Here is a 57,671-nt window from a genome sequence, read left to right on the forward strand (position 1 = left end):
CAAACTTCGATGATTTCTTTACAACCTATGATGTCAAAGAAGGAGACGGTATGTGGCGTTCGCCAGAAGACCGCGTCATTATTTGGTAATGCAAAGAGGTCAGTAATCAGAAAAAAGGCATTCAATCAAGGTTTTCACACCTTATTGGATGCCTTTTGTAATAGAAAGATTTGCTGGATAGTTTACTTAAATTGTGCTATTGATTGTCATCATTTTACTAGAAAAAAGGATTGAAAGTTTTTTCGTGAGCGATAGTAGTAGCTGGACCATGCCCTGGATAGACATCATAGTTTGGTAGAGTGAAGAGTTGGGTCTGGATACTATGAAGGAGTTGTTCCATACTACCAGTTGGAAGGTCGGTTCGTCCAATGGTTTCACGGAATAGGGCATCTCCTGTCAAGACTAGGTGAGCATCAGGAAAGACTAGGGAAACACCACCGATAGAATGTCCTGGTGTTGGCAAGACAGTGAAACGAAATTCCTCCAGCTGATATTCCTCATGAAAGACAAAGGTGTGTTCTGCAGGTTTTGCGACCACATCTGCCATATCATCGTGACGAGGGAGACCAGAGAGATTATTGACAGGAGTATAGAGCCAGCTGGCTTCGCTCTCTGCGATATAGACAGGAGGATTGCCAAAAGTTTCGCGAACCAAGTCCAGACTCATGATATGGTCATAATGGGCGTGGGTAAGGAGAATAGCGCAGATCGGTTTGTTGATGTTCTCGATGGCCTGACGAATAGCTTCCCAATGGCTACCGGGATCGACCACGATGAGGTGTTTTTCGCCTTCTAAGTAATAGGTATTTTCATAGGCAACAGGATTCACGGTTTTATGGATTTTCATACTAGCTCCAATCTCAAAGAATGTACTAATACTCTTCGAAAATCTCTTCAAACCGCGTCAACTTTATCTGCAACCTCAAAGCAGTGCTTTGAGCAGTCTGCGGCTAGTTTCCTAGTTTGCTCTTTGATTTTCATTGAGTATAAATTAAGTATAGCACAGTTAGGGAGAATAAGCTGGAAAAGGAAATAGGTCTAGAAAGAAGATGGTTTGGATAAAAAATAAGCCTCGAGTTAGTTCGAGGCTTAAACTGTTTTAATTACCAGCATAATATTTTTGGATTCCCTTGACAATCCCTTCAACTAGTTTATCTTGGTAGTCACTGCTGCGGATTTTTTGGTTTTCTTCTGGATTATCCATATATCCCATCTCTAGCAAAACAGCTGGTTTAGCTGTTTCACGGAGAACAGCAAAGGTTGCTTGCAAGAGCCCAGCATCCCTAGCTCCAGTTTCAGCTAGCAGTGAAGTATGGATATCAGCTGCGAGACGATTACTTTCACTTATCCTTTCAGGATTGTTGTGCCAATCCTTGTTAATCTTGCTAGGGAAGCCAGGTTCATCTTTGTAAGAATAGGTCTGGATACCTAGGTTAACGGTTGTATCATTCCCTTTTGCATTGAAATGAAGGCTGATGAAAAAGTCAGCATTGGTCTTGTTGACCATACGAGAACGCTCGGTAATAAAATCAACGTCTATATCACTATCTCGAGAGGTGAGAACGGTATAGCCGAGTCCTTCTAGTCGTTTACGTAGCTTACGATAAACTTGTAGGTTCAATTCTTTTTCAGCTATGCCATAGTAATAAGCCCCGCGATCCTTACCACCGTGACCTGGATCAAGAAAGATAGTTTTAGAGTAATGTCCTTTTTGAAAACCTTGTGCTAATTCACGAACCCATTTTCCATTCCCTTGGAAGAGCTGGTTTTTACCATCCACAGCATAGGTTCCTGTAACATACACACCATCATCCTTAAGATAGTACCAAGCTTGATAGTCTGGGTCGTAAATCCATTCCTTATGGGCCATGTAGCCACCAGATTTGAGGTAGTAGGAACCAATCCATTGTTTTTGGGCATAGCGTCCGCCAGATTTTAGGTAAAACCAACTAGAGTAGCTTTGGTCGTAGACCCATTCCTTATCTGCCATGGCACCGCTGGATTTGAGGTAGTAATCGCCTTTCCAAACATTGGCCAACATTCTACCGTAGCCATCAAAAGCATACCACTTGCCATTGATTTGGCTCCATTGGTTGGATAAATATTTACCTGAACCATTGATATAGTACCAATTATTGCCCATTTGGTACCAAGTGTTTTCAAGCAAGTAGCCATGACTATCAAAGAGATAACCATCATAGAGGGTATCTGTAAATTTGACACCAGTTTGACTATAAAAAGTCCACTTGTTCCCCTCTTTTACCCAGCCAGTTTGTATAGGTTGATTAGGTTTGGTTTCCCTAGAAAGAGAAGGTTTGCTTTCTTGCTCACTTGAACTAGCTGTGCTCGACGAAGTTTCTGTACTAGCTTGAGAACTACTAGCAGAAGTATTTGTAGAACTGTTAGTAGAATGACTAGTGGAAGTATTTGTTGAGCTACTAGTTGAACTAGTCATAGGGTTAGTAGCGGAATGACTAGTATCATCAGCCAAAACGATTTGGTTTGTTAGTCCAAGAAAAGCCAAAGCTAAAAGTGTCAGTCTTTTGTGTGATTTCATGTTGTTTGCCTTTCTAGAGAGATGAAAATTCAGTAATTATCGTAAAATACTGTTCTTATTACCATTATACACTAAAAAAATCAGAAAATTACCAAAATATCAAACCTTTTCTTATTTAAGCAGAAGAAAAGATTTTCATTTCACTAACTTTTAGAGTAGCCTATATTTCAAAAAAGTTAGATGAAAATCAGATAATTTTATTTTTTAAGTTTGAATCTTATTCTATCATACGTTCCAACAAATTGAATAGCTTCAGAATCCTCTTTTTCTAGTTTTCATATTCTTAAAAAAGTGATAAAATGGTAGGAAGAATTGGAGAGTAGAGATGCCAAAAGAAGTGAATTTAACAGGCGAAGAAGTTGTCGCTTTAACCAAAGAATATTTAACAGAAGAGGATGTCCATTTTGTCCATAAGGCCTTGGTCTATGCGGTGGATTGCCACAGTGGTCAGTATCGCAAATCAGGCGAGCCTTATATCATTCACCCTATCCAAGTGGCAGGTATTTTAGCCAAACTCAAGCTAGATGCTGTAACGGTAGCTTGTGGTTTCTTGCACGATGTGGTGGAGGATACAGATGCGACCTTGGACGATTTGGAAAGAGAGTTTGGTCCTGATGTGCGGGTAATCGTAGATGGGGTTACCAAGCTTGGTAAGGTCGAGTACAAATCAATCGAGGAGCAATTAGCGGAAAATCATCGTAAGATGCTCATGGCCATGTCTGAGGACATCCGTGTTATCTTGGTTAAACTGTCTGACCGTTTGCACAATATGCGGACCCTAAAGCACCTTCGAAAAGACAAGCAGGAGCGCATTTCCAAAGAAACCATGGAAATCTATGCCCCACTTGCCCACCGTCTGGGGATTTCCAGTGTCAAATGGGAATTGGAAGACCTGTCTTTCCGTTATCTCAATCCAACGGAGTTTTACAAGATTACCCATATGATGAAGGAAAAGCGCAGGGAGCGTGAAGCCTTGGTGGATGAGGTGGTCACAAAATTAGAGGAATATACGACAGATCGTCACCTAAAAGGGAAGATTTACGGTCGTCCCAAGCATATTTACTCGATTTTCCGCAAAATGCAGGACAAGAGAAAACGGTTTGAGGAAATCTATGACCTGATTGCCATTCGTTGTATTTTAGACACCCAAAGTGATGTTTACGCCATGTTGGGTTATGTGCATGAACTTTGGAAACCGATGCCTGGTCGTTTCAAAGACTATATCGCTAACCGCAAGGCCAATGGTTACCAGTCTATCCATACGACAGTTTATGGGCCAAAAGGACCGATTGAGTTCCAAATTCGGACCAAGGCCATGCACGAGGTGGCTGAGTACGGGGTTACGGCTCACTGGGCTTATAAGAAAGGCGTTAAGGGGCAGGTTAACAGCAAGGAATCTGCTATTGGGATGAACTGGATCAAGGAGATGATGGAGCTCCAAGACCAGGCTGATGATGCCAAGGAATTTGTGGACTCTGTCAAGGAAAACTATCTGGCTGAGGAGATTTACGTCTTTACCCCAGATGGAGCTGTCCGTTCTCTTCCCAAAGATTCAGGACCGATTGACTTTGCCTATGAAATCCATACAAAAGTCGGTGAAAAAGCGACTGGTGCCAAGGTCAATGGTCGCATGGTTCCACTGACAACCAAGCTCAAGACAGGGGATCAGGTTGAAATTGTCACCAACCCGAATTCATTTGGTCCTAGCCGTGACTGGCTCAATATGGTCAAGACCAGCAAGGCGCGTAACAAGATTCGTCAGTTCTTTAAAAACCAAGATAAGGAACTGTCAGTCAACAAGGGTCGTGAGATGTTGATGGCCCAGTTCCAAGAAAACGGCTATGTGGCAAATAAATTCATGGACAAGCGCCACATGGACCAAGTTCTACAAAAGACCAGCTACAAGACAGAAGAATCCCTCTTTGCGGCTATTGGTTTTGGAGAAATTGGAGCTATTACTGTCTTTAACCGTCTGACTGAAAAGGAACGTCGTGAGGAAGAACGTGCCAAGGCCAAGGCGGAGGCAGAAGAACTTGTCAAGGGTGGCGAAGTCAAGGTTGAAAACAAAGAAACCCTCAAGGTCAAGCATGAGGGTGGTGTGGTCATTGAAGGTGCCTCAGGTCTCCTAGTGCGGATTGCCAAGTGTTGTAATCCTGTTCCTGGTGACGATATTGTCGGCTATATTACCAAGGGCCGTGGTGTGGCTATTCACCGTGTGGACTGTATGAACCTGCGTGCCCAAGAAAACTACGAGCAACGTCTCCTTGATGTGGAATGGGAAGACCAGTACTCAAACTCAAATAAGGAGTATATGGCCCATATTGATATTTACGGTCTCAACCGTACAGGACTGTTGAACGATGTACTGCAAGTTCTTTCAAACACAACCAAGAATATATCAACAGTCAACGCCCAACCAACTAAGGATATGAAGTTTGCCAATATCCATGTGTCCTTTGGCATTGCCAACCTCTCTACATTGACCACGGTTGTGGACAAGATTAAGAGTGTGCCAGAAGTCTACTCTGTCAAACGGACAAACGGCTAATTGTCCTAGCTCTTACTAGAAAGGCTATTATGAAAATCATTATCCAACGGGTAAAAAAAGCCCAAGTGAGTATCGAAGGTCAGGTTCAGGGGAAAATCAATCAGGGACTCTTATTGCTGGTTGGTGTTGGACCAGAGGACCAAGAGGAAGATTTGGACTATGCTGTGAGAAAACTGGTCAATATGCGGATTTTTTCAGACGCAGAAGGCAAGATGAACCTGTCTGTCAAAGATATTGAAGGAGAAATCCTCTCTATTTCTCAGTTTACCCTCTTTGCGGATACTAAGAAAGGAAATCGTCCAGCCTTTACAGGCGCAGCCAAGCCTGATATGGCATCAGACTTCTATGATGCTTTCAATCAAAAATTAGCGCAAGAAGTACCCGTTCAGACAGGGATCTTTGGAGCGGATATGCAGGTTGAGCTGGTCAATGACGGACCAGTCACCATTATCCTTGATACTAAAAATAGATAAGAAAGACCAAGCCCAGCTGGCTTGGTTTTTCTTATCTATCATAAAATATTCCAAAATGAAATCGGTTCTTGATAGGCCTTGGGGAAATCTTGTTTCAGGCTTTGGCAGATGCGATAGGAAGGGACGAGATGTCCTAGGATGAGGAGAGTTCCCTGAAGGAAAAGTGGGATACCCCTTACAATCAGCAAGGAGAGAATGATCAGGCTATCCCATAGGAGGATTTGTAAGGCAAAACGCCAGAATCTCGGTCTAATCTGGGAATAAAGGTGACTAAAGTGGTCACAAAGTTGGTTGGAAAGATAGGTCAATAGCACAGGATGAAAGAAAATGAGCCAACCGCTATAAATCAACATCCAATCCCAAGTAAGTCCCTCTTTAAATGTCAAAAATGCCAGCATAATTCCATCGATGATAAGGAGTTGAATGGTTTTGATGGAGATGATTTTTTTCATGATAACCCCTCCTTTTCCTTAGAGACACTCCCATAAAGAGATATGTTTGCCGTAAAAGTCTGGATAGTTTTCTCTTAGGTGGTCAGTTGTCATATAATAAAAAGTAGAATGGCAAGCAGTGATGATTGGCATAAGAGATGAAAAACGATGAGAACTAACGAAGGCTAAAAGGACAAAAAATAGAAAGTCGCTGATGAGCACCCCTAAATAGTAGAAGCGAATCTTTTTATTGATTTGAGGATAAATCTCAGCGAATTGATGTTTGAGTCGGACAACCAAGCGAAATAGCAGGAGTCCTTGAGCAAGGAGGAAAATAAAACCAGAGAGCAAGAGCCATTCTAAAGCTGTCTCGGGTCTAGTGGTAAAAAATGCAAGTAGTAGCAAATCAATGACTACAATTGCTATAAAATGGATTCTATAGAGTTTTTTCATGACAAGACCTCCCTCTTTTATCTAACTTCATTCTACTCCAAAAGAATGGGAGTTACAAGTAAAATGATAAAAATAGCAGAAGGGAGATTCTCTTAAGTCGACTTGTTTTTTTATTTAAGTTTTCTTCTATTATCTTACTTCTTCATCATTCCAGACAAATAAAGCTCCGATTGCATTGAGGATATAAAAGATGTATTTTCCGATATTGGCAAAATTTCCTTGAATACCAGCTTTTGTCAGCTGAACGAAATTGTAAATCAACCAAAAGCCCCACTGAGTTGTTAGTTTCAATGCGTTAAAAGCATTGGCAATGAGTGAGAGTGCAAAGGCAATGGTTGTTACATAGGCAAGGAGATTCATCTTTCCTCCATAGCCGATATAGTTGGTCACAAAGGCAAAGAGGAAGGCGATGATGGAAATGATGATGGCCGCCAATTTTAGCTGTTTTTGGCTCATTTGGTTGGGTCTGCCTTCTTGCGAAGCTTCCCATTTCTTAATAGCAAAGGTATAAATGAGGAAGGTGACGGGATAGGTGATAATGGCCGCCTTATTTCCAAGGATATAATCAATAGCACCGGACAAAATGGTATTAACAATACCAAAGTAATTTCCCCATTTGCTTAATTTCCCCGTGAAACGAGTGGACAACATGGAAATCCCAACGTTGGTTACGGAAATCAATCCAAAGGGTACAAGAGCTGTCCATGGTCCCCAGTCTACGAATTTATCGAGGCGGGAGTTGAGGTAACCAGATGCAATCGCAATCCCAACGACTAAAGCAACCCCAAAGAGGTCAAACCATTTAGATGTAGCAAAAATTTTTAGTGATTTTTTCATAGTTTAAACTATCTTTCTTTTTTTTACAAATATTCTACAATTAAATGAAAGCAAAATCAAATGATAGAAATAAAACCCTGAAAATAAAACTTTCAGGGTTGGTTGGGGGACTTGAGAAATTAGTTGATTTTCTCGACATAGAGTTGTTTGGCAATGTCCATATTCACTTGTAAATCCTCGTCTTTACTAAGGATAGTAAAGGTGTTACTGAAGCCATCAAACTGCTTGACTTGGAGCGGATCACCGATGCGAAGTGAGTGCTTATCCAGATAATGGAGAATGTCAAAACTATCGTGCACCCGAGTCAGGCGGTAGGCGCCAGCTTCCTTGATATCAGCTAGTGGCAGGTTATTGATTTCAACCAAGAGTTCTCCCTTGACAGGAATAGTTCCTCCATGAGGACAGGTCTTGGGAAATCCTAGCAATTTATCCAGTCTTTCCACGAACAGGTCAGAGACAGTATGTTCCAAGACCTCAGCTTCCTCGTGAATCTGGTCACTCGTATAGTTTAAATGATGAACCAGAAAAACTTCAATCAAGCGGTGTTTACGATAGAGCTCAGAGACCAATTTGAGGCCGAGGTCAGTCAGTAGATAGCCACATTCCTTGTCCTTGAGGATGAGATTTTCGCTCTTCATCCGTTTAATCATTTCAGTTACGGCAGGGGGAGAGACTTGCATGCGGGCAGCAATTTCCTTGTTGGTAATCTTATGCAAATCTATGCTAATTTCATAAATACATTTTAGATAGTCTTCTTTATTCGGGGTCATTCGCTTCCTCTTGTCTAATATCTTTATCTAGTATATCAAAAAAAGCTAGATTTCTCTAGCTGTGACTTTTTATGTTATACTTATTGCAAGAGAAAAAACGAGGAGATGGATATGACGAAAATAGCTCTTCTTTCAGATATTCATGGAAATACCACCGCCTTGGAGGCTGTTTTGGCAGATGCTCGGCAGCTAGGAGTGGATGAATACTGGCTTCTGGGAGATATTCTCATGCCAGGGACAGGGCGTAGAAGGATTTTGGACTTGTTGGATCAACTACCGATTACGGCTAGAGTTTTGGGAAACTGGGAAGACAGTCTTTGGCATGGTGTCCGCAAGGAATTGGATAGTACTCGTCCCAGTCAACGCTATCTCTTGCGACAGTGCCAGTATGTTTTAGAGGAAATTTCCCTAGAAGAAATTGAACTGCTCCACAATCAACCACTCCAGATTCATCGTCAGTTTGGGGATTTGACGGTGGGAATTAGCCACCATCTTCCTGATAAGAACTGGGGGAGAGAGTTGATTCATACTGGAGCGCAAGAGGATTTTGACCGCTTGGTGACCAACCCGTCTTGTGATATTGCTGTTTATGGTCATATTCATCAGCAGTTGCTTCGTTATGGGACTGGTGGGCAATTGATTGTCAATCCAGGTTCGATTGGTCAACCTTTCTTTCTAGATGCCCAGTTGCGGAAGGACTTGCGGGCCCAGTATATGATTTTGGAGTTTGATGACAAGGGCTTGGTAGATATGGACTTCCGACGGGTGGACTACGATGTGGCAGCTGAATTGCAGTTGGCTAAAGACCTCAAACTTCCCTATTTTGAGGTTTATTATGAAAGTCTAGTCAATGGTATCCACCATACTCATCATCAGGAATTTCTGAGAGAATTGGCCCAGAAAGAGGGCTATGATAGGGAATTAGATGCTTGGTTGAAAAGTGGTAATAATTGACATTACAACCAAAAAGGGTATAATAAAAGAAAGAGAAGAGTAGAGGTAGGCTAGCCTCGTAAAAAGGAGAAGAGTATGCAAATTCCAAGTAGATTTACCATTGCGACTCATATGCTGATAATCATTGCCCTCAAGGGGAAGGAAAGCAAGGTGACCAGTGATTTTCTGGCTGCTAGTGTCGGGGTCAATCCTGTCATTATCAGAAAGACCTTGTCCCAGTTGAAGAAGGCTGAACTGATTTCAGTAGCGCGCGGAACAGGGGGAACAGAGATTGTTAAGGATCTCAAAGACATTAGTCTTTTAGATGTTTATCAAGCGGTCGAATGTCTTGGTAAGACAGGCCAACTCTTTAGTTTTCATGACAATCCAAATCCAAATTGCCCAGTTGGAGCTCATATTCATGATGTTTTGGATCAAAAATTGGAGAGAATCCAGCTGGCTATGGAGGCTGAACTTGGTCAGACCAGTCTAGAGCAAGTCGTGGCTGATGCAGAGAGTCAGATGAAGGAGTGATTTTTTCTTTAAAACAAAAAAGCTTATGAAAAGGTTTTTATACTCAATGAAAATCAAAAAGCAAACTAGGAAGCTAGCCGCAGGTTGCTCAAAGCACAGCTTTGAGGTTGCAGATAAAGCTGACGTGGTTTGAAGAGATTTTCGAAGAGTATTACCTTTTCATAAGCTTTTTATCTATTTTTCCAGGCTTGGTAACGGGTATCAATCAATAACTGGGTGAGGCGTCCCATGGTTTCTCTTTTTTTTGGAGTGAGGGATTGAGCTTGGACGAAGAGATGACGAATGTGTTCGATAGCCTTGAAGGAAGACAGGTCATTGATGGATCTAATCCCAGCATCTAGAATGGTGCCAAAGAAGAGGTCGAAGTAGAGCTGGAGTTCTTCATCAGGGACTGTGGCCACCCACTCCTTGAAGGTTGTGTCGACTTGTTGACTATCACTATTAGTCTTATCTAGTTGAACGAAGTGTTTGTCCTCAATTTGCCAACTAAAGGTATCGTGCTGGGCAATACCACCCAAGGCAGTACTGTGAACGATGATTTGGTGGGCAGGGATTTCCAACATCATACCGATAATGGAACCTTGTGGAATAAAGACCTTGGTTCTATCCATTATCCTTTGATAGCCCTCGGTTTGTGTCAATTCTTTGTGGAGACCAGGCGCATCAAAGGTATAAACTGCTGTGATTTGATTTTGCAAGCTTTGCTCAATTTGACTAGCAGCATAGATGGCTAGATTTCCTCCCTTGGAATGCCCAGCCAGAATGACCTTTTGCTTAGGATGTTGGGCAAAAAAGTTCTTTAAATAGCGAATGGCGTGCTTTTGAGCAGGAATTTCCTTCATATAGGTCAGGTGGAAATCTTCCTTCCAACCAATAATACTATCATCTGTACCTCGAAAAACAATCAGATAGGTATCGAGAGTGAGGCGGTAGGTCATAGCCGCAAATTGCTTTTGCAGCTCAGGGTCGATGTCGTTGATAAAATGGGAGAGTTTGCAATTTTTGAAGCGTTTGTGTTGAGCTAGTTCATCTAATAGCTGGAGGCGATTTTTGCTGGTCAACATGTTAGGTTCTCTTGGAACCTGAGGTGCCAGTTCTAAAAGTCGCTGAGGAGCTGTGGAGACCAGATTATCAAAGGAGAGGTAGGTGATTTCTGTTAAGGCTAGAATGTCTAACTCATTCAAAGGAAGGTCGTAAAAGGAATCGTATGCGACATCTTTCAGATAGTCAAAAATATTGGCCATAAGAGCTCCTTTCTTTTCTTTATCTTATCAAATTTCCCTCAAATTAGCTAGTCGGCTTGCCTATATCTGCTGGTTAAAAACAAGCTCTTTCAAATTCAGTTTCAGACCTTCGAGCATGGAAAAATCTGTTATAATAATAGAAAAGGAGGAGCGCATGCACAAGATTTTATTAGTAGAAGATGATCAGGTCATTCGTCAACAGGTCGGGAAAATGCTCTCTGAATGGGGATTTGAAGTGGTCCTGGTAGAAGACTTTATGGAAGTTTTGAGTCTATTTGTTCAGTCGGAACCTCATCTGGTCCTAATGGATATTGGACTGCCTTTGTTTAATGGTTATCACTGGTGTCAGGAGATTCGCAAGATTTCCAAGGTCCCCATCATGTTTCTGTCTTCGAGAGACCAGGCTATGGATATTGTCATGGCAATCAATATGGGGGCGGATGACTTTGTGACCAAGCCTTTTGACCAGCAGGTTCTTTTAGCTAAGGTTCAGGGCTTGTTGCGTCGTTCCTATGAGTTTGGGCGTGACGAGAGTTTACTGGAATATGCTGGTGTTATCCTCAATACCAAATCCATGGATGTGCATTATCAAGGCCAAGTCTTGAATTTGACCAAGAACGAATTCCAGATTTTACGCGTTTTGTTTGAGCATGCGGGCAATATTGTAGCGCGTGATGACCTCATGCGGGAGCTTTGGAACAGTGACTTTTTCATTGATGATAATACTCTCTCTGTCAATGTGGCTCGTTTGCGTAAAAAATTGGAAGAGCAGGGCTTGGTAGGATTTATCGAGACCAAGAAAGGAATAGGGTACGGACTGAAGCATGCTTGATTGGAAACAATTTTTTCTAGCCTATCTGCGCTCCCGTAGTCGCCTGTTTGTCTATCTGCTTTCTTTGACGTTTCTGGTTTTGCTCTTTCAGTTTTTATTCGCAAGTTTAGGAACTTACTTTCTCTACTTTTTCCTCTTGTGTTGCTTTGTAACCATCTTATTTTTCACTTGGGACATATTGGCGGAGATGCAGGTCTATCGTCAGGAACTTCTCTATGGTGAGAGGGAAGCCAAGTCTCCTTTGGAAAGAGCCTTGGCTGAAAAATTAGAAGCGCGTGAGATGGAACTTTATCAGCAGAGATCAGATTCAGAAAGAAAACTGACGGATTTGCTGGATTACTATACCTTGTGGGTCCATCAGATTAAGACCCCCATTGCAGCTAGTCAACTCTTAGTTGCAGAAGTAGCCGACCGCCAACTGAAGCAGCAATTAGAACAGGAAATTTTCAAGATTGATTCCTATACCAATCTAGTTTTACAGTACCTGCGTTTAGAAAGTTTCCATGATGATTTGGTCTTAAAGCAGGTTCAAATTGAGGATCTGGTTAAGGAAATAATTCGTAAATATGCTCTTTTCTTTATTCAAAAAGGACTAAATGTCAATCTACATGACCTTGATAAAGAAATCGTAACGGATAAAAAGTGGCTACTAGTGGTCATTGAGCAAATCATTTCAAACAGTCTCAAGTACACTAAGGAAGGTGGTCTGGAGATTTATATGTACGGGCAAGAGCTTTGTATCAAGGATACAGGAATCGGGATAAAAAACAGTGATGTCCTCCGAGTCTTTGAACGTGGCTTTTCAGGGTATAATGGACGCCTAACCCAGCAGTCATCTGGACTTGGACTTTACCTATCTAAGAAAATTTCTGAAGAACTGGGGCACCAGATTCGCATCGAGTCTGAGGTCGGAAAAGGAACGACAGTGCGGATTCGGTTTGCTCAAGTGAACCTAGTCCTTGAGTGAGAAGAGACGAAAAAGCCTCCGGACTGGAGGCTTTTGTGCTAGGTTCTTATTTCTCAACGCGTGATTTGTTGGCGATATCAGCTAGGATAGCTTGAACAAAATCATCTACTGAGACAGTTTGTGTTTCTTTTTGACCGTAGCGACGAACGTTAACAGTTCCGTCTTCCATTTCCTTGTCCCCAACAATCAATTGGTAAGGAATCTTGCTTGTTTGTGAAGCACGGATCTTGAACTGCATTTTTTCATTGCGCTCATCTACGTCTGCACGAACACCACGGTCACGGAGTTTCTTCGCTACTTCCCATGCGTAGTCCACGTGTTTTTCGTTAGATACTGGGATGAGGGTTACTTGGTGTGGTGCAAGCCATGTTGGGAAAGCACCTTTGTAGTTCTCAATCAAGATAGCTGTGAAGCGTTCCATAGTTGAGATAACTCCACGGTGAATCATAACTGGACGGTGCTCTTCGCCATCAGCTCCGATGTATTTAAGGTCGAAGCGTTCTGGAAGCAAGAAGTCAAGTTGGATAGTAGAAAGGGTTTCTTCTTTTCCAAGAGCGGTCTTAACTTGAATATCCAATTTTGGTCCGTAGAAGGCTGCTTCACCTTCGGCTTCAAAGTAGTCCGCGCCCATTTCATCAAGGGCTGCACGAAGCATGGTTTGAGCATTTTCCCACATTTCATCGTTATCAAAGTACTTGTGAGTATCTTGAGGGTCACGAAGAGAGAGGCGGAAGCGGTATTCAGTCAAGTTGAAGTCTTCATAAACATCGATAATCAACTGAAGAGCACGTTGGAATTCTTCTTGGATTTGTTCTGGAGTCACAAAGAGGTGACCGTCGTTAAGAGACATTTCACGCACACGTTGAAGACCAGTGAGGGCACCAGATTTTTCATAACGGTGCATCATACCGATTTCGGCGATACGGATTGGCAATTCACGGTATGAGTGAACATGGTGTTTGAAGACTTGGATGTGGTGCGGGCAGTTCATTGGACGAAGGACAAATTCTTCCCCGTCACCCATATCCATAGTTGGGAACATGTCTTCTTGGTAATGATCCCAGTGACCAGAAGTCTTGTAAAGTTCAACAGAAGCAAGTGGTGGAGTGTAGACGTGTTGGTAGCCAGAAGCTAGCTCTTTGTCTACGATGTAGCGTTCCAACTCACGACGAATAGTCGCACCATTTGGCAACCAGAATGGCAAACCTTGACCAACCTCTTGAGAAATCATAAAGAGGTCAAGCTCTTTACCAAGTTTACGGTGGTCACGTTCCTTAGCTTCTTCACGCATTTGAAGGTAGTTTTTCAAGTCTTTCTTGTCAAACCAAGCTGTACCATAGATACGTTGCATCATAGCGTTATCGCTATTTCCACGCCAGTAAGCACCTGCTACATGGAGAAGGTGGAAGATTTGGATACGACCTGTTGATGGGACGTGTGGGCCACGGCAAAGGTCTACATATTCACCCTGACGATAGATAGTCAAACCGCCTTCGTCTTCTGAGTGTTCTTCAATCAATTCCAACTTGTAAGGGTCGTTTTTGAAGATTTCACGTGCCTCGTCTTTAGTAACTTCTTCACGGATTGATGGGAAGTTTTCTTTGACGATTTTTTGCATTTCTTCTTCGATACGAGGAAGGTCTTCGTTAGAGATTTGACCAGCTGTGTTGTCAGTATCGTAGTAGAAACCATCTTCGATGGCTGGACCAACTCCCAAGTGAATGTCTGGGAAAAGACGACGAGCTGCTTGGGCGAACAAGTGAGCGGCTGAGTGACGCAAGATTGGAAGGGCATCTTCATGATCAGGTGTCACAATTTCGATGCTTCCATCTTCAGTGATAGCACGAGTAGTGTCGATGAGCTTGCCGTTGAATTTACCAGCCAAGGCCTTTTTAGCTAGAGAATTGCTGATAGATTGGGCAATTTCAAAAGTTGTAACGCCAGATTCGAATTCACGAACAGCGCCATCTGGGAAAGTAATGTTAATCATGATGTTCTCCTTACTTATATTATTGACGAATGTGTTAACCCTATTCTGAAAACAGGGACAGAGGATTGTGAAAGATAGAAAAACAAAAAGCGACATCCTCGAAAGGACGTCGCAACGTGGTTCCACCTTCATTTATGTTCCTCAAAAAAGAGGGACACCTCTGATTGGCTCTAACGTGGCCACCGTTTTATGTTTTCATAAAAAACTCAAGAGTAGTATCAGTTTAGGCCTCCTATGCGTTTCCAGCAACCACGCACTCTCTAGTAGAAAGGGACTAAGTGACTTGTCTCTATGGATTATTATAGCATGATTGTGAGATTTTTCAAGGATTTTGTGAAAGTTTTTTGTTTTTCATTTTTTGTAGAATATGCTTGATGCCAATACCGGAAGCCATGCCCACCAGAGCAAAGATTTCATAGGCTAAAAAGTAAAACCAGATAAATTCACCGAAGGTTATGATAGTAAAGCAAAAGAGCAGTCCGTTACCAATTAACCACCAAAGTGAGAAACGGAAACGGTAGCTATAGAGTAGCGATATAATCAAGATTACCAGAGGTGTAAAGAAGAGAAGATTGTTTATACAGAGTCCCTTGAGTGTAAGGGGGTCAGAAACAACTAGCAAGACCAACTCATAAAGTGGCCAATAAAAGAAAAATATGACCAGATAGTAGGGGAGATGGGAATAGAATCTACGCATGATAATCACCTCGTTTTAAAAAACAGACAACTTGGATTTCTTGCTATGATTGTTATAGCATGTTTAAAACAAGAAAGTAAATCTGTTGACAAAGAAGTTAGTTATTGGTAGAATAGGGATTGTCGTAAAGACAAATAACTTCTTCTTGGTTACAGGCATGCCAACCTGTCACTCGGATGAAGCCAAATAAAAAGGAGAAACATCATGGCAATCTCAAAAGAGAAAAAAAATGAAATCATCGCACAATATGCACGTCACGAAGGTGATACAGGTTCAGTAGAGGTTCAAGTTGCTGTCCTTACTTGGGAAATCAACCACCTTAACGAACACATCAAACAACACAAAAAAGACCACGCTACTTACCGTGGATTGATGAAAAAAATCGGTCGCCGTCGTAACTTGCTTGCATACTTGCGTAAAAACGACGTTAACCGTTACCGTGAGTTGATCAACTCTCTAGGACTTCGTCGCTAATTCAAGATACAAAGGCCGTCAAAAGCACAAAGCAAAAATAGGAAAATTGACGAAGAAACTTCAGTTTCTAGGAAATTTTATCTTTTTTGCCAAGTGCTTAGGCCGTGTTCAATTGAGCATATCTTGATAATGAAGCTACTCTAAATTGGGTAGCTTTTTTACTTTTGTCACCTTACCTTGATATGCTCAAGTATAATCTTTGGTTACGGTTCCTAGCACTGTAAGGTAAAATAAACCAGAATGATCTCCCTTCGGGGAGATTTTTTTGTTTCACTGAAAGTTTCGTACATTCTTCTCCTCGCCGTCTAGTCTATAAACGTTTTATCCAGCAAGAATCATGATGCTAAGGGTGTAAGAAATCCGTATGAAAATAGGGAAACGACACCGTGTTCGATGAACACAAGGAGTACCATCTTTTTCACTAGGATTTTAGCCTGAACTCAAATCAGCTCTCTGACTTCAGAGGGCTTTTTTATTGAGGTTTTATCGGTCACAATTTTGGAGACTACAAAAACCTCAAATGGTATCAGCTAATTACACCATAAGGGTGCGCAGCTACTCGGCTTGAAAAGCCTAGTAGCTGTCTGCAAGCCCCTTCGGAGAGCCCACACTTTACGAAGTAAAGTATAGTATGTTATACTTTACATGGAAGTAGTCACCGAATTCCAGTTAGAAATTACTTTGTAACTACGTTTTGAGGAGGAGTAAAATGCTTTCCTATGTTCGACATTACCCACTAGCGATAGCTAAATTAATGTGTCTGTGCTCTCCTAAAATCTGCTGATTTATTACTGACTAATACAGGAGGTTTTTATGGGACAGACAATCATATCTGCTATTGGTGTTTATATTTCCACCAGTATCGATTATTTAATTATTTTATTTATTTTATTTGCACAGCTATCACAGAATAAACAAAAATGGCATATTTATGCGGGGCAATATCTAGGCACAGGCTTACTTGTAGGGGCGAGTTTAGTTGCTGCTTATGTCGTTAATTTCGTGCCTGAAGAATGGATGGTTGGATTGCTTGGTTTAATCCCTATCTATTTAGGGATTCGCTTTGCAATTGTTGGAGAAGGTGAGGAAGAAGAGGAAGAAGAGGAAGAAATTATTGAAAGATTAGAACAAAGCAAGGCAAATCAACTGTTTTGGACAGTTACATTGCTGACAATTGCGTCTGGCGGAGATAATTTAGGTATCTATATACCTTATTTTGCTTCGTTAGATTGGTCACAGACCCTCGTGGCGTTGCTTGTGTTTGTAATCGGCATAATTATCTTATGCGAGATTAGTCGGGTGTTATCCTCTATTCCGTTAATATTCGAGACAATTGAAAAATACGAGCGAATCATTGTGCCCTTAGTATTCATTCTACTTGGACTATACATCATGTATGAAAATGGCACGATAGAGACTTTTCTGACCGTGTAGATTTTTTTGTTTCACTAGGATTTTATCCCGAGCTCAAATTGGCTCTCTGATTTTCAGAGGGCTTTTTATGTTGTCACCTTACCTCGACATACTCAAGTTTAATCTTCGGTTACGGTTCCTAGCACAATAAAACCAACTATATTCATTTGTTCTCATCTTGTTACGCAGTTGAAAATATGGTATACTTTTTCATGAGAATTTTCTAAATTTTTAAGATTCTATCATAGGAGGTTTGCATGCTTTCCAAATTTTCTGGAAGCCGACAAGACCAGCAATTTGTGTTACTTTTAGTTATTTTGCTAGGTATTTTAGGGATTTCTCTCTTTCTAGCAGTTTCAATGGGATCTGTTGCGATTGATCTAGGAGATACCTATCGGATTATTTTGAGCAGGTTAGGATTTCCTCTTGATATAGGAGAGGTTTCCAAGTCCACTCTTGCCATTGTATGGAACATGAGATTCCCTCGAGTATTGTTAGGTCTGATAGTAGGAGCAGGCCTTTCTATGTGTGGTAGCGTGATGCAGTCCACGGTAAACAATCCCATCGCTGAGCCCTATGTCTTAGGAATCTCTGCGGGTGCAACTCTAGGGGCAACATTGAGCATCATTCTTGGTTTAAAAGTGATGATTAGCCTTGGAGCTTTTCTTGGAGCTATTTTGGCAACAATTGTTGTTCTCATCATTGCCTCTATGCAGGGAAGAATGACGACTTCTAGTCTGATTTTATCAGGAACGGTGGTCAACGCTCTCTTTCTGGCTTTTTCAAACTTTATTATCTCAGTCGGAGCTAATGCGGATAGTGTGATGACCATTAAGTTTTGGACAATGGGCTCGCTTGCTGGGACTACCTGGGCAGACTTGGTCCTGCCAACTATAGTAGTAGGAATGACCTTTCTATTTTTTTCTACGCAGTATCGTGTTTTTAATGCGATGATGATGGGAGATGAGGCTGCTTTAACTTTGGGAATTCCTTTACGATTTTATTGGTATCTTTATGTGACAATGGTGGCTGTGCTGACAGCAGTCTTAGTGGCAACCTGTGGGATTATTGGATTTGTCGGTCTGATTACTCCACATTTAGCTCGAGGGTTAGTAGGAACGAATTACAAGAGGCTTTTTCCTGTTGCAACCTTGCTAGGTGCCCTCTTTGTCATCTGGGCAGACGTACTCTCTCGTATCATCATTCCAAACGCAGAGCTTCCTATTGGTATTTTCACAGCCTTAGTAGGTGCTCCCTTCTTTATCTACATTGTTGGAGGTAGGCGAAGGGAGGTGAGGGTCTGATATGGACTTGATTTGTCAGGATGTCCACTTTGGACTAGGAGAGAAAAAAATCCTCAAAGGAGTTTCTCTTAGGGTTGAGGGGCATCAATTTCATACGATACTAGGACCAAATGGAAGTGGAAAAACCAGCCTGCTTAAACTCCTCTATCGTCAGGAAAAGGCAGACAAAGGCTTGATAAGCCTAGATGGAAAGTCACTGGAGCATTGGTCACTAAAAGAAACAGCCAAGCAAATGGCGGTCGTCACCCAGTTTAACCAACTGCAGTTTGATTGTACAGTTGAAGAAATCGTCTTGCTGGGAAGAACTCCCCACCTCTCTTTTTTACAGAAGGAAAGGGAAAGGGATTTTACTCTCGTTCAAGATGCCCTCGTTAAGGTGGATATGCTCGAGAAGAAAACTCGTCTCTATTCGTCTCTGTCAGGGGGAGAGAAACAGCGAGTTTTGTTAGCCCGCGCCTTGGCGCAAGAACCGACTCTCTTGCTCCTGGACGAACCAACCAATCACTTGGATATCAAGTATCAGTTAGACTTGTTGACCATTGTGAAGAATCTCAAGGTCAATGTTCTAGCTGTCCTACATGATATTCAACTTGCTTGTCGCTATTCGGATTATCTCTATCTGATGAAAGAGGGAGAAATCCTTTACCAAGGGACTCCAAAGGAGACCATCACCCCTGAGTCATTGCAAACTGTATACGGAGTTCAAAGTCAGGTGACTTGGACCGAGGATCAGCAAGCTATGATTCACTATTTATAAGAATGAAAAGGAAAACAAGATGAAAAAAACACTAAGCATTTTACTCGTAACAGTAGCTACCCTAACTATGGCAGCTTGTGGCAACACTAGTACAGAAAAAGCTACCACACAATCTAGCACAGAGACAAGTCAAAAGGCTAACGCAGAGACGACTTATCCACTAACGGTCAAAACCTATGACGCGAAAGGGAATGAAGTCGAACAAGTCTTTGACAAGGCACCTGAAAAAGTTATCACTAACAATCTTTCAACCACTGAAATCTTATTGGAGTTGGGGTTGAAGGATAAAATTGCTGGCATGCTTAATCCTGATAATGCTGTGACGGGCAAATACAAGGACGCGATTGCGACGATTCCTCAAATTGGGGATAAAAAAACAGTCTCACAAGAGACAGTCCTTTCTTATGAGCCGGACGCTGTGATGGGTCGAAACATGATGTTTTCTGAAAAATCCTTGGGGACAGTTAGCACTTGGAATGAAAATAAAATCCCAGTTTATACACAAAAAGCTTCTCTCTCAACAATTCAGCAAGATTTGGGGAATATCGTAGAAGATGTCAAAAATCTTGGAATGATTTTTAATGTTCAGGACAAGGCTAATGAATACGCAGCACAATTACAAACTAAAATTGATGCTGTTAAGAAAGCAAATCCAGCAAGCCAAGGTGAAAAGAAAAAGGCTTTGATTATGGTTGCTTATAATGATGAAACCTTCGGTGCCTACAAGTCTGCTTTGCAAGAAAGTTTGCTGAACCAACTTGGTTATACAAACGTTGCAACGGGAACATCAGGCTTGACCTTGGAAAATCTCGTGTCAATGGATCCTGAATTGATTATCTATGTAACCAGCGACCGCAATAAAAAATTGGATGAAAAAGCAGTAGAGTTGATGAAGGCAAATGCTGTTTTGGAAAGCGTTCCTGCAATTAAGAATCAAAAAATCATGAACATCTCTTACGATGAATTGATGGACTATGGTCCAGCAGTGGTTGATTCCCTTGAGAAAATCAATGACTTTATCAATAAATAATGAGTTTGATTGGGAAGGAATTCAAGTCAAAATCAGCCTTCCTTCTAACTACGACCCCAATCAAACCTATCCGGCAATTTTATTGAATGATGGAAACTTGGACTTCCTATCGTCCCTTTCCGAATCTGTGATTTTGGTGGGTTTGACCTCTAAAAATCGCTTAGACGACTATACTCCCTGGGCGACATCGGCTCTGAGAGATGGAGCTCCAGATTTTGGCGGTCAGGCAAACGTCTATCATGATCATTTATTTGGAGGCCTTTTAGACAAGTTGCAGTCACTTTATCGCCTGGACGAAACTCGCCTTGCTTATGGAGGTTACTCACTAGGTGGTTTGGCGGCAGTCTACAGTCTTTTCAGCTTTGACAAGGTTTCCTGTGTCTTTTCGATCTGCGGTTCCTTTTGGTATCCTGATTTTGTGACCTACTGCAAGGAAGAAAATGTGAAAAATTTGGACTGTTTGCTGTATTTACAGAATGGTCAAACAGAAGGAGAACGCCACACTAATCGCTTGGCTCAAGCACCAGTCTATGCTGAGCAGATCCATACCAGTCTTCAGAAACGCTATCCGAACGGCCAGTTTGTCTTTGACCCTTATGGACACCATGACCAAGTGGCCGAACGATTTTTAGCCTTTTCCAGCTGGTTGGCCCAAAAATGGAAAATCGAATAAAAAATTTATCCCTTGGCTTTTGCCAAGGGATTGTTGTATTTATTTAAGCAAGTTTTTCTCTTTTCTTATCTGGATTCCAGATAAAGCTTGCGATAAAGCTAAAGATGATGGTTAGGATAGCGAGGATAATGGCAAGGATGAGGGCAGGGATGCGGATAAGCCACCAGAGTGGGTTTGGTTTTTTATTATTGTGCCATTGTTTCGTTTCTTGGTCCAGACGTTGAAATTCTGTTTGGATACGATTGGCGACTGTTTCAATGCCTTCGTCATTCATTTTTTTGATATCTGAGATATCAATTGGATTTCCAAAGTTCATATCGACACGTTCACGACTAATCAAGCCCTTCAAAGTCATGGGACCTGTGTAGGTAACCGGCATAATACGGACCTTGGCCATTTTGGCAATCAGAGCTACGCCACCCTTGACATCGTTTGAGTGTCGGCTTCCACTTGGAAACATGATGAGAGAGCGGTCACTTTTTTTGAGAACATTGATAGGATATTTGATGGCTGAGGCGCTAGGATTTTCACGGTCGATAGGAAAGGCACCACACATACGAATCCACCAGCCAAAGATACGGTTGGTAAAGAGCTCTTTTTTGGCCATAAAGATAAATTGTTTTGGTTTGGTCGCAAAGGCCATATAAACTGGATCCCACCAGGTGCGGTGAGGTGCAACCAAAATATAATTTTCATCTTGATTAGGAATTTTATCAGTATTATGATAATGGGCATTGCCATTGATGGACCATAGGAGCAAGACAACCAATCCACGTAAATAAGTATAAAACATGCGATCTCCTTCGATTATTTTCTTGTTATTATTATACCTTATCAAAGGAGGGCTGGCAAACTTTTCCCTTGACTAGGTGCATATTTGGGGTGAGATTAGAATTTTTTTAGAAAAAATGATATGATAGAATTTATGGATAAAAATAAGATTATGGGATTAACCCAAATAGAAGTCGAGGAAAGACAGGCTAAGGGCTTGGTCAATGATTTTACTGCTTCGGCCAGTACCAGCACTTGGCAAATCGTTAAACGAAATGTCTTTACCCTTTTTAACGCTTTGAACTTTGCCATTGCTTTGGCCCTTGCCTTTGTGCAAGCTTGGAGCAATCTGGTCTTCTTTGCCGTTATCTGCTTTAACGCTTTTTCTGGAATTGTGACCGAGCTGCGGGCTAAACACATGGTGGACAAGCTCAATCTCATGACCAAGGAAAAGGTTAAAACCATTCGTGATGGCCAAGAAGTAGCTCTGAATCCTGAAGAATTGGTGTTAGGAGATGTCATTCGTTTGTCTGCAGGAGAGCAGATTCCTAGTGATGCCTTGGTTTTGGAAGGCTTTACGGAGGTTAATGAAGCCATGCTAACGGGAGAAAGTGATTTGGTGCAAAAGGAAGTGGATGCCTTGCTCTTGTCAGGAAGTTTCTTGGCTAGTGGGGCAGTTTTGGCTCAAGTTCACCATGTTGGGGCTGATAACTATGCTGCCAAACTCATGCTGGAAGCCAAGACCGTTAAACCAATCAACTCTCGTATCATGAAATCGCTGGACAAGTTAGCAGGTTTTACTGGAAAGATTATCATTCCTTTTGGTCTGGCTCTCTTGCTAGAAGCCTTGATGTTAAAAGGCTTGCCTCTTAAGTCGTCCGTTGTAAACTCGTCTACAGCCCTTTTGGGGATGTTACCTAAGGGAATTGCCCTTTTGACCATTACTTCGCTCTTGACTGCAGTTATCAAGCTAGGTTTGAAAAAGGTTTTGGTGCAGGAGATGTACTCTGTTGAAACCTTGGCGCGTGTGGATATGCTCTGTTTGGACAAGACGGGCACCATCACCCAAGGAAAGATGCAGGTAGAGGCTGTTCTTCCGTTGACGGAAACTTATGGTGACGAGGCTATTGCTAGCATCCTGACAAGCTATATGGCCCATAGTGAGGATAAGAATCCAACAGCTCAAGCCATTCGCCAGCGTTTCCAAGGTCAGGTAGCCTATCCTATGCTTTCCAATCTTCCCTTCTCTAGCGACCGCAAGTGGGGAGCCATAGAGTTAGAAGGTTTGGGGACAGTTTTTTTAGGGGCGCCTGAGATGTTGCTGGCTTCTGAGGTCCCAGAAGCCAGAGAGGCTCTAGAGAGAGGATCACGTGTCTTGGTCTTGGCACTCAGTCAGGAGAAATTAGACCATCACAAGCCACAGAAACCATCTGATATTCAGGCTCTGGCCCTGCTGGAAATCTTGGATCCGATTCGAGAGGGAGCAGCAGAGACGTTGGACTATCTCCGTTCTCAGGAAGTGGGTCTCAAGATCATCTCTGGTGACAATCCAGTTACAGTGTCCAGTATTGCCCAGAAGGCTGGTTTTGCGGACTATCATAGCTATGTAGATTGCTCGAAAATCACGGATGAGGAATTGATTACTATGGCTGAGGAGACAGCTATTTTCGGACGTGTTTCCCCTCATCAAAAGAAACTCATTATCCAAACACTGAAAAAAGCGGGGCATACAACAGCTATGACAGGAGACGGAGTCAATGATATTCTCGCCCTTCGTGAGGCGGATTGTTCTATCGTGATGGCGGAAGGGGATCCGGCGACGCGTCAGATTGCCAATCTGGTTCTCTTGAACTCTGACTTCAATGATGTTCCTGAGATTCTCTTTGAAGGTCGTCGTGTGGTGAATAACATTGCTCATATCGCTCCGATTTTCTTGATAAAGACCATCTATTCCTTCTTGCTCGCAGTCATCTGTATTGCCAGTGCTTTACTAGGTCGGTCAGAATGGATTTTGATTTTCCCTTTCATTCCAATCCAGATTACCATGATTGACCAGTTCGTGGAAGGTTTCCCACCATTCGTTCTGACTTTTGAGCGAAATATCAAACCTGTGGAGCCAAACTTCCTCAGAAAATCCATGCTTCGTGCTCTACCAAGTGCTCTCATGGTCGTCTTCAGCGTTCTCTTTGTGAAAATATTTGGAAGTAGCCAAGGCTGGTCTGAGATAGAAATCTCAACCCTCCTCTATTATCTGCTTGGGTCTATTGGTTTCTTATCCGTATTTAGAGCCTGCATGCCATTTACCCTCTGGCGTGTCCTCTTGATTGTTTGGTCAGTAGGAGGCTTCCTAGTCACAGCTCTCTTCCCAAAAATTCAAAAACTGCTTGAAATTTCAACCTTGACCGGAAAAACATTGCCTGTTTATGGGGTCATGATGGCTGTCTTTACTGTGATATTTATCTTAACCAGTCGTTACCAAGCAAAAAAATAAAGAAAGGCTGCAATCTGTGGATTGCGGTTTTTTTAGGTACAAGATTGCCAGCTGAAATATGGTATAATAAGAGGTAATAGAGTTTTGGAAAGTGAGAGAAGATGATTTCAAAGAGATTGGAATTAGTGGCGTCCTTTGTGCCACAGGGTGCCATTTTACTCGACGTGGGAAGTGACCATGCTTATCTGCCTATCGAGTTAGTCGAAAGAGGACAAATCGAAAGTGCCATTGCAGGCGAGGTGGTGGAAGGTCCCTATCAGTCTGCAGTCAAAAATGTTGAGGCGCACGGTCTAAAGGAGAAAATCCAAGTCCGTTTAGCCAATGGTCTGGCAGCTTTTGAAGAGGCAGACAAAGTGTCTGCCATTACCATTGCTGGTATGGGAGGCCGTTTGATTGCTAGGATTTTAGAAGAAGGCTTGGACAAGTTAGCCAATGTAGAGCGTTTGATCCTCCAGCCCAATAACCGTGAAGACGACTTGCGTATCTGGTTGCAAGACCATGGTTTCCAGATTGTAGCAGAAAGTATCATAGAAGAGTCTGGGAAATTCTATGAGATTTTGGTGGTGGAAGCAGGGGAAATGAAGTTAGCAGCTAGTGATGTTCGCTTTGGTCCCTTCTTGTCCAAAGAAGTCAGCCCAGTATTTGTCCAAAAATGGCAAAAAGAAGCTGAGAAGCTAGAGTTTGCCCTCGGACAAATTCCAGAAAAAAATCTGGAGGAACGTCAAGTTCTAGTAGATAAAATTCAAGCCATCAAGGAGGTGCTCCATGCTAGCAAGTGAAGTAATTAACGCGTATGAAGCCTTTTGCCCTCAGGAATTTTCCATGGAGGGAGACAGTCGTGGTCTGCAAATTGGCACTTTAGACAAGGATATCCAAAGGGTCATGGTGGCTCTGGATATTCGTGAAGAAACGGTGGCTGAAGCTATTGAAAAGGGTGTGGATTTGGTTATCGTTAAACACGCACCGATTTTCCGTCCGATTAAGGACTTGGTATCTAGTCGTCCGCAAAATCAGATTTACATCGACCTCATCAAGCATGACATTGCAGTTTATGTTAGCCATACCAATATTGACATCGTTGAAAATGGCCTCAATGATTGGTTCTGTCAGATGCTAGGTATCGAGGAAACGACTTATCTGCAGGAAACTGGCCCTGAACGTGGGATTGGACGTATTGGAAATATTCAGCCTCAGACATTTGGGGAATTGGCCCAGAATGTCAAGCAAGTCTTTGGTCTAGATAGTCTTCGAATGGTGCATTATCAAGAGAGCGATTTGCAGACGACTATTTCAAGAGTGGCCATCTGTGGTGGCAGTGGGCAGTCATTCTATAAGGATGCTTTGGCAAAGGGGGCAGATGTCTATATTACTGGCGATATCTACTACCATACTGCTCAGGATATGCTGTCTGATGGCTTGCTAGCATTGGACCCAGGCCACTATATCGAAGTGCTTTTTGTAGAAAAAATCGCAGCACTCCTTAGTCAATGGAAGGAAGAGAAGGGCTGGACTATTGAGATTGTCCCCAGCCAAGCATCGACCAATCCTTTCCATCATATCTAGTTAGAAAGTGAAAACAATGAAAAAAGTTGCCATTATCGGAGCAGGAATTGTGGGAGCAACAGCTACCTACTACCTCTCGAAAGAAAGTGAACTAGAGGTGACAGTCTTTGACCACGGACAAGGTCAAGCTACCAAGGCCGCAGCAGGAATTATCAGCCCTTGGTTTTCAAAACGACGTAATAAAGCCTGGTACAAGATGGCGCGCTTGGGGGGTGACTTTTACGTGGATTTGTTGGCTGATTTAAAGAAGTCAGGACAAGAAATCGATTTTTACCAACGTTCGGGAGTCTTTCTCCTGAAAAAGGATGAAACTAAGTTGGAAGAACTCTATCAACTAGCCTTAGAGCGCAGAGAAAAGTCTCCCTTGATAGGGCAATTAGCCATTCTGGACCAAGCATCAGCTAATGAATTATTCCCTGGCTTGCAGGGATTTGATCGCTTGCTCTATGCTTCTGGTGGAGCGAGAGTAGATGGCCAACTTTTGGTGACTCGTTTGCTGGAAGCCAGCCACGTCAAGCTGGTCAAAGAAAAAGTTACTTTGACATCCTTATCATCAGGTTACCAGATTGGCGAAGAGGTGTTTGATCAGGTTATTTTGGCGACGGGAGCTTGGTTGGGGCAGATATTAGAACCCTTGAGTTATGCTGTGGATGTCCGTCCTCAAAAAGGGCAACTCCGAGATTATCAGCTTGCCCAAGACATGGAAGATTACCCTGTTATCATGCCAGAAGGGGAGTGGGATTTGATTCCCTTTGCAGGTGGGAAATTGTCCTTAGGCGCTACCCATGAAAATGACATGGGATTTGATTTGACGGTAGATGAAACCTTGCTTCAACAAATGGAGGAGGCGGCCTTGCCTCATTACCCAGTTTTAGCTAAAGCGACTTCAAGAACTGAGCGTGTGGGAATCCGTGCTTATACCAGTGATTTCTCACCTTTCTTTGGGCAGGTGCCAGGATTGGCAGGTGTCTATGCTGCTAGTGGACTAGGTTCATCAGGCCTCACAACTGGTCCTATCATTGGTTACCATCTAGCTCAACTGATCCAAGGCAAGGAGATGACCTTGGACCCTCTAAACTATCCAATTGAAAACTATGTCAAACGAGTAAAAAGCGAATAATACTCAATGAAAATCAAAGAACAAACTAGGAAACTAGCCGCGGGCTGCTCAAATCACTGCTTTGAGGTTATGGATAGAACTGACGAAGTCAGTAACAAGGCGACGTTGACGTGGTTTGAAGAGATTTTCGAAGAGTATAAGCATTTTACTGAAATTTTAGCCTTCCCTCTAGGATGGCAAATGACATTCCCTATCAAAAATGGTAAAATAAGAAAAAATAATCCGAGAATCGAGGAAAAAAGATGCAAGAAAAGATTTTGGTAACGGGTGGAGCAGGTTTTATCGGAACCCACACAGTTATTGAGTTAATCCAAGCAGGTCATCAAGTTGTTGTGGTGGATAACCTTGTTAATAGTAATAGAAAAAGTTTAGAAGTTGTTGAGAGAATTACAGGAGTTGAAGTGCCTTTCTATGAGGCAGATATTCGTGATACAGATACCCTCAGAGATATTTTCAAGCAAGAAGAACCAACAGGGGTCATTCACTTTGCTGGTTTGAAGGCTGTTGGCGAATCAACACGTATCCCTCTTGCCTACTATGACAATAATATCGCTGGAACTGTTAGTCTTTTGAAGGTCATGGAAGAAAACAACTGTAAAAACATCATTTTCAGTTCTTCTGCGACAGTTTATGGAGATCCTCATACAGTGCCAATCTTGGAAGATTTCCCACTTTCAGTGACCAATCCATATGGCCGCACCAAGCTTATGCTAGAGGAAATTTTGACGGATATTTACAAAGCAGACTCAGAATGGAATGTGGTCTTGCTTCGTTACTTTAACCCAATCGGAGCGCATGAGAGTGGTGATTTGGGAGAAAATCCAAACGGTATTCCAAACAATCTCTTGCCATATGTGACGCAAGTAGCCGTTGGAAAATTAGAGCAAGTGCAAGTGTTTGGAGACGATTACGATACGGAAGACGGAACTGGTGTTCGCGATTATATCCACGTTGTCGACTTGGCTAAAGGTCACGTTGCAGCTCTGAAAAAAATCCAAAAAGGTTCAGGTTTAAACGTTTATAACCTTGGAACAGGTAAAGGTTATTCTGTTCTTGAAATTATCCAAAACATGGAAAAAGCAGTAGGACGTCCAATTCCTTACCGCATCGTAGAACGCCGTCCAGGAGATATCGCAGCCTGCTATTCAGATCCTGCAAAAGCCAAAGCAGAACTGGGCTGGGAAGCAGAACTCGGCATCACCCAAATGTGTGAAGACGCATGGCGTTGGCAAAGTAAGCATCCAAATGGATTTGAAGACTAAGATGGTGATGTCAATCATTGTCCCCTGTTTAAACGAAGAGGAAGTACTTCCTCTTTTTTATCAGGCTTTGGAAGCTTTACTTCCAGATTTGGAAACAGAAATCGAGTATGTCTTTGTCGACGATGGATCAAGTGATGGGACCTTGGAACTCTTAAAGACCTATCGGGAGCAAAATCCGGCAGTTCATTATATTTCTTTCTCGCGAAATTTTGGCAAAGAAGCTGCTCTATATGCAGGCTTGCAATATGCGACAGGAGACCTAGTGGTGGTGATGGATGCAGATCTCCAGGATCCTCCTAGTATGTTGCTAGAGATGAAAACCTTACTAGACCAAAATGCAGATTTAGACTGTGTGGGAACACGGAGAACTAGTCGGGAGGGAGAACCCTTCTTTCGCAGTTTTTGTGCTAATCTCTTTTATCGCCTTATGCAAAAAATTAGTCCAGTAGCCTTGCCGTCAGGTGTCCGTGATTTTCGCATGATGAGAAGATCCGTAGTGGATGCCATTTTAAGCTTGACTGAGTCCAATCGTTTTTCAAAGGGGCTCTTTGCCTGGGTCGGTTTTAAAACCCACTATCTGGACTATCCAAATGTCGAAAGGAAGGCTGGTAAGACCAGTTGGAGTTTTAGGCAACTTTTTTTCTACTCCATTGAAGGGATTGTTAATTTTTCAGATTTTCCCTTGATTATCGCCTTTGTGGCAGGTCTACTATCTTGTTTTATTTCTCTGCTTATGACCTTTTTTGTTGTGGTTCGGACCCTCATTTTGGGCAATCCGACATCAGGTTGGACCTCTTTGATGGCAGTCATTCTCTTTCTTGGGGGCATTCAACTCTTGACCATTGGGATTCTCGGCAAGTACATCAGTAAGATTTATCTAGAGACTAAAAAAAGACCACTTTATCTCGTCAAAGAAAAAAGTGACCTTCCTGATTTTACAGAAAAAAATAAAGAGAAAAGACTATAATTTTGCATGGAAATATGCTAAACTAGAGGGAGTGGATTATCGCCATTGATTTAGGCTTCCTGGTTTCCAATCAGGGCGCGAGTTGGGCAATTTTTAACAGCCTCTAAGACATCCTGACTAGGAGAAATTTCTTTTTCCAGTTGGTCAGGGTCATCGTAAAAACGCACGATTCCATTATCGTGGTAATCAAATAAATCAGAATAAGTTTGGCAAAGCCCACAGGCGATACATCGTTCAGGTATAAGTGTGATTTTCATATTTATATTGTAATAAGAAAAGTAAAAAAAAACAAGGAGTAAGGTATGGCAAAAGAACCGTGGCAAGAAGATATTTATGAAAATCAAGAGGAAACAAGAACACAACGTCGTAAGAGAGAACAAGGTGGAGGAGTCGTTGCTAACCGTATCTTAACTATCTTAGCAAGTATTTTCTTTGTGATTGTAGTCGTGATGATTATTGTTCTGATCTATCTTTCATCGGGTGGGAGTAATCGCACAGCAGCCTTGAAAGATTTTCACGATTCTGATGCAAGTGTAGTACAGATTTCATCTTCTAGTAGCTCAGAGCAGGCATCTTCTAGTTCAGAGGATAAGGAAGAATCATCTACTAGCTCAGAACATTCAACAGATCCAGAAGGGACGACAAAAGTCTTGGCTGGAGAAGGAGAAGCAGCTATTGCAGCTCGTACTGGAATCTCCATTGCACAGTTAGAAGCCTTGAATCCTGGGCACATGGCTACAGGATCTTGGTTTGCTAATCCAGGTGATGTTGTCAAAATCAAATAGGAGTTGATATGAAAACAATTCAAATTGCTATTGACGGTCCTGCTTCAAGTGGCAAGAGTACGGTCGCAAAGATTATCGCTAAGGATTTTGGTTACACCTATCTAGATACAGGTGCTATGTATCGTGCAGCGACCTATATGGCTCTGAAACACCAGTTAGGAGTGGAAGAGATTGAGGAACTTTTAGCCTTATTGGACCAGCATCCAATCAGTTTTGGGCGCTCAGAAACTGGAGAACAACTTGTCTTTGTAGGGGATGTGGATATTACCCATCCTATCCGTGAAAATCAAGTGACCAATCACGTTTCAGCTATTGCAGCAATTCCTGAAGTACGTGAGAAACTAGTTTCTCTCCAACAAGAGATTGCCCAGCAAGGTGGGATTGTCATGGATGGTCGCGATATTGGGACTGTTGTATTGCCACAAGCAGAACTCAAGATTTTCCTAGTAGCCTCTGTTGATGAGAGAGCAGAGCGTCGTTACAAGGAAAATATTGCCAAGGGAATTGAAACAGACCTTGAAACCTTGAAAGCGGAAATTGCTGCGCGTGACTACAAGGATAGTCATCGTGAGACTTCTCCACTTAAACAAGCAGAGGACGCTGTCTATCTTGATACAACTGGCTTGAACATTCAAGAAGTAGTTGAAAAAATCAAAGCAGAAGCTGAAAAAAGAATGTAAATGTAGAGAAGCCGATAGATTGATATCGGTTTTTTTCTAAATTTGTCAAAATGCTGATTTTAAGGTATAATAGTTGCTGTTCGAGAAATTTTGATTTTCAAAGAATAGTGAATGATGATAAGGAGAAAACATGAACAACCTACCAAATTGCCCAAAATGTAACTCAGAGTATGTCTACGAAGACGGTGCCCTACTGGTTTGCCCAGAGTGTGCTCATGAGTGGAATCCTGCTGAAGTTGCAGATGTAGAAGAGGGCATTGTTGCTATCGATGCCAACGGAAATAAATTGGCTGACGGTGATACAGTAACTCTCATCAAGGACTTAAAAGTAAAAGGTGCGCCAAAAGATTTGAAACAAGGGACGCGCGTGAAGAATATCCGCATCGTAGAAGGCGACCACAATATCGACTGTAAAATCGATGGCTTCGGTGCCATGAAACTCAAATCAGAGTTTGTGAAGAAAATTTAAGCATGTCAAAACACTATAAACTTGTATTTTATAGCCGTATCTTCTTGTTTCTAGCGGCTTTTACGGGAGTTTATCTTGAAATCGCCAAGCATGGTGGATTTGGGATGTTACTCTATTATACGGTTCTGTCCAACCTTTTAGTCGCGATTTTTACGCTCTATCTCCTAAAGGTTATGAGCCGTTTAGGTGAAAACTGGCAAAGACCAAGTCTCTTGCGCTTAAAAGGTGGGGTCACCATGAGTATCATGATTACCTGTGTGATTTACCATTTCCTTTTAGCGCCTATTGCGACTAATTTCTATGCTCTAGAAAATTTCCTTTGCCACTATATCGTTCCCCTCTGGTTTTTAGCAGATACCCTCTTTTTTGACAAACAGGGTCAATACAAGATTTGGGACCCAATTGTGTGGACGATTTTACCCTTGCTGTATATGATTTTTGCTCTTTTTAATGGCTTGGTATTGAAACTTGATGTTCCTAATTCTAAGGTCAGTCCCTTCCCGTACTTCTTTTTGAATGTGAACAAGGGTTGGGATGTCGTGTTCAAGTGGTGTCTGATTATCTTTGTTGCTTATATGGTGGCAGGATTTATCTTCTACTTTATTAAGCAAATCAAGAGAAAATCATCCTAAGACACAAGGGATTCATTTTCGAGTTTAAGAAGGAGTCTGTACACTAAAGAGGCTTCTTCTTTTCTTGCTTGTTTGATGACTATCAAAAAAGTAGAAGATTAAGAGAAATATAGAAAGAGATTTCATGAAACAATTTTTAGAACGGGCCAGTATTTTGGCTCTCTCCCTCGTTTTGATTACGTCCTTTTCCATCTCGAGTGCTCTGCCAGCCATGTTTGACTATTATCAAGGTTATCCTAAGGAACAAATTGAGCTCTTGGCGAGCTTGCCTTCCTTTGGAATCATGATTATGTTATTACTAAATGGTTTCTTAGAAAAAATATTTCCTGAGCGCTTACAGATCAGTTTGGGATTGCTGATTTTATCACTAAGTGGAACTGCTCCCTTTTGGTACCAAGCTTATCCTTTTGTCTTTGGAACACGGATTCTTTTTGGTTTAGGTGTTGGGATGATCAATGCCAAGGCCATTTCTATTATCAGTGAACGCTATCAAGGAAAAACGAGAATTCAGATGTTAGGGCTACGCGGTTCTGCAGAGGTCGTTGGGGCTTCTCTCATTACCTTGGCAGTCGGCCAATTGTTGGCCTTTGGTTGGACAGCTACTTTCTTAGCTTATAGTGCTGGATTTTTAGTTCTGATCCTTTATCTGCTCTTTGTACCTTATGGAAAAGAAAAGAAAGAAGTCAAGAAAAAAACGAAGGAAGCAAGTCGCTTAACTCGGGAAATGAAGGGCTTGATTTTTATCTTAGCTATTGAAGCGGCGGTTGTAGTTTGTACCAATACAGCTATTACCATCCGTATTCCAAGTCTGATGGTGGAAAGAGGACTGGGAGATGCCCAGTTATCTAGTTTTGTTCTTAGTGTCATGCAGTTGATCGGGATTGTGGCTGGTGTGAGTTTTTCTTTCCTGATTTCAATATTTAAAGAGAAACTGCTCCTCTGGTCTGGTATTACCTTCGGCTTGGGGCAAATTGTGATTGCCTTGTCTCCATCCTTGTGGGTGGTAGTGGCAGGAAGTATTCTGGCTGGCTTTGCCTACAGTGTAGCCTTGACGACAGTCTTTCAACTTGTCTCTGAAAGAATTCCAGCTAAACTCCTCAATCAAGCAACCTCATTTGCAGTTTTAGGCTGTAGTTTCGGAGCCTTTACGACTCCATTCGTTCTAGGTGCAATTGGCTTATTAACTCACAATGGGATGTTGGTCTTTGCTATCTTAGGATCTTGGTTAATTGTAACCTCTATCTTTGTCATGTACCTACTTCAAAAGAGAGCTTAGGATTGGTTTCCTAAGTTTTTCTTTTTTGGATTTTTGTACCCAGACACTATTTGATTTAGGGCCTTGTTTACAGACTAATTTCTTGATAAAATAGAAGTTATGACAAGATATAAAGCAACTATTTCCTATGATGGTTACGCCTTTGCTGGTTTTCAGCGCCAGCCTCATGCGCGTAGTGTTCAGGAAGAAATTGAAAAAACCTTGACCAAGTTAAATAAAGGGCAAGCCATTACTGTTCACGGTGCTGGTAGGACAGATAGTGGGGTTCATGCCCTGGGACAGGTTATTCATTTTAACCTGCCTTATCAAATGGATGAGGAGAAGCTCCGTTTTGCTCTAGACACTCAGTCCCCTGAAGATATTGATGTGATTTCGATTGAGCTTGTGGCGGATGATTTTCATTGCCGTTATGCTAAGCACAGTAAGACCTATGAGTTTATCGTGGATAGGGGCCGTCCCAAAAATCCGATGCGCCGTCACTATGCCACCCACTTTCCTTATCCGCTTGATGTGGAACGGATGCGGGAGGCTATCAAAAAATTAGAAGGCACTCATGATTTCACCGGCTTTACAGCCTCTGGGACTAGTGTAGAGGATAAGGTTCGCACCATCACAGAAGCTAGTCTTAGGGTTGATGAGACAGGCCAGTTTTTGACCTTTACCTTTTCAGGAAATGGTTTCTTGTATAAGCAGATTCGTAATATGGTGGGGACACTGCTTAAAATCGGCAATAACCGCATGCCAGTAGAGCAGATTGACCTCATCTTGGAGAAAAAGGACAGGCAGCTTGCAGGTCCCACTGCAGCACCAAATGGTTTATATTTAAAGGAGATTCGTTATGAAGAATAATCGTATTTTAGCACTTTCTGGAAATGATATTTTTAGTGGTGGTGGTTTGTCAGCTGATTTGGCTACTTATACCTTGAACGGCTTGCATGGCTTTGTAGCAGTGACTTGTTTGACAGCCTTGACGGAAAAGGGCTTTGAAGTCTTTCCAACTGACGATACCATTTTTCAACATGAATTAGATAGCTTGCGTGATGTGGAGTTTGGGGGGATTAAGATTGGTCTTCTACCAACTGTCAGTGTGGCTGAGAAGGCCTTGGACTTTATCAAGCAATGCCCAGGAGTGCCTGTGGTTCTGGACCCTGTCTTGGTCTGCAAGGAAACACACGACGTAGCTGTAAGTGAACTCTGTCAAGAGTTGATTCGCTTTTTCCCTTATGTCAGTGTGATTACGCCTAATCTTCCTGAAGCAGAATTATTGACTGGTCAGGAAATCAAAACCTTGGAAGACATGAAAGCTGCAGCGCAGAAATTGCATGAATTAGGAGCGCCAGCAGTCATTATCAAGGGAGGCAATCGCCTTAGTCAGGACAAGGCTGTAGATGTCTTTTATGATGGACAAAACTTTACAGTCCTAGAAAATCCTGTCATTCAAGGGCAAAATGCTGGTGCAGGTTGTACCTTTGCCTCTAGCATTGCCAGTCACTTGGTTAAAGGTGATGAACTTTTACCAGCAGTAGAAAGCTCTAAGGATTTCGTTTATCGTTCTATTGCACAAGCAGATCAGTATGGAGTAAGACAATATGAAGCAAACCAAAACAACTAAAATCGCCCTTGTATCCCTCTTAACCGCCCTCTCTGTGGTTCTAGGTTATTTCTTAAAAATTCCAACACCGACAGGCATTTTAACTCTTTTAGATGCGGGTGTCTTCTTTACGGCCTTCTACTTTGGTAGTCGTGAAGGGGCTGTAGTAGGAGGACTAGCAGGTTTCTTGATTGACCTCTTATCAGGCTATCCTCAGTGGATGTTCTTTAGCTTGGTCAACCATGGCTTGCAGGGATTTTTCGCAGGATTTAAAGGAAAAACTCAGTGGTTAGGCCTTATCTTAGCAACGATTGCCATGGTAGGGGGTTACGCCTTGGGCTCTACATTGATGAATGGCTGGGCTGCAGCTCTACCAGAAATTTTACCAAATTTCATGCAAAATATCGTGGGAATGGTTGTAGGGTTTGTGCTTAGTCAGAGTATTAAGAAAATTAAGTAAAGCGGCTGGAGAAAAGTTTTAAAAATCAGAAAAACGCATAGTATCAGGTGTTGAAAAACCTTAATACTGAACTGCACCCCAAAAGTTAGACAGAAAAAATCTAACTTTTGGGGTGTTTTTATTATGAAATTAACTTATGATGATAAAGTTCAGATCTATGAACTTAGAAAACAAGGCTATAGCTTGGAGAAGCTTTCAAATAAATTTGGGATAAACAATTCTAATATTAGGTACATGATTAAATTGATTGATCGTTACGGAATAGAGTTCGTCAAAAAAGGGAAAAATCGTTACTATTCTCCTGATTTAAAACAAGAAATGATTCATAAAGTCTTACATGAAGGCTGGACTAAAGATAGAGTTTCTCTTGAATACGGCCTCCCAAGTCGTACGATACTTCTTAATTGGCTAGCACAATACAGGAAAAACGGGTATACTATTGTTGAGAAAACAAGAGGGAGAGTACCTAAAATGGGACGTAAACGGAAGAAAACTTGGAAGGAAATGACAGAACTAGAGCGACTCCAAGAGGAGAATGAACGCTTACGTACCGAGGTTGCTTACTTAAAAAAGTTAAAAGAGCTGGAAGACAGGGACGAAGCCATACAGCAAGAAAGGCAGAGACAATTAGAGAAATGGCTTCAGGAGGATTTCGACTAGATTTACTTCTTGAAGCGGCTCGTTTACCTCGCTCAACTTACTACTATCAGTTGAAGAAACTAGATGGACTTGACAAAGATAAAGAGCTTAAAACCGAAATTCATGCCATTTATAATGACCATAAAGGAAATTATGGCTATCGGAGAGTTACTCTTGAACTAAGAAATCGTGGTTTTGTAGTGAATCATAAGAAAGTTCAACGTCTGATGAAGCTCCTTGGTTTAATAGCTCGAATTCGTCGGAGACGAAAGTATTCTTCCTACCAAGGAGAGATTGGCAAGAAAGCAGAGAATCTCATTCAACGCCAGTTTGAAGCATCGAGACCAATGGAAAAGTGCTACACAGATGTGACAGAATTTGCCATTCCAAATAGCACGCAGAAATTGTATTTATCGCCTGTTTTAGATGGCTTTAACAGCGAAATTATTGCTTTTAATCTTTCTTGTTCTCCTAATTTAGAACAAGTAAAAACGATGTTGGAACAGGCCTTCACAGAGAAACACTACGAGAATACTGTTCTTCATAGTGACCAAGGATGGCAATACCAACACGATTCGTATCATCGGTTCCTAGAGGGTAAGGGAATTAAAGCATCTATGTCGCGTAAGGGCAATAGCCCAGATAATGGTATGATGGAGTCCTTCTTTGGCATTTTAAAATCCGAAATGTTTTATGGTTATGAGAAGTCGTTTCAGTCGCTTAAGCAATTGGAACAAGCCATTGTAGACTATATTGATTACTACAACAATAAACGAATTAAGGTAAAACTAAAAGGACTTAGCCCTGTGCAATACAGAACTAAATCCTTTGGATAAATTAATTGTCTAACTTTTTGGGGTCAGTACATACTATGCGTTTTATTGTGGGAAGATTTTCAAAGAATATTAATCAAAATAAAGCAAGTCTTTGCTGGTGCTTGTAAAGAGGTCAAAGCCATCCTTGGTAACAACACCGCAGTCTTCGATACGGACACCGACTTTACCAGGGATATAGATACCTGGTTCAACAGAGAAGCACATGCCTTCTTCGATAATCATGTCGTTTCCTTCCATGATAGATGGGAATTCGTGGACATCCATACCGATACCGTGACCAAGACGGTGGTTGAAGTACTCACCGTAACCAGCTTTTTCGATGACCTCACGGGCAGCGCGGTCCACTTCATGGGCAGTCACACCCGGCTTGATAAAGTCAAGAGCAGCTTGTTGGGCTTCAAGAGTCAAGTTATAAATGTCTTTCTTGAATTGGTCTGGTTTACCAACAGCGACTGTACGAGTCATATCTGAAGCATAGCCGTTGACGAGAACACCAAGGTCAAAGAGGAGAAGGGCGTCATTTTCAACCTTGTTTGCTGCTGGAATACCGTGTGGATTTGCGGCATTATCACCAGTCAAGACCATGGTATCAAAGCTCATTTCATAACCTTCACGTTTCATGGCAAAGTCGATTTGAGCGATGATATCTGTCTCTGTCTTATCAAGAGAAATATTATCAAAACCAACATTAACAGCCTTGTCCGCATAGAGACCTGCAACCATCATTTTTTGCACTTCGTCAGCTGATTTGATGAGGCGCATGCGTTGGATACGAGGTGTGAGGTTTTCAAACTCAGCAGTTTCAAAGACTATTTTCAAGCCATGATATTTGGTCAAGATGAGATTGTCAAACTCAACAGCGACACGTTTGAAGTCAAGCTGTGGAAGAGCATGTTTCATTTTTTGCCATGGATTTTCAGAATCCACATAGCCCACAACTGGGAAGGAAACAGTGCTAGTAGCACGCTCAACTTCAAGGGCTGGGACAAAGAGGAGGGGTTCTTGATCTGCTAGGACAAAAAGGAACATTTGGCGTTCATGGGGATCACTGTAAAAGCCAGTGAGGTAATTGATTGTGACGGGGTCAGATACGACAGCGACGTCTAGTTTTTCTGATTCAAGATATGTTACGATTTGTTGTAATTTAGACATATGCTACCTTCTTTCTACCCCTCTATTTTGGCAAAAAAAGTGAGAAAATGCAAGGGAGAAGGGTAAAAGAAAAGACAAAAAGAACTCCGACAAGATAACGGAGTTCTTTGATATCATTTTCCTTTGTTTAAGAAAAGTCAGCCTTGCTTTTGACGTCGCTGTATTCTTCAGCGATTTCTTGGCTGAGGATGTCCTCATAGGCAGGGAGTTGGATGTCCTGTCCGTACTTTTTCTTGAGAGCAGTAGTGACTAGGCGATAGGCCAGATTAGCATTACGAGAGAGGATAGGTCCGTGGAAGTAGGAGCCAAAGACATTCTTATAATGAACCCCTTCGCCGACCTTTTCTTCGTTGTTTCCATTTCCATAGACGACCTGACCGAGTGGTTTTTGGTCATCTGAGAGGAAGGTACGGCCTTGGTGGTTCTCAAAGCCAAAGTAGGTTTCATCGAAATCTTCGTTATGAATTTTAATATCACCGATAAAGCGGTTGTTAGTTTGATTGAGAGTGTAGTGTCCCATGACACCTAGACCTTCGATACGTCTTCCAGAAGCTTCGATATAGTATTGACCCAATAGTTGGAAACCTCCACAGATAGCAAGGACGACACCATTATTTTGGATGAAGTTGTCAATGCTTTCTTTTTTAGCAGGCAAATCACCAGCAATGATGCTTTGTTCAAAGTCTTGACCACCGCCGAAAAAGGCGATGTCGTAGTGATTTTCATCGAAATCATCGTGGAGAGAAACGATGTCAACTGTTACGTGAGCACTCAACTTTTCAGCTACATACTTGAGCATGAGGATATTCCCATTATCTCCGTATGTGTTCATGAGGTTACCATAGAGGTGGGCGATATTTAGCTGGTAAGGATAGTTGCCGTCTTTTGAGGAAAGTGAAGTATAAACCATTAGTTCATCTCCTTTCTAACAAGTTGACGATTGGCTAGTAATTCTCGGAATTCCAGCATAGCAGTGTAAGTCGCAAGGATATAGGCATGCTTACAATCTTGGGCTTCAATCGTTTTAAGAACTTGTTCCAAACTACTTGTTTCGGTAATCTTGTCAGCTGGATAGCCTGTCACTCGTAGACGACGAGCGATTTCAGAATGGCGAACACCGCCAGCGTTGATTTCAGGAATGTCCATCTCAGTGATTTGTTCAAAATCAGCATCCCAGATCCAGCTGGTATCAATTCCATCTGCATAGTTGGCATTTAGGAGAACAGATAGACTAAATGGATAAGGTGCTAGTTTAATCATTTCGATAGCTTGGGTCGCACCGACTGGATTTTTAATCAAGACGAGGGTGCATTCCTTGTCACCGATATGGAAGGTTTCCTGACGACCAAAGACAGCACGGCTCTTATCAAATCCTTGCTTGATTAGTTGTGAATCTGCACCAAGGAAACGGGCGATGGCAACTGCAGCTAAGGCGTTGTAGATATTGTAGAGACCACCGATTTGAATGCCATATTCTTGTCCGTCAATGACAAAGCGAGAGCGATTGTTGGTCAACTCAACCAAGTCTGTCAAGCGATAGTCTAAATCAGGACGTTTACATCCACAACCTTCACAGATATAGGCACCCAAGTTTGCATAGGTATTGTGCTCGTATTTGAGGATACCTTGGCAGTCAGGACAGAGAATTCCTTCGGTATTGTAGTGAGCTTCTCGAGCGGGTCCTTTTTCTAAGTCAAACCCAAAATACTGCACATGATTTGGAATATCCGGTTTGTAGAAAAGTGGACTGTCTCCATTAAGGAGAACAGTGGCAGTAGGTACCTTACGAATAGCATCCAAAATCATCTTGTAAGTTGTGTAAATTTCACCATAGCGGTCCATCTGGTCACGGAAGATATTCGTGATGACAAAAAGGCTTGGCTGGATATAGTCACAGATACGAGATAGACTGGCTTCATCGATTTCTAGAACGGCAATATTTTTCCCAGTTTTAGAAGATTTGGCTGTTAAGAAGGTTGTCGCAATTCCTGTAATCATGTTGGCACCGCTTGGGTTGGTCAGAACTTGACCATAAACTTCTTTTAAAATGCCGACAGTGAGGGCAGTTGTCAAGGTTTTTCCATTGGTTCCAGTGACCACGACAATCTCGTAGTTCTTAGCTAGGTTTTGTAAAATATCTTTATCAAATTGAAGGGCAAGTTTTCCTGGGAGCGTACTTCCACGGCCAAGACGGCTTAAAATGAAGTGGGAAGAACGCCCAGCAAGAAGGCCCAAAGTAGTTTTTAATTTCATGTTTCTATTATATCATAAAAGAAGGAAAAGACAGATTTGAGGTTCCGCAGAAGTAAAAACAGCCCAAAGAGGGCTGTCAGTTAAGATGAGATTGCAACTTAAATCGCAAACAAGTCATTCAAGTTCTCAGCCAAGGTTGGGTGAGTGAAGATTTGTTTTGTAAAGTAAGTGTAAGGAATCTTGTTGTCCATAGCAACAGTAATGATGTTGATGATTTCTTGAGATCCTTCTGAGAAGATGCTTGCTCCAAGAATTTCTTTTGTTTCAGTATTAACCACAGCTTTGAAGGCTCCGCGAAGGTCTCCGTTCACGTGACCACGAGGCATGGCTGCAACAGGAATTTCCTTAACGGCGTATGGAAGTTTCAAATCAGCTGCTTGGCTTTCAGTCAAACCGACTTGTGAAAGGGCAGGTGTGATAAACATGGTGTTTGGTACATTGAGACGATCTTCAAGCGTGTAGCTGCCATCTCCAGCAAGGTAGCTGTAAACAACACGGAAGTCATCAAGTGAAATGTAAGTAAATTGAAGGCCACCGTTGACATCTCCAACTGCAAAGACACCAGGAACGTTTGTTTGACAATGTTTGTCTACTTTAATAGCACCACGTTCAGTTAGTTCAATATCTGTATTTTCAAGTTGAAGTGGTTCTACGTTTGGTTTACGTCCTGTTGCGTAGAGAAGGGCATCGAAACGGTAAGTTTCGTTTTCAGTCACAACGAGCACTTGGTCACCGTCGTTTTTGATTTCAGTAGTACGGATATTTTGAAGCAATTCAATACCGTCTTCTTCCATGTATTGTTTAGCAAGAGCTGCGATGGAAGGTTCTGCACGAGGAAGGAAAGTATCCAAGGCATCTAGGACTGTAACCTTGCTTCCAAGTTTGTTGTATAGGCCGGCAAATTCAAGACCGATATTTCCACCACCAAGGACTCCAAGGTTTTCAGGTAATTTGTCCAAGTTTTGGATACCTGTTGAGTCAAAGACGTTTTTGCTTGTAGCAAGTCCAGGGATTGGCAAGACGTTTGAAACAGCACCAGTGTTGATGACGATTGTTTCAGCAGTCAGTTCTTTCTTTTCATCACCAGCTTGGATTTCGATGACTTTATTTGAAAGGAAGTGAGCTTCCGCATCAAAGATATCGACGCCTGTACCAGCAACAGTCGCATAGTTTTTACCGTTGAGGCGACTAGTGATAGTGTTTTTGGTAGCAATCACTTCTTCAAAAGACAAGTCTTTCTCAGCAGCAACCAGCAAAGTTTTAGTTGGGATACAACCGATGTTGATACAAGTTCCACCGTACATAGCTTTGCTACGTTCAACGAGGGCAACTTTTTTACCAGCTGAAGCCAATTTACCTGCTAGTGTTTTACCAGCTTTACCAAATCCGATAACGATTAAATCATAAGTTAACATTTAGAGTTCCTCCTATTCGAATTTCATTCTAGCATAAGAAAAAAACTTTTGCACAATTCTGCTACGCTTTAAAAAAGTTTATGAAATAGTGGAAATTTCATCCTTATTTTCTCTGAAAAATCGTTTACATGAGTTTATCGATAGATTGGGCTATCTTTTGCTTCTCTCTTGTGTTATACTAGATAGGTTGCAAAGAAAACAGTACTTTTCTTTTGTGGAAAAGAAGCAACACGATTTTATATCCAGTATATGAAAATACGTCATAAAAAGAAAAGTATAAACTAAGCCCTATAGGGTGGCTTCGCACCACCTTTAGAAAGAAGAATATCGTGAAATTTAATGAATTAAACTTGTCTGCTGATTTGCTAGCAGAGATTGAAAAAGCTGGTTTTGTAGAAGCCAGTCCGATCCAAGAACAAACCATTCCCTTGGCCCTTGAAGGTAAGGACGTTATCGGTCAAGCTCAGACTGGTACAGGAAAAACTGCAGCCTTTGGCTTGCCTACCCTTGAAAAAATTCGTACAGAAGAAGCGACCATCCAAGCTTTGGTTATCGCTCCAACTCGTGAACTAGCTGTCCAAAGTCAAGAAGAACTCTTCCGCTTTGGTCGTAGTAAGGGAGTCAAAGTTCGCTCAGTATATGGCGGATCAAGCATTGAAAAACAAATTAAGGCTTTAAAATCTGGTGCCCATATCGTGGTGGGAACTCCAGGTCGTCTCTTGGACTTGATTAAACGCAAGGCTTTGAAATTACAAGATATTGAAACTCTTATCCTTGACGAAGCGGATGAAATGCTCAACATGGGCTTCCTTGAAGATATCGAAGCTATCATTTCTCGTGTCCCTGAAAACCGTCAAACCTTACTTTTCTCAGCAACTATGCCAGATGCCATCAAACGTATTGGTGTTCAGTTTATGAAAGAACCTGAGCATGTGAAGATTGCTGCTAAGGAATTGACAACAGAATTGGTTGACCAATACTATATCCGAGTTAAAGAGCAAGAAAAATTTGATACCATGACTCGTCTTATGGATGTGGAACAACCAGAACTTGCTATCGTATTTGGTCGTACCAAACGTCGTGTAGATGAATTGACTCGTGGTTTGAAAATCCGTGGCTTCCGTGCAGAAGGAATTCATGGAGACCTAGACCAAAACAAACGTCTTCGTGTCCTTCGTGACTTCAAAAACGGCAATCTAGATGTTTTGGTTGCAACAGACGTGGCAGCGCGTGGTTTGGATATTTCAGGTGTAACTCATGTCTATAATTACGATATTCCACAAGATCCTGAAAGTTATGTTCACCGTATCGGTCGTACAGGTCGTGCTGGTAAATCAGGTCAATCGATTACCTTTGTTGCTCCAAACGAAATGGGTTACCTTCAAATTATTGAAAACTTGACTAAGAAGCGCATGAAAGGTCTTAAACCTGCAAGTGCAGAAGAAGCCTTCCAAGCTAAGAAACAGGTTGCACTCAAGAAAATCGAACGTGATTTTGCAGATGAGACAATCCGTGGCAACTTTGAGAAATTTGGTAAGGATGCTCGCAAGTTGGCTGCTGAATTTACTCCAGAAGAATTGGCCATGTATATCTTGAGTCTGACTGTCCAAGATCCAGATAGCCTTCCTGAAGTGGAGATTGCGCGTGAAAAACCACTGCCATTTAAACCATCAGGTAATGGCTTCGGTGGTAAAGGTAAGGGAGGTCGTCGTGGAGATGACCGTCGTGATCGCGAACGCCGTGGCAATGGTCGCCGTGATGATTTCAAAAACGGCAGTCGTGGAAATGATCGTTATGATAAGGAAAAACGTTATCGTAAGGATAATAAAAAACCACGCAATACTTCAAGTGAAAAGCAAACAGGCTTTGTTATTCGTAACAAGGGCGATAAATAAGAAAAAGCGGTTCAAAATGTACTGACCCCAAAAAGTTAGACAATTAATTTATCCAAAGGATTTAGTTCTGTATTGCACAGGGCTAAGTCCTTTTAGTTTTACCTTAATTCGTTTATTGTTGTAGTAATCAATATAGTCTACAATGGCTTGTTCCAATTGCTTAAGCGACTGAAATGACTTCTCATAACCATAAAACATCTCCGATTTCAGAATGCCAAAGAAAGATTCCATCATGCCGTTGTCTGGGCTGTTACCTTTACGTGACATGGATGCTTGAATTCCCTTACCCTCTAGAAACTGATGATAAGAATCGTGTTGATATTGCCAGCCTTGGTCACTATGGAGAATCGTATTCTCGTAGCGCTTCTCTGTGAATGCTTGTTCCAACATTGTTTTTACTTGTTCTAAGTTGGGTGAAGTTGAAAGATTATAGGCGATAATTTCGCTATTAAAGCCATCTAAAACTGGTGATAAGTAAAGCTTTTGAGCGCTTGCTGGAATGGCAAATTCTGTCACGTCCGTATAACACTTTTCCATTGGTTTAGCTGCTTCAAATTGGCGTTGAATAAGGTTGTCTGCTTTCTTGCCAACATCTCCTTTATGAGAAGAATACTTGCGTTTCTTGCGGATTCTAGCTTGTAAATTGAGCACTTTCATCAAGCGTTGAACTCTTTTATGATTGACCACATAACCACGATTTCTTAATTCTAAATGGATTCGACGATATCCGTAATTTCCTTTTTGTTCGGTAAAAATAGCTTGAATTTCAGCTTTAAGCTTTTGATCCTTATCTGGTTTGTCTAGCTGTTTCAAATGATAGTAGTAGGTCGAACGAGCGAGTTTAATGGTTTTTAGAAGAATATCTAACGAAAAATCAGTGATTAATTCTTGAACAATTTCTGTCTTTCTTCTTTCTCTTTTTCCTCCTTCAAGCGGAGTTCTCTCAACTTTTTTAGGACAGCATTCTCCGCTCTCAGATACTCGTTTTCTGCTTGAAGTCGTTCTAACTCTGTCATCTCTTCGGGTTTCTTCTTTGGTTTACGTCCCATTTTAGATGGTCTCCCTTTTGTTTTCTCAACAATAGTATACCCGTTTTTCTTGTATTGTGCCATCCAATTTGGAAGCATACCACGATTTGGGAGAGCATATTCGAGAGAAACTCTATCTTGAGACCAGTTTTCATGTAGAACTTTATCAATCATTTCTTGTTTTAATTCAGGAGAATAGTAACGATTTTTTTCTTTTTTGACGAACTCTATTCCGTAACGATCAATCAATTTAATCATGTACCTAATATTAGAATTGTTTATCCCAAATTTATTTGAAAGCTTCTCCAAGCTATAGCCTTGTTTTCTAAGTTCATAGATCTGAACTTTATCATCATAAGTTAATTTCATAATAAAAACACCCCAAAAGTTAGATTTTTTCTGTCTAACTTTTGGGGTGCAGTTCAAAATGAATCGCTTTTTTTATATAAGGAGACCAAGGGTGAAAGAAGATGGTGATAGCAAAGGATAGGTGAAATGGAAAGGTATTATCAATCCACCTTCTTATAATGATATGATATCAAATATAAATTAGGTTGTCAATAAGAAAACATAATTTTCTAAAATATTTCAGCTAGTCTAAATTGCAATTAAATAAGCAATTTTCAGATAATAATTGAAAATTCAAGCTGTTTATGTTATAATGATAGCGATTATATTCGAGGTGAAAAATGGCACATTTATTAGAAAAAACTAGAAAAATTACTTCTATCCTGAAGCGCTCGGAGGAGCAGTTGCAGGAAGAACTTCCTTACAATGCGATTACCCGTCAATTGGCAGATATTATTGATTGTAACGCCTGCATCGTCAATAGCAAGGGACGTCTCCTTGGCTATTTTATGCGTTATAAAACAAATACAGATCGCGTAGAGCAGTTCTTCCAAACTAAGATTTTCCCGGATGACTACATTCAAGGTGCGAACATGATTTACGATACAGAAGCAAATCTGACAGTTGATCATGATTTGAGTATTTTCCCTGTAGAGAGTCGTTCGGATTTTCCAGATGGCTTGACGACCATTGCACCGATTCATGTATCAGGGATTCGCCTTGGTTCTTTGATTATTTGGCGTAATGATAAGAAATTCGAAGATGAGGACTTGATTCTTGTTGAGATTGCTAGTACCGTTGTTGGGATTCAACTCCTCAACTTCCAGCGTGAAGAAGATGAGAAAAATATTCGTCGCCGTACTGCTGTTACCATGGCGGTTAATACCCTTTCTTACTCCGAACTTCGTGCTGTTTCAGCAATTTTAGGAGAATTAAATGGAAATGAAGGGCAGTTAACTGCGTCTGTAATTGCAGACCGTATCGGAATTACCCGCTCTGTGATTGTCAATGCCCTTCGTAAACTTGAGTCCGCTGGGATTATTGAAAGTCGCTCGCTTGGAATGAAGGGAACCTATCTTAAGGTCTTGATTTCAGATATTTTTGAAGAAGTGAAGAAAAGAGATTACTAATGACTAAGGCTTTAATTTCGATTGATTATACAGAAGATTTTGTGGCTGATAGTGGAAAATTGACAGCAGGCGCTCCAGCTCAGGCAATTTCAGATGCCATCAGCAAGGTAACTCGATTGGCTTTTGAACGTGGAGTCTATATCTTCTTTACCATCGATGCTCACGAAGAAAATGATTGTTTCCATCCAGAAAGTAAATTATTTCCTCCTCACAATTTGATTGGGACTAGTGGACGCAATTTATATGGAGATTTGGGGACCTTTTATCAAGAGCATGGTTCAGACAGTCGAGTCTTTTGGATGGATAAACGCCATTACTCAGCATTTTCAGGGACTGATTTGGATATCCGTCTGAGAGAGCGTCGCGTTTCTACAGTTATCTTAACAGGTGTCTTAACGGATATCTGTGTCCTACATACAGCTATAGATGCTTATAATCTAGGATATGATATCGAAATTGTTCAACCAGCCGTTGCTTCCATCTGGCCTGAAAATCATCAATTTGCTCTAGGTCATTTCAAAAATACACTTGGAGCTAAGTTAGTAGATGAAAAGTTAAATGAACTTTCTGAGTAATTTGGTTGATGAAATGAAAAAATTTGAAAAAAAGTGTTGACAAGCATCCCAAAAGTTGATATACTAGTAAAGTAATCGACGCGGGGATGGCGGAATTGGCAGACGCGCAGGACTAAGGATCCTGTGACCGCTTTAGGTCGTGAGGGTTCAAGTCCCTCTCTCCGCATAGGATAAGAGTTAGCTTAGGCTAGCTCTTTTATTTTTATCAGGGTTATAATATCTATGGTGAATGCCTCTCACTTTCAGATAAATCATATAGTTTGAAATTTCTCCTAATTTTCTCTACTCTTTCTACTTTTTCCGAATAAATAGATAGAACCATAGAATCTAGTCAACCTAGATTTAAAACTGTGGTATAATAAAAGGAGGAAAAGGATGATTCTCAGACATCCGGGCATTAGCCCAACTAATGATTTGGTAGCTAAGAAAATCTTTAGCAATCCAGAAATCACTTGTCAATTTATCCGCGATATGTTGGATTTACCAGCCAAAAATGTGACCATTTTGGAGGGGAGTAACATTCATGTCTTGCCTTCCATGCCGTACTCAGCACAGGATTTCTATACCAGTATAGACGTTTTGGCGGAGTTGGACAATGGGACCCAAGTTATCATTGAGATTCAGGTGCATCATCAGAATTTTTTCATTAATCGCCTGTGGGCTTACCTGTGCAGTCAGGTCAATCAAAACCTAGAAAAAATTCGCCAACGGGAAGGTGATACACACCAGAGTTACAAACACATCGCACCCGTTTATGCTATTGCAATTGTAGACAGCAATTATTTCTCAGATGACTTGGCTTTTCATAGTTTTAGTATGCGCGAGGACATGACAGGGGAGGTTTTAACAATTACAAACAATGGACAGGAACACCATCTGGTTAAGATGGCGTTCTTGGAACTAAAAAATACAGAGAAACCAGCAAAGACGAGGTTCGCAAGCCGTGGTTGGAGTTTTTCGGCAACAAACCCTTTACCCAGCAACCAGAGCGAGCCATCAGCCAAGCAGACCAACTGCTAGACTACAAAAGCTGGTCCGAGGAGGACAGGAAAATGTTTAGTCAACTACGTATGCGTGAAGAACAAGCCTTATTAGCCCAGGACTATGCCTTGGAACAAGCTGAAGAAAAAGGTTTACAGAGGGGTCGTGCAGAGGGTCTTGAACAAGGACTTGAACAAGGACGAACTGAGGGTCTTGAACGTGGTCGAGCTGAGGGTATCGAAGAGGGATTAAAAGTAGGTTTACTAAATCTAGTCCGCAAAGGTCTTCTGACTTCCGAGGTTGCCAGCCAGCAATTGGGTATGACCGTCGCTGAGTTTGAGGAGCTTTTGTAAGTTAGGGAATATATTTAGATTTTCCCTCAAAATTCTATCAGAGTGGTCGGAAATTCACATCGTATTTCACGATTTTCAGCAGAATGGATTTGCTGATTTTATATAGAAAAAATGGCAGATTTTGTCTTTCTATAGATAGAATCTGTCTTTTTATTTATATTAAATTTAAAATATTATCCATAATAAAGCTGATATATAAGGGTGTGCATGTATATATATATATAATTACAGAAAAATGCTGTCATATCGGTATTTTTGCTGCATTTGTAATCTTATCTTCATCTAGGTTTATACTTGATTTCTTTCTGGAAAAGTATTACTATAGGGTTGATATATTATGTATTTCAGGTTTTTGTGTACTCTTTTGAGGAAAATTGGTCTGTGATACAATGAAAGGATGACATGCTTATGTTTGGAAAAAACATAGGGATAATGGTGAAAAAATTTACCGTTATTCAATAAGGAAATACCATTTTGGTGCTGCCAGTGTTGCGGTGGCGACTCTGATGTTCTTTGCGAATGGAGTAGCTGCTCAAGCTCAGACTCCTGCCGTATCTCCAGTAACAGCTAGCGATGTAGTTGCTGGACCTTCTGGAAATTCGGATAGGGATCCGCAGGGCTCAGATGAGGAAAGCCCTGAGAAAACGGCAGTAGTTGAACAGCCAGTTGGGCTCAAATCAGCAGGAGAATCTAGTGCTCCAAAAGCTAAAGCTGAAGAAGGAAGTCGAGAAGAGTCAGAAGCTGAAGTTAAAAGTTCTCAGCCTGAGACTAAGATAGACGATAAAGGATTAGCTCCGGTAGCCGACACAAGTGCAGCCCAATCGATCCAAGGAACCCTAGAAGCTTTGTTGGCAAATCTAACCCTAGACTCCATGAAGGCTCTCCACACTGAAGTCGAAGAAGCTCTCGCAAAGGCTAAGGCAGTTTTAGAGAATCCAAAAGCGACGCAAGAGCAGGTTGATGAGCAAGTCAAACTCATGGAAGACCTGATTCGTCGGGTCAAGGAAGCTTTGTCACCTCAAGTTTCAACTCCTTCAGTTTTAGAAAAAGCAGGTTTGACAAATCATGGACTTGCTGCTCCAGAGGGGGCTGTGACCAATCAAGGAAGTAGAGGAAAGCGTCGTAAAAAAGGCGATCTGAGTCAAGCTACACCAGCTGTAGACCAGACTAGCCCAGAAACTGGAGGCAACTCAGAAAAAACTGAATCTAGTGAAAATCCTAGTCGACAAGAACTTCCAACCTATACTAATCAGGGTGATGGAGCCTATAAACTAAAAGATGAGTTGGAATTTATCTATAAACGACTTCAAAAAGAGGGAGTTGAAGAAAGTAAAATACAGACTGTTAAAGCTGCGGCAGATAAGTTTAATGAAGCTTTCTCTAGGGGAGAGACTATCAGCCAAGATGCTTTTGATGCTGCCCTGGTAGATCTTAAAAAATCTCGAGACCTCATCGAAGGAGTGTTAACTGGAAGAGAAAATGAGATAAATAGTAATGGGATTAGATTACGCAGAGTTTCCCGTAGCGCTATCTCACGTGAAGCCGGAAAACGATTTGTTGATTCTAAAGAATATTATTATGAAGATGGAAAACAAGGTGTTAGTCCATATCCTAGATATACCTATATATTCCATAGTGACAATCCAACACAGACTGCTGGCTATTCGCATGTAAATGTTAGTGAAGCAGAAAAATATATTCGTGCTCGTGTGACGGCTACTAGGGATGGTTTCTTATGGGAGATTACTGTTAATGCAGGTAAATTCCAAGGATTAACAAATGATAGTTATTGGTTTACAATACCCAAAGGTCAAACTTATAAACCTCATTCAGCGACTGTAGATGTATTTAAACCTGAAGGAACTACATCGTATTCATCCGGAAATGATACAATTGAGTCAACACTAGCTAGAGCAGGACTTGGAAGGGTTCATAAGGGAGATAACTTTAAGGGAGTATTTCGGCCGGGGAGACTAGTAGCTAATGCTTATAATACGAATGATTTAGAAGGTTTAGCTAGAGAAAGCGTTGATGCCTTAACAGATAAAGGGTTTTATAAACGAGAACTTGAAAATGGTAGTGAGCAAATATTATCAAATCAAAAGTTTGATTTAATAAAGAAGAAAGGGGGGACTCTTTATTATTTTGAACAACCAGATAATAACTTTAAATATACACTCACTTTTCAAACTACAGGAGATAACAATTTAGCTGATTTGGTATACGCCGCTGGATTTAAAGGAGTGAGAGCTCCGGTCGACTCGTATACAAAACGCCATCGTGTTCTAGTAAATCAATGGTATGCTCGTACGCAAAGTGAAACAGACGGTACCTATGAATTTCCAATGAAGTTGAAAGAGAATGGAACTTTCTTCATTAACCAAGATAAATATTATAATAAAGCTTTTCCATACTCTGATCATGTAGAGGGAGGAATTTACGGTGGACAGAATCGGAATCTTGATGATGTTCGTCATTTAGATGGTCTGGTTTCTTATTCAGAAGATGCAGGCAATCCTAGACCTACAATACATGCCATAGATTTTACTTCCTATGTAGAATATAAAGGTTATAATATTGAAGAGGGTAAGCGAAAAGCAAATTCTAAAGGGCAAACATTTACATTTTTTAAAGATGGTAATCGTATAAGTAAAGAGCAATTAGGTTTAGATGCGGGAAGTAAACCAGGTCTGCATACTTATACCTATACACGTAGATTTAGTGATGGTTCTGAAGATAGTGGAACATTTAATTTTGTTACCAAAGCTGAAAAACCGACGTTCAACCAGACATTGAAATTTATTGGAGAAAGACAGAATATATCTGCTAGGACGAATAAAGAAGGTATTCCTTTGACGCTCTATAGAGACTATGGTGGAGCAGAACCAGAGGTGGTTGCAGAGGTTGTATCGGGTAAAAATGGAGTAGCCTCATTTGAAAACATTGAAATAAAACAAGGTAAATACTATGTTCGAACGGTTATCAAAACGGATGCTTATGTAGATTATGATGGTAACACTCATAGAACAGTAGAATCTGACCCTGTAAATGAGAATGAAAAACTTGTTGCTGTCGAAGCACCAACCGTAAAACTCAATGGTAAAAAATTAACAACCAATGCTGATGATAATCGATTCATTATTTATCGTGGAGCAGTCTTTAATCCAACTTTCCGTGTTGAAAATGATGGCAAACAAGTTAATTCATTGAAAGCTTCAGGCATTCCTAAAGGAGTGTGGTTTAATAAAGTAAATGGTGGAGATCAGCCAAGAACGAATATGGCTCATGGTTCAGAGTATACCATTTCAGCAAATAATGTTGTAGATTCTGATACTCGTTTGGGTGAAGGTACTGCAACAGTAACTGTAGTTAACCATCAAGGCAAAAGTATAGATTATAAATTCAAATATATTGTTGCGGATGTGCAAGGTAAAAATACTACTGAAAATAAATTGGTTGGGGATACTATAGGAAATGCTCATAGATTTGCGAAGGCTACTATTGGTAATGCAGAAGGAGATGATTACTTCCCTAAAGGTATGGCATTTAAGTGGGTAACGAATACTTTAACTTTACCAGAAAATACCGAAAAACTAGGCGAAGCAGGAAGAATAACAAATTATAATGCGCAAGTAATCTTTCCGAATGGTGGACCTTTTAAAAAGACAATCGGCAATGATGAATATACGATTTACGGACCAATAGCTAAAACAATCCCTGTAACCTTTAATGTAACAGATAATGTCGCGCCTACAGTCAAACTAGGGACTGGAAATGGAGGGACTATCTTAACTGAGAGTGAGTCCAACGCTCCGGAGATAACTATCTATAGAGGGGCAAGCTTTACTGATACTATCAAAGTTTTTGATAATGAATCAAGGGGTATCGTGAATCTCAAAGTGGAGAGTGGATTGCCTGATGGACTTAGTCTTGAAGGTAAGTCTGCTATCAAGAAAACTAGTGCGACGGAAGGGCATGAAGCAACGGTAAATATTAGTGGTAAGGTTGCAACAACTGCACGACTTGGTGTCTACAATGTTAACTTGAAGGTATCTGATGATGCTTCTGGTAACGTAGATAGAGGTAATACAAAAACTGTTAAGTTCAAAGTTAAAGTTCTTGACCTGGCGTTTGAAACTCGAGGAAAAGCTATCAATGAAAATACTCATTCAGACACTTTGGATTTAAATCAAACAAGTGTTGATGCGAATCACTATTTAACTGTTACGGATGGAATAAACAAAGCAGATATGTTCCCTCAAGGAATGATTTTTAGATATATTCTAGCGGATGGAACTATAAGAAATACATTGAGTTTTGATAAACCTGGTAAATATACAGTGACTGCTGCAGCTTATTATCCTATAGGAGAGAAATCTGTAGCAGGTGCGCCAGTAGCTTCAACGAATTTGAAAGGTGAAGATATATCTGGAATTGCAGGTCGTCCTTATTTGACAAAACAAATTATCTTTGAGGTCAAACCAACAGCTCCAACGGTAGCTGCAAAAGATAATGGTGATGTAGAAATTACACCAACAAATCAAACAAATGTAGATAAAGTTAGTGTAACCTTCACAAAACAAGCCGACTCTACAGTAGTAACATATACAGCTAAGAAGAACGACAGAGGAGTATGGGAATTTGGTGCAGATGCACCGTTAACAGTCGATCCAACAACAGGTGTGTTTAGATTAAAAGACCGTGTTGTAAAAGATGGTACAACAGTTACAGCTAAGGCTCTTACAACAGATGGAACAGGTAATGTTCAAAGTAATCCAGTAACAGGTAAAGCAGGTAATGGAGATGCAGTTTTACCGGAAATTGAATTTAAAAATACTGTGATAGATTCTACAGGGGATCGTGTAGTATATATTACGCCAACAGAAACAACAAATGTAGAAGTTGCGACTGTTAATGATAATTCTAAGAAGTTATTAGAAGCAGTATTCTTTGATCAAGGAGCACAAGTAACAGATCTTGGGAATTATGGTATCACTTATAATAAAGTTATACGAAATGGCGATACAATAACTAATGCACCATATACATTAACAGTTACTGGTACATTAAATAGAGAAAAATCTGCAAATACACTGTGGAATGATGGAGATGTAATTGCAACTCGTTACGTTTCAGCCATGGACGCTGCAGAAAATAATATTAGGGAAAAATCAGGAAGTAGAGATAATGTTGCTTCAAACCCTTATCGTGTCGTTTTCAAGGTTAGAACACAAGCAGCGAAGTATACACCACAAGTAACAAACTTAACACGTCACGATCAACAGCCAAAACACACAAACGAAGATGTGAAAGGTGCGGTAACAGGAGAAAACATTAAATCGAAAGAAGTGTTAGATCCAATTCCAGATGAATCAGGAAATGTTAGAGTGAAAGTAACATATACTGATGACAGTAGCGAAACAGTTACAGTACCAATTAAAGTGACTCCAAGTAAAGCAACCCAAGGAGATCCAACGGTTTCAGAATTAACACGTCACGATCAACAGCCAAAACACACAAACGAAGATGTGAAAGGTGCGGTAACAGGAGAAAACATTAAATCGAAAGAAGTGTTAGATCCAATTCCAGATGAATCAGGAAATGTTAGAGTGAAAGTAACATATACTGATGACAGTAGCGAAGAAGCAACTGTTAAAATTACAGTTGTAGGATTACCAGAAACGAAAGTACCTGTAGAATCATTTGGTAACTTAACTAAAGAGGAACAAGATAAAGTTAAAGAATCAGTGGAAAAAGCTAACCCTGGTAAAACAGTAGTTGTTGAACCAACAGGCAAAGTAACAATCACAGATCCTAAGACAAATACTAGTCATGAAATTTCTGAAGAATTAGTGACAACCATTGCTCCTCCAGTTGTAGATATCCCTGAATTTAACGGTGGAGTAAATGGAGAGCCAGAAAGACAAGAAGAATTGCCAGAGTTCAATGGTGGAACAAACGGTGAACCAGAAATTCAACCAGAATTACCAGACTTCACAGGTGGAGTAAATGGTGAACTTCCAGATCCAGCAGAATTACCAAAAGTTAAGTTATTCATCACTAAATGGATTGATGAAAATGGCAATGAGTTGAAACCTGCGGATGCTAAGGCTCCAACGGTATTAGGTGAAGCGAATGAAGCATTTGAACATGGTGAAATTGAAGGTTATGTATTTGTAAGAACAGAAACTAAAGGTGATGTTGTAACTCATATCTTCAGAAAAGTGAGTCCAGTTAGACCAACAGGTGACGATCAACAAAGACCAACTACGCCATCTGCCGATACAAATCGTAGACCAGATACTGCTACCCCTGCTGAGGTGCCAGCTACTCATCAGGCTGAGCAACCAAGTCAAACAGTTGAAGTACCTGCTCAATTGCCGAATGAAGTGTCAGAAACTGATCCATCAGTTTCTCAACCGCAAGCAGTATTGCCAAATACTGGTACACAAGAAGACCGTGCTACAGGTGCATTCGGAGTTCTATCTCTTCTTGGCGCATTTGGTTTGCTATTTGCCAAAAAGAAAAAAGACGATGAAGAGGAAGCTTAAATAGATGATCTCATCTGATCCTTAGTAGCTTTCCCTGCATAAAGTCTTTGTAAATCAAAAAGAACTAGAAAATCACTCATTTGTGAGAATTCTAGTTCTTTTTTTCGTATTTCATAAACATTTCATATTTGGATTTTATAATAGTCTTACAAATATGGAGGTGACAAATGAATCCAATCCAAAGAGCTTGGGCTTATGTCAGCAGAAAACGACTGAGAAGTTTTATTTTATTTCTGATTTTATTTGTCCTATTGGGCGGAATTTCAGCCTGTTTGACGCTGATGAAGTCTAACAAAACAGTGGAAACCAATCTTTACAAATCACTCAACACATCTTTTTCTATTAAGAAGATAGAAAATGGTCAGACTTTCAAGTTGTCAGACCTAGCATCCGTTAGTAAGATTAAGGGACTGGAAAATATTTCTCCTGAACTCGAGACGGTCGCAAAATTAAAAGACAAGGAAGCGGTCAGTGGCGAGCAGAGCGTGGAGCGTGATGATTTGTCAGCTGCGGACAAGAACTTAGTTAGTTTAACGGCTCTTGAAGATTCATCTAAGAATGTGACCTTCACCAGCTCGGCCTTCAATCTAAAAGAAGGTCGACACCTTCAAAAAGGGGATTCCAAGAAAATCCTGATCCACGAAGAGCTGGCTAAGAAGAATAGTCTTTCGATTCATGACAAGATTGGTTTGGATGCTGGACAGTCCGAAGCTGGAAAAGGGCAAACAGTAGAGTTTGAGATTGTCGGAATCTTTTCTGGTAAAAAACAAGAGAAATTCACAGGCTTGTCTTCTGACTTCAGTGAAAACCAGGTCTTTACAGACTATGAAAGTAGTCAAAGCCTTTTGGGGAATGGTGAACCTCTAGTCAGTGCAGCTCGCTTCTATGTAGAAAATCCTAAGGAAATGGACGGACTTATGAAGCAGGTGGAAAACTTGTCCTTGGAAAATCAAGGCTACCAAGTCGAGAAGGAAAACAAGGCCTTTGAACAAATCAAAGACTCAGTAGCAACCTTCCAAACCTTTCTGACCATTTTCCTTTATGGGATGTTGATAGCAGGAGCAGGAGCCTTAATTCTGGTCTTGTCTCTCTGGTTGAGAGAACGGGTCTACGAGGTGGGAATTTTACTTGCACTTGGAAAAGGAAAGAGCTCAATCTTCCTACAGTTCTGTTTAGAGGTAGTTTTGGTATCTCTCGGTGCCTTGCTTCCAGCATTTGTTGCAGGAAACGCTATCACAACTTACCTACTCCAAACACTACTAGAAAGTGGAGATCAGACAGCCTTACAAGACACACTAGCCAAAGCAAGCGGTTTATCAACCAGCATCCTATCTTTTGCAGAATCCTATGTCTTTCTGTTCTTGATTAGTTGCTTGTCAGTAGCCTTTTGTTTCCTATTCTTATTTAGAAAATCGCCGAAAGAAATTTTATCATCTATTAGTTAAGAAGGAGAAATCATGACTTTATTACAATTACAAGATGTTACCTACCGTTATAAGAACACTGCTGAAGCAGTCCTATATCAGATCAATTATAATTTTGAACCTGGGAAATTTTACAGTATTATTGGGGAGTCAGGAGCAGGAAAATCCACTCTCTTATCCCTACTAGCTGGTTTAGATAGTCCTGTTGAAGGTTCGATCCTTTTCCAAGGAGAGGACATTCGAAAGAAAGGCTATTCTTATCATCGCATGCATCATATTTCCCTGGTCTTTCAAAATTATAATTTGATAGATTATCTTTCTCCACTGGAAAATATCCGCTTGGTCAACAAAAAGGCAAGCAAGGATACACTTCTTGAGCTTGGTTTGGATGAAAGTCAGATCAAGCGGAATGTTCTCCAGTTATCAGGCGGTCAACAACAACGTGTTGCCATTGCTCGTAGTTTAGTATCAGAAGCGCCAGTAATTCTAGCTGATGAGCCAACAGGAAATCTGGATCCTAAAACTGCTGGAGATATTGTCGAACTGCTCAAATCACTTGCCCAGAAAACAGGTAAATGTGTCATTGTCGTAACCCACAGTAAAGAAGTGGCACAAGCGTCAGATATTACACTTGAGTTGAAAGATAAGAAACTTACTGAAACTCGCAATACTACGAAATAATACGAGCTTTTTCTGTTAGAACTATAAAATAGAACAACATCTAGAAAGGGAACCTATGTTACACAACGCATTTGCCTATGTTACAAGGAAGTTTTTCAAATCGATTGTTATCTTCCTGATTATTCTCCTCATGGCGAGCTTGAGTTTGGTCGGCTTGTCGATCAAGGGAGCTACTGCCAAGGCTTCTCAGGAGACCTTTAAAAATATCACCAACAGTTTCTCCATGCAAATCAATCGTCGCGTCAATCAAGGAACACCACGTGGTGCTGGGAATATTAAGGGTGAGGACATCAAAAAAATCACCGAAAATAAGGCCATCGAGTCTTATGTTAAACGTATCAATGCTATCGGAGATTTGACTGGATATGAACTCATCGAAACGCCAGAAACCAAGAAGAATCTAACACCTGATCGTGCTAAACATTTTGGAAGTAGCTTGATGATTACAGGTGTCAATGATTCCTCTAAAGAAGATAAGTTTGTCTCTGGTTCTTATAAGCTGGTCGAAGGTGAGCACCTAACCAACGATGACAAAGACAAGATCCTCATGCACAAGGACTTGGCAGCTAAACACGGCTGGAAAGTCGGAGATAAGGTCAAACTAGACTCTAATATCTATGATGCAGACAATGAAAAAGGTGCCAAGGAAACAGTTGAAGTGACAATCAAGGGACTCTTTGATGGTCACAATAAGTCGGCAGTGACTTACTCACAAGAACTCTATGAAAATACAGCTATTACAGACATTCACACTGCTGCAAAACTTTATGGATACACAGAAGACACAGCTATTTATGGGGACGCAACCTTCTTTGTAACAGCGGACAAGAACTTGGATGATGTTATGAAAGAGTTGAATGGTATCAGCGGTATCAACTGGAAGAGCTATACACTGGTGAAGAGCTCCTCAAACTACCCAGCTCTTGAGCAATCCATCTCTGGTATGTACAAGATGGCCAACCTCCTCTTCTGGGGTAGCTTGAGCTTTTCAGTCCTTCTCCTTGCCCTCTTGCTCAGCCTTTGGATCAATGCCCGTCGCAAGGAAGTGGGAATTCTCCTCTCTATCGGTCTCAAGCAGGCAAGTATCTTGGGGCAATTCATCACTGAATCCATCTTGATTGCCATTCCTGCTCTTGTTTCTGCTTACTTCTTAGCTAATTACACTGCCCGTGCAATTGGAAACACTGTCCTTGCCAATGTGACTTCAGGTGTTGCCAAACAGGCTAGCAAGGCGGCTCAAGCCTCTAACCTTGGTGGTGGTGCAGAAGTAGATGGCTTTAACAAGACCTTGTCAAGCCTAGATATTTCCATTCAGACATCAGACTTTATCATCGTCTTTGTCCTTGCTTTAGTTCTAGTGGTTCTCGTTATGGCGCTTGCTTCAAGCAATCTCCTTAGAAAACAACCAAAAGAACTCTTACTTGAT

The 57,671-nt window shown here is 41.2% G+C and carries 52 protein-coding genes, 1 tRNA gene and 2 pseudogenes (2 of these 55 only partly in view); 38 read left to right on the plus strand and 17 right to left on the minus strand.

The window, feature by feature from the left end; translation table 11 throughout:
* On the plus strand, window positions 1–89 hold the 3' end of the coding sequence (gene pepO / locus STYK_RS03215; RefSeq protein ID WP_261805224.1) for an endopeptidase PepO. It extends 1,804 nt beyond the left edge of the window; only the last 89 of its 1,893 coding nucleotides appear in the window; its start codon lies beyond the left edge, outside the window; the stop codon is at window positions 87–89.
* 128 nt (window positions 90–217) lie between these two features.
* Here the strand turns inward: pepO and STYK_RS03220 are convergent, their stop codons facing one another.
* Entirely contained in the window at window positions 218–847 is a 630-nt protein-coding gene (locus STYK_RS03220; RefSeq protein ID WP_214614699.1) for an MBL fold metallo-hydrolase, read from the minus strand.
* Window positions 848–1,099: 252 nt separating this feature from the next.
* The gene (locus tag STYK_RS03225) at window positions 1,100–2,557 is read right to left on the minus strand and encodes an N-acetylmuramoyl-L-alanine amidase (protein WP_261805225.1); all 1,458 of its coding nucleotides are present in this window, start codon (window positions 2,555–2,557) and stop codon (window positions 1,100–1,102) included.
* Between the two features lie 325 nt (window positions 2,558–2,882).
* On the opposite strand from STYK_RS03225, the gene STYK_RS03230 reads away from it, so the two are divergent.
* The gene (locus tag STYK_RS03230; RefSeq protein WP_261805226.1) at window positions 2,883–5,105 is read left to right on the plus strand and encodes a RelA/SpoT family protein; all 2,223 of its coding nucleotides are present in this window, start codon (window positions 2,883–2,885) and stop codon (window positions 5,103–5,105) included.
* Between the two features lie 29 nt (window positions 5,106–5,134).
* Complete coding sequence (gene dtd / locus STYK_RS03235; RefSeq protein WP_000691419.1) at window positions 5,135–5,578, plus strand: D-aminoacyl-tRNA deacylase; 444 nt, start codon at window positions 5,135–5,137, stop codon at window positions 5,576–5,578.
* 38 nt (window positions 5,579–5,616) lie between these two features.
* Here the strand turns inward: dtd and STYK_RS03240 are convergent, their stop codons facing one another.
* The 4 genes from STYK_RS03240 to STYK_RS03255 form a co-directional block, all read right to left on the minus strand.
* On the minus strand, window positions 5,617–6,030 hold the full coding sequence (locus tag STYK_RS03240) for a hypothetical protein (RefSeq protein ID WP_024057131.1): 414 nt from the start codon (window positions 6,028–6,030) through the stop codon (window positions 5,617–5,619).
* A gap of 18 nt (window positions 6,031–6,048) precedes the next feature.
* A complete protein-coding gene (locus STYK_RS03245) occupies window positions 6,049–6,462 on the minus strand; it encodes a hypothetical protein (protein WP_261099477.1) in 414 nt (137 codons plus the stop codon).
* Window positions 6,463–6,591: 129 nt separating this feature from the next.
* Window positions 6,592–7,299 carry a nicotinamide mononucleotide transporter gene (locus STYK_RS03250; RefSeq protein WP_000749110.1) on the minus strand — a complete coding sequence of 236 codons (708 nt, stop codon included), beginning with the start codon at window positions 7,297–7,299 and terminating at the stop codon, window positions 6,592–6,594.
* 119 nt (window positions 7,300–7,418) lie between these two features.
* Window positions 7,419–8,069 carry a metal-dependent transcriptional regulator gene (locus tag STYK_RS03255; RefSeq protein WP_261805227.1) on the minus strand — a complete coding sequence of 217 codons (651 nt, stop codon included), beginning with the start codon at window positions 8,067–8,069 and terminating at the stop codon, window positions 7,419–7,421.
* Between the two features lie 111 nt (window positions 8,070–8,180).
* Here STYK_RS03255 and STYK_RS03260 point away from each other — a divergent pair, with 111 nt between their 5' ends.
* Window positions 8,181–9,023, plus strand: coding sequence for a metallophosphoesterase family protein (locus STYK_RS03260; RefSeq protein WP_261805228.1), 843 nt, complete (start codon window positions 8,181–8,183; stop codon window positions 9,021–9,023).
* Between the two features lie 75 nt (window positions 9,024–9,098).
* Window positions 9,099–9,536 (plus strand): Rrf2 family transcriptional regulator, encoded by a 438-nt coding sequence (locus tag STYK_RS03265; protein ID WP_001166796.1) that lies wholly within the window; start codon window positions 9,099–9,101, stop codon window positions 9,534–9,536.
* A 170-nt stretch (window positions 9,537–9,706) separates the two neighbouring features.
* On the opposite strand, the gene STYK_RS03270 is transcribed toward STYK_RS03265, so the two are convergent.
* Complete coding sequence (locus tag STYK_RS03270) at window positions 9,707–10,780, minus strand: DUF2974 domain-containing protein (protein ID WP_001273811.1); 1,074 nt, start codon at window positions 10,778–10,780, stop codon at window positions 9,707–9,709.
* A 154-nt stretch (window positions 10,781–10,934) separates the two neighbouring features.
* On the opposite strand from STYK_RS03270, the gene STYK_RS03275 reads away from it, so the two are divergent.
* Both STYK_RS03275 and STYK_RS03280 read left to right on the plus strand, forming a co-directional pair.
* Entirely contained in the window at window positions 10,935–11,612 is a 678-nt protein-coding gene (locus tag STYK_RS03275; protein WP_000548993.1) for a response regulator transcription factor, read from the plus strand.
* On the plus strand, window positions 11,605–12,579 hold the full coding sequence (locus tag STYK_RS03280) for a sensor histidine kinase (protein ID WP_173218537.1): 975 nt from the start codon (window positions 11,605–11,607) through the stop codon (window positions 12,577–12,579). Before STYK_RS03275 ends, STYK_RS03280 begins: the two co-directional genes overlap by 8 nt.
* 46 nt (window positions 12,580–12,625) lie before the next feature.
* Here STYK_RS03280 and thrS read toward each other — a convergent pair whose 3' ends face one another.
* The 3 genes and pseudogenes from thrS to STYK_RS03290 form a co-directional block, all read right to left on the minus strand.
* The gene (thrS, locus tag STYK_RS03285) at window positions 12,626–14,569 is read right to left on the minus strand and encodes a threonine--tRNA ligase (protein WP_261805229.1); all 1,944 of its coding nucleotides are present in this window, start codon (window positions 14,567–14,569) and stop codon (window positions 12,626–12,628) included.
* Between the two features lie 40 nt (window positions 14,570–14,609).
* A pseudogene (locus STYK_RS10255) lies at window positions 14,610–14,818 on the minus strand (hypothetical protein).
* 73 nt (window positions 14,819–14,891) lie between these two features.
* Complete coding sequence (locus tag STYK_RS03290) at window positions 14,892–15,266, minus strand: hypothetical protein (RefSeq protein ID WP_020903629.1); 375 nt, start codon at window positions 15,264–15,266, stop codon at window positions 14,892–14,894.
* A 204-nt stretch (window positions 15,267–15,470) separates the two neighbouring features.
* Here STYK_RS03290 and rpsO point away from each other — a divergent pair, with 204 nt between their 5' ends.
* The 6 genes from rpsO to STYK_RS03320 all read left to right on the plus strand — a co-directional run bounded on the left by rpsO (window position 15,471) and on the right by STYK_RS03320 (window position 20,917).
* Window positions 15,471–15,740, plus strand: coding sequence for a 30S ribosomal protein S15 (gene rpsO, locus STYK_RS03295; protein ID WP_001018251.1), 270 nt, complete (start codon window positions 15,471–15,473; stop codon window positions 15,738–15,740).
* Window positions 15,741–16,553: 813 nt separating this feature from the next.
* A complete protein-coding gene (locus tag STYK_RS03300) occupies window positions 16,554–17,174 on the plus strand; it encodes a CadD family cadmium resistance transporter (RefSeq protein WP_000531713.1) in 621 nt (206 codons plus the stop codon).
* 236 nt (window positions 17,175–17,410) lie between these two features.
* Complete coding sequence (locus STYK_RS03305) at window positions 17,411–18,457, plus strand: FecCD family ABC transporter permease (RefSeq protein ID WP_261805230.1); 1,047 nt, start codon at window positions 17,411–17,413, stop codon at window positions 18,455–18,457.
* A 1-nt stretch (window position 18,458) separates the two neighbouring features.
* Entirely contained in the window at window positions 18,459–19,214 is a 756-nt protein-coding gene (locus tag STYK_RS03310) for an ABC transporter ATP-binding protein (RefSeq protein ID WP_261805231.1), read from the plus strand.
* Window positions 19,215–19,233: 19 nt separating this feature from the next.
* Window positions 19,234–20,244 carry an ABC transporter substrate-binding protein gene (locus STYK_RS03315; protein ID WP_261805232.1) on the plus strand — a complete coding sequence of 337 codons (1,011 nt, stop codon included), beginning with the start codon at window positions 19,234–19,236 and terminating at the stop codon, window positions 20,242–20,244.
* Window positions 20,225–20,917 carry an alpha/beta hydrolase-fold protein gene (locus tag STYK_RS03320; RefSeq protein WP_261805233.1) on the plus strand — a complete coding sequence of 231 codons (693 nt, stop codon included), beginning with the start codon at window positions 20,225–20,227 and terminating at the stop codon, window positions 20,915–20,917. The genes STYK_RS03315 and STYK_RS03320 overlap by 20 nt, the downstream gene beginning before the upstream one ends.
* A gap of 43 nt (window positions 20,918–20,960) precedes the next feature.
* Here the strand turns inward: STYK_RS03320 and STYK_RS03325 are convergent, their stop codons facing one another.
* Entirely contained in the window at window positions 20,961–21,710 is a 750-nt protein-coding gene (locus STYK_RS03325) for a lysophospholipid acyltransferase family protein (RefSeq protein WP_000500197.1), read from the minus strand.
* Between the two features lie 132 nt (window positions 21,711–21,842).
* Here STYK_RS03325 and STYK_RS03330 point away from each other — a divergent pair, with 132 nt between their 5' ends.
* The 7 genes from STYK_RS03330 to STYK_RS03360 all read left to right on the plus strand — a co-directional run bounded on the left by STYK_RS03330 (window position 21,843) and on the right by STYK_RS03360 (window position 29,091).
* Window positions 21,843–24,179 carry a cation-translocating P-type ATPase gene (locus STYK_RS03330; RefSeq protein ID WP_261805234.1) on the plus strand — a complete coding sequence of 779 codons (2,337 nt, stop codon included), beginning with the start codon at window positions 21,843–21,845 and terminating at the stop codon, window positions 24,177–24,179.
* A 101-nt stretch (window positions 24,180–24,280) separates the two neighbouring features.
* Window positions 24,281–24,958, plus strand: coding sequence for a tRNA (adenine(22)-N(1))-methyltransferase (locus tag STYK_RS03335; RefSeq protein WP_261805235.1), 678 nt, complete (start codon window positions 24,281–24,283; stop codon window positions 24,956–24,958).
* Window positions 24,945–25,742 carry a Nif3-like dinuclear metal center hexameric protein gene (locus tag STYK_RS03340; protein WP_261805236.1) on the plus strand — a complete coding sequence of 266 codons (798 nt, stop codon included), beginning with the start codon at window positions 24,945–24,947 and terminating at the stop codon, window positions 25,740–25,742. Before STYK_RS03335 ends, STYK_RS03340 begins: the two co-directional genes overlap by 14 nt.
* Window positions 25,743–25,758: 16 nt before the next feature.
* Window positions 25,759–26,862: an NAD(P)/FAD-dependent oxidoreductase gene (locus tag STYK_RS03345; protein WP_261805237.1), complete on the plus strand. Its 1,104-nt coding sequence runs from the start codon at window positions 25,759–25,761 to the stop codon at window positions 26,860–26,862.
* Between the two features lie 6 nt (window positions 26,863–26,868).
* Entirely contained in the window at window positions 26,869–27,126 is a 258-nt protein-coding gene (locus STYK_RS03350; protein WP_261805238.1) for a hypothetical protein, read from the plus strand.
* A complete protein-coding gene (galE, locus tag STYK_RS03355) occupies window positions 27,105–28,124 on the plus strand; it encodes a UDP-glucose 4-epimerase GalE (RefSeq protein WP_120718596.1) in 1,020 nt (339 codons plus the stop codon). Before STYK_RS03350 ends, galE begins: the two co-directional genes overlap by 22 nt.
* 1 nt (window position 28,125) lies before the next feature.
* Window positions 28,126–29,091: a glycosyltransferase family 2 protein gene (locus STYK_RS03360; RefSeq protein ID WP_315972289.1), complete on the plus strand. Its 966-nt coding sequence runs from the start codon at window positions 28,126–28,128 to the stop codon at window positions 29,089–29,091.
* 50 nt (window positions 29,092–29,141) lie between these two features.
* On the opposite strand, the gene STYK_RS03365 is transcribed toward STYK_RS03360, so the two are convergent.
* Window positions 29,142–29,348, minus strand: coding sequence for a ferredoxin (locus tag STYK_RS03365; protein ID WP_000705155.1), 207 nt, complete (start codon window positions 29,346–29,348; stop codon window positions 29,142–29,144).
* Between the two features lie 45 nt (window positions 29,349–29,393).
* Here STYK_RS03365 and STYK_RS03370 point away from each other — a divergent pair, with 45 nt between their 5' ends.
* From STYK_RS03370 to STYK_RS03410, 9 genes are all read left to right on the plus strand, one after another.
* A complete protein-coding gene (locus STYK_RS03370; RefSeq protein ID WP_261805240.1) occupies window positions 29,394–29,876 on the plus strand; it encodes an SAG1386/EF1546 family surface-associated protein in 483 nt (160 codons plus the stop codon).
* A gap of 8 nt (window positions 29,877–29,884) precedes the next feature.
* Entirely contained in the window at window positions 29,885–30,556 is a 672-nt protein-coding gene (gene cmk / locus STYK_RS03375) for a (d)CMP kinase (RefSeq protein ID WP_261805241.1), read from the plus strand.
* Window positions 30,557–30,686: 130 nt separating this feature from the next.
* A complete protein-coding gene (locus tag STYK_RS03380; protein ID WP_001061582.1) occupies window positions 30,687–31,025 on the plus strand; it encodes a zinc ribbon domain-containing protein YjdM in 339 nt (112 codons plus the stop codon).
* Window positions 31,026–31,027: 2 nt separating this feature from the next.
* The gene (locus STYK_RS03385) at window positions 31,028–31,657 is read left to right on the plus strand and encodes a Pr6Pr family membrane protein (protein WP_261805242.1); all 630 of its coding nucleotides are present in this window, start codon (window positions 31,028–31,030) and stop codon (window positions 31,655–31,657) included.
* Between the two features lie 124 nt (window positions 31,658–31,781).
* Window positions 31,782–32,933, plus strand: coding sequence for an MFS transporter (locus STYK_RS03390; RefSeq protein WP_023946242.1), 1,152 nt, complete (start codon window positions 31,782–31,784; stop codon window positions 32,931–32,933).
* A gap of 99 nt (window positions 32,934–33,032) precedes the next feature.
* Window positions 33,033–33,782, plus strand: a complete 750-nt coding sequence (gene truA, locus STYK_RS03395) for a tRNA pseudouridine(38-40) synthase TruA (RefSeq protein ID WP_023946244.1) — start codon at window positions 33,033–33,035, stop codon at window positions 33,780–33,782.
* A complete protein-coding gene (locus tag STYK_RS03400; RefSeq protein WP_000794766.1) occupies window positions 33,772–34,545 on the plus strand; it encodes a bifunctional hydroxymethylpyrimidine kinase/phosphomethylpyrimidine kinase in 774 nt (257 codons plus the stop codon). Before truA ends, STYK_RS03400 begins: the two co-directional genes overlap by 11 nt.
* The gene (locus STYK_RS03405) at window positions 34,523–34,984 is read left to right on the plus strand and encodes an ECF transporter S component (RefSeq protein ID WP_125447610.1); all 462 of its coding nucleotides are present in this window, start codon (window positions 34,523–34,525) and stop codon (window positions 34,982–34,984) included. The genes STYK_RS03400 and STYK_RS03405 overlap by 23 nt, the downstream gene beginning before the upstream one ends.
* Window positions 34,985–35,107: 123 nt before the next feature.
* A protein-coding gene (locus tag STYK_RS03410; protein WP_155455683.1) for an IS3 family transposase occupies window positions 35,108–36,459 on the plus strand; the annotation gives its coding sequence in 2 pieces (ribosomal slippage) (window positions 35,108–35,549 and window positions 35,549–36,459; 1,353 coding nt in all).
* A 69-nt stretch (window positions 36,460–36,528) separates the two neighbouring features.
* Here STYK_RS03410 and STYK_RS03415 read toward each other — a convergent pair.
* From STYK_RS03415 to STYK_RS03430, 4 genes are all read right to left on the minus strand, one after another.
* Complete coding sequence (locus tag STYK_RS03415; RefSeq protein WP_261805243.1) at window positions 36,529–37,611, minus strand: M24 family metallopeptidase; 1,083 nt, start codon at window positions 37,609–37,611, stop codon at window positions 36,529–36,531.
* A 127-nt stretch (window positions 37,612–37,738) separates the two neighbouring features.
* Window positions 37,739–38,521, minus strand: a complete 783-nt coding sequence (gene gatD / locus STYK_RS03420; RefSeq protein WP_061087747.1) for a lipid II isoglutaminyl synthase subunit GatD — start codon at window positions 38,519–38,521, stop codon at window positions 37,739–37,741.
* Window positions 38,521–39,864 carry a lipid II isoglutaminyl synthase subunit MurT gene (murT, locus tag STYK_RS03425; protein WP_261805244.1) on the minus strand — a complete coding sequence of 448 codons (1,344 nt, stop codon included), beginning with the start codon at window positions 39,862–39,864 and terminating at the stop codon, window positions 38,521–38,523. Before murT ends, gatD begins: the two co-directional genes overlap by 1 nt.
* 98 nt (window positions 39,865–39,962) lie before the next feature.
* Window positions 39,963–41,279 (minus strand): FAD-containing oxidoreductase, encoded by a 1,317-nt coding sequence (locus STYK_RS03430; protein WP_004255717.1) that lies wholly within the window; start codon window positions 41,277–41,279, stop codon window positions 39,963–39,965.
* Window positions 41,280–41,608: 329 nt separating this feature from the next.
* Here STYK_RS03430 and cshA point away from each other — a divergent pair, with 329 nt between their 5' ends.
* A complete protein-coding gene (gene cshA, locus STYK_RS03435) occupies window positions 41,609–43,174 on the plus strand; it encodes a degradosome RNA helicase CshA (protein WP_000671119.1) in 1,566 nt (521 codons plus the stop codon).
* Between the two features lie 48 nt (window positions 43,175–43,222).
* Here cshA and STYK_RS03440 read toward each other — a convergent pair.
* Window positions 43,223–44,571 (minus strand): IS3 family transposase gene (locus STYK_RS03440; RefSeq protein WP_261804648.1). Its coding sequence is split into 2 segments (ribosomal slippage): window positions 43,223–44,130 and window positions 44,130–44,571, totalling 1,350 coding nucleotides; the frame shifts between segments, so codons are not numbered across the junction.
* Window positions 44,572–44,891: 320 nt separating this feature from the next.
* On the opposite strand from STYK_RS03440, the gene codY reads away from it, so the two are divergent.
* From codY to vex3, 8 genes and pseudogenes are all read left to right on the plus strand, one after another.
* Window positions 44,892–45,680: a GTP-sensing pleiotropic transcriptional regulator CodY gene (codY, locus tag STYK_RS03445; RefSeq protein ID WP_000940740.1), complete on the plus strand. Its 789-nt coding sequence runs from the start codon at window positions 44,892–44,894 to the stop codon at window positions 45,678–45,680.
* Complete coding sequence (locus STYK_RS03450; RefSeq protein ID WP_261805245.1) at window positions 45,680–46,255, plus strand: cysteine hydrolase family protein; 576 nt, start codon at window positions 45,680–45,682, stop codon at window positions 46,253–46,255. Before codY ends, STYK_RS03450 begins: the two co-directional genes overlap by 1 nt.
* 80 nt (window positions 46,256–46,335) lie before the next feature.
* Window positions 46,336–46,421: transfer RNA gene (locus STYK_RS03455), tRNA-Leu, on the plus strand.
* A 209-nt stretch (window positions 46,422–46,630) separates the two neighbouring features.
* Window positions 46,631–47,589 (plus strand): annotated as a pseudogene (locus STYK_RS03460) (Rpn family recombination-promoting nuclease/putative transposase).
* A 443-nt stretch (window positions 47,590–48,032) separates the two neighbouring features.
* Window positions 48,033–54,140 (plus strand): SIALI-17 repeat-containing surface protein, encoded by a 6,108-nt coding sequence (locus STYK_RS03465; protein ID WP_261805376.1) that lies wholly within the window; start codon window positions 48,033–48,035, stop codon window positions 54,138–54,140.
* A gap of 167 nt (window positions 54,141–54,307) precedes the next feature.
* Window positions 54,308–55,585: an ABC transporter permease gene (locus STYK_RS03470; protein ID WP_261805246.1), complete on the plus strand. Its 1,278-nt coding sequence runs from the start codon at window positions 54,308–54,310 to the stop codon at window positions 55,583–55,585.
* 12 nt (window positions 55,586–55,597) lie between these two features.
* Complete coding sequence (vex2, locus tag STYK_RS03475; protein WP_000173751.1) at window positions 55,598–56,245, plus strand: ABC transporter ATP-binding subunit Vex2; 648 nt, start codon at window positions 55,598–55,600, stop codon at window positions 56,243–56,245.
* Window positions 56,246–56,300: 55 nt separating this feature from the next.
* Window positions 56,301–57,671, plus strand: partial view of an ABC transporter permease subunit Vex3 gene (gene vex3, locus STYK_RS03480; RefSeq protein ID WP_050390140.1) — the 5' portion only. It continues 9 nt past the right edge of the window; only the first 1,371 of its 1,380 coding nucleotides appear in the window; its start codon is at window positions 56,301–56,303; its stop codon lies beyond the right edge, outside the window.

The sequence above is a fragment of the Streptococcus toyakuensis genome (assembly GCF_024346585.1).
Lineage (GTDB): Bacteria > Bacillota > Bacilli > Lactobacillales > Streptococcaceae > Streptococcus > Streptococcus toyakuensis.

Coding starts and splice junctions, on each gene's coding strand:
- STYK_RS03250 (WP_000749110.1), bottom strand. CDS start 7,299: ATGAAAAAATCACTAAAAATTTTTGCTACATCTAAATGGTTTGACCTC.
- cmk (WP_261805241.1), top strand. CDS start 29,885: ATGAAAACAATTCAAATTGCTATTGACGGTCCTGCTTCAAGTGGCAAG.
- STYK_RS03265 (WP_001166796.1), top strand. CDS start 9,099: ATGCAAATTCCAAGTAGATTTACCATTGCGACTCATATGCTGATAATC.
- dtd (WP_000691419.1), top strand. CDS start 5,135: ATGAAAATCATTATCCAACGGGTAAAAAAAGCCCAAGTGAGTATCGAA.
- STYK_RS03290 (WP_020903629.1), bottom strand. CDS start 15,266: ATGCGTAGATTCTATTCCCATCTCCCCTACTATCTGGTCATATTTTTC.
- STYK_RS03430 (WP_004255717.1), bottom strand. CDS start 41,279: ATGTTAACTTATGATTTAATCGTTATCGGATTTGGTAAAGCTGGTAAA.
- STYK_RS03225 (WP_261805225.1), bottom strand. CDS start 2,557: ATGAAATCACACAAAAGACTGACACTTTTAGCTTTGGCTTTTCTTGGA.
- STYK_RS03240 (WP_024057131.1), bottom strand. CDS start 6,030: ATGAAAAAAATCATCTCCATCAAAACCATTCAACTCCTTATCATCGAT.
- gatD (WP_061087747.1), bottom strand. CDS start 38,521: ATGGTTTATACTTCACTTTCCTCAAAAGACGGCAACTATCCTTACCAG.
- STYK_RS03310 (WP_261805231.1), top strand. CDS start 18,459: ATGGACTTGATTTGTCAGGATGTCCACTTTGGACTAGGAGAGAAAAAA.
- STYK_RS03340 (WP_261805236.1), top strand. CDS start 24,945: ATGCTAGCAAGTGAAGTAATTAACGCGTATGAAGCCTTTTGCCCTCAG.
- truA (WP_023946244.1), top strand. CDS start 33,033: ATGACAAGATATAAAGCAACTATTTCCTATGATGGTTACGCCTTTGCT.
- STYK_RS03345 (WP_261805237.1), top strand. CDS start 25,759: ATGAAAAAAGTTGCCATTATCGGAGCAGGAATTGTGGGAGCAACAGCT.
- STYK_RS03280 (WP_173218537.1), top strand. CDS start 11,605: ATGCTTGATTGGAAACAATTTTTTCTAGCCTATCTGCGCTCCCGTAGT.
- STYK_RS03255 (WP_261805227.1), bottom strand. CDS start 8,069: ATGACCCCGAATAAAGAAGACTATCTAAAATGTATTTATGAAATTAGC.
- STYK_RS03245 (WP_261099477.1), bottom strand. CDS start 6,462: ATGAAAAAACTCTATAGAATCCATTTTATAGCAATTGTAGTCATTGAT.
- STYK_RS03320 (WP_261805233.1), top strand. CDS start 20,225: ATGACTTTATCAATAAATAATGAGTTTGATTGGGAAGGAATTCAAGTC.
- STYK_RS03305 (WP_261805230.1), top strand. CDS start 17,411: ATGCTTTCCAAATTTTCTGGAAGCCGACAAGACCAGCAATTTGTGTTA.
- STYK_RS03270 (WP_001273811.1), bottom strand. CDS start 10,780: ATGGCCAATATTTTTGACTATCTGAAAGATGTCGCATACGATTCCTTT.
- STYK_RS03325 (WP_000500197.1), bottom strand. CDS start 21,710: ATGTTTTATACTTATTTACGTGGATTGGTTGTCTTGCTCCTATGGTCC.
- STYK_RS03365 (WP_000705155.1), bottom strand. CDS start 29,348: ATGAAAATCACACTTATACCTGAACGATGTATCGCCTGTGGGCTTTGC.
- thrS (WP_261805229.1), bottom strand. CDS start 14,569: ATGATTAACATTACTTTCCCAGATGGCGCTGTTCGTGAATTCGAATCT.
- STYK_RS03300 (WP_000531713.1), top strand. CDS start 16,554: ATGGGACAGACAATCATATCTGCTATTGGTGTTTATATTTCCACCAGT.
- STYK_RS03330 (WP_261805234.1), top strand. CDS start 21,843: ATGGATAAAAATAAGATTATGGGATTAACCCAAATAGAAGTCGAGGAA.
- STYK_RS03385 (WP_261805242.1), top strand. CDS start 31,028: ATGTCAAAACACTATAAACTTGTATTTTATAGCCGTATCTTCTTGTTT.
- STYK_RS03275 (WP_000548993.1), top strand. CDS start 10,935: ATGCACAAGATTTTATTAGTAGAAGATGATCAGGTCATTCGTCAACAG.
- STYK_RS03390 (WP_023946242.1), top strand. CDS start 31,782: ATGAAACAATTTTTAGAACGGGCCAGTATTTTGGCTCTCTCCCTCGTT.
- STYK_RS03230 (WP_261805226.1), top strand. CDS start 2,883: ATGCCAAAAGAAGTGAATTTAACAGGCGAAGAAGTTGTCGCTTTAACC.
- rpsO (WP_001018251.1), top strand. CDS start 15,471: ATGGCAATCTCAAAAGAGAAAAAAAATGAAATCATCGCACAATATGCA.
- STYK_RS03415 (WP_261805243.1), bottom strand. CDS start 37,611: ATGTCTAAATTACAACAAATCGTAACATATCTTGAATCAGAAAAACTA.
- STYK_RS03405 (WP_125447610.1), top strand. CDS start 34,523: ATGAAGCAAACCAAAACAACTAAAATCGCCCTTGTATCCCTCTTAACC.
- codY (WP_000940740.1), top strand. CDS start 44,892: ATGGCACATTTATTAGAAAAAACTAGAAAAATTACTTCTATCCTGAAG.
- galE (WP_120718596.1), top strand. CDS start 27,105: ATGCAAGAAAAGATTTTGGTAACGGGTGGAGCAGGTTTTATCGGAACC.
- STYK_RS03370 (WP_261805240.1), top strand. CDS start 29,394: ATGGCAAAAGAACCGTGGCAAGAAGATATTTATGAAAATCAAGAGGAA.
- STYK_RS03380 (WP_001061582.1), top strand. CDS start 30,687: ATGAACAACCTACCAAATTGCCCAAAATGTAACTCAGAGTATGTCTAC.
- murT (WP_261805244.1), bottom strand. CDS start 39,864: ATGAAATTAAAAACTACTTTGGGCCTTCTTGCTGGGCGTTCTTCCCAC.
- STYK_RS03335 (WP_261805235.1), top strand. CDS start 24,281: ATGATTTCAAAGAGATTGGAATTAGTGGCGTCCTTTGTGCCACAGGGT.
- STYK_RS03350 (WP_261805238.1), top strand. CDS start 26,869: ATGAAAATCAAAGAACAAACTAGGAAACTAGCCGCGGGCTGCTCAAAT.
- vex2 (WP_000173751.1), top strand. CDS start 55,598: ATGACTTTATTACAATTACAAGATGTTACCTACCGTTATAAGAACACT.
- STYK_RS03260 (WP_261805228.1), top strand. CDS start 8,181: ATGACGAAAATAGCTCTTCTTTCAGATATTCATGGAAATACCACCGCC.
- STYK_RS03400 (WP_000794766.1), top strand. CDS start 33,772: ATGAAGAATAATCGTATTTTAGCACTTTCTGGAAATGATATTTTTAGT.
- STYK_RS03360 (WP_315972289.1), top strand. CDS start 28,126: ATGGTGATGTCAATCATTGTCCCCTGTTTAAACGAAGAGGAAGTACTT.
- STYK_RS03220 (WP_214614699.1), bottom strand. CDS start 847: ATGAAAATCCATAAAACCGTGAATCCTGTTGCCTATGAAAATACCTAT.
- STYK_RS03450 (WP_261805245.1), top strand. CDS start 45,680: ATGACTAAGGCTTTAATTTCGATTGATTATACAGAAGATTTTGTGGCT.
- STYK_RS03470 (WP_261805246.1), top strand. CDS start 54,308: ATGAATCCAATCCAAAGAGCTTGGGCTTATGTCAGCAGAAAACGACTG.
- STYK_RS03315 (WP_261805232.1), top strand. CDS start 19,234: ATGAAAAAAACACTAAGCATTTTACTCGTAACAGTAGCTACCCTAACT.